The sequence below is a fragment of the Odoribacter laneus YIT 12061 genome, assembly GCF_000243215.1.
GTDB lineage: Bacteria > Bacteroidota > Bacteroidia > Bacteroidales > Marinifilaceae > Culturomica > Culturomica lanea.
Window position 1 is genome coordinate 767,398 of record NZ_JH594596.1, and the last position, 57,671, is coordinate 825,068.

Here is a 57,671-nt window from a genome sequence, read left to right on the forward strand (position 1 = left end):
GGTATATCTTATCAAGTATTTACATCAAATCACAGCAACCTCAGTCATCAGGTTAAAATGACGATGGTATATCTTATCAAGTATTTACATCAAATCACAGCTATTGCCAAATGACACCGGCCTCGTAAGAGGGTATATCTTATCAAGTATTTACATCAAATCACAGCCAAGGCCTGTCAAAGCATTAAAGTTCAAGATTTTTCATGAAATCCAAGCAAGAAAAAATGCAGACTTTTGCTTCCTGGGAGCTGATTTGATGTCATTTTCTGATTTCAACATTTCAAAGAACAAATGTATTAAAAAAGTTCCAATTGTTTAGGGGTTTCGCCTAAAGGATTGGATTTGCAGCCCCAATAATTGAGAATTTCTCCGTATTGCTTATCGGTGACGGTCAAAATGCTGACCTGGCCTTTTTCCGGGATGTTATTCCGTATGCGTGAAATGTGTACTTCTGCACTTTCTTTGCTGGCACAATGGCGGATATACACGGAAAACTGCATCATGGAAAAACCATCTTTTTCCAGAAATTTCCGAAAATGAGTGGCGGTATGACGTTCCGGTTTCGTCATAACGGGCAGATCGAAGAAGACAAAAAGCCACATAATTCGGTATGCATTTAGCCGGTTTTCCGACATATTGTTATTTTTTATTTAAATTCCGGATAAACCATTTTCTTTTGCTCCCCACTGAAACATCGTGCCAGAGAAGCTGTGGTTTGCGAAAGTCCGACCATCAAAGGGCGGGTTGTATTTTCAAAATAGGTGTCATTGGCCAGAATCTTTAGTATTTCTGCTTTTACTGCGGTGGTCAGTTCTTTTTCACCTTTTTGAAACAGCCCGGACACTACTTCATCGGCGTAAGGCCTGTAAGGTTCCATGAGGTCGTCCGCCAGGCAAAAAGCGTTGTAACGGTTGTGGTGAAAAAGCCCCAGGGTGGGTAATAAACCAGAACCTGTAATGGCTCGTGCAACTGCAGCCCGTAGGACGATGTAAGCATAGTTTAACAGATTATTGGGGCACTCTCCGTACCGGTCGCGTATAAAACTGGTGCCGAACATTTCCGTCCAGTATACCCGGGCAGCGGCCCCTTCCCGGTTGTCGGTATCCCCGCTTTTTACGTTACAATAAAATGGTTTTAATATATTCCCGTTTTTGCCTGACTTATCCAGTAAGGCAGCCTGATTGCGTATTTTGGCCTCAACGGTTTGTTTCCACAGGTTCTTTTTCAGGGGTTCGGAGGCGTTGATCTGGAAGCGGAACATTTCACTTTGTAAATGGTGGCCATCCAGGTTGAGCAGCATGGAGTTGGGCATGTGGCTGGCATCGCAGAAGATCACAGCTACATTGTTGGACATGAATTCCTGTAATAAAGGCAGGCTGACACTGATTTGCTGGTTTTCGATCACTACAAAACCAATATCCTCGATCGGTGCTTTATGCAATTCCCCCGTCTCTTTTATTTCAATCACTAATTGTTTGTCTTTAACCGAAAGACGGCTGGGTTTCCCGAAAAACAGAGTTCTTTTCAGCATAACGGTCCGTTTAAAAAGGTGATACGTCCGATTTCGTCTATCTGTACTTTGACTGGATTGGCTCGTTTCCAGGCTTCTAAACTTTGAATCCGGAATTCTTCCCGTTCGTTGTTCAGGGTGGAGGCTAAATGGTGCCGGAAAGTGTAGTACATACCGGACAGTTTTTGGACACGATATAAATGCTTGCTCAAGGTTGAAAGATCATTTCTGTATACTTCCGGTTCTTCCTCTTTCAAGCCTATGAGGAAAGTATCATTTATTTGCAGTATACTGACTATATTCCGGCCTTCACGGGGAAGCTGATAAATGGGCTGTCCCTGGTTTTGCCGTTCGATGACCGACCAGAAGGAGACAATTTCTTCCTTCAGGTTCCCGTCTGCATCCTGATAGATCATAACGTGATGATTGTTACGGGGATTCACATATTGGTTGATGTTGTCTTTCAACCGTTCTGCATTACCTAACTCTTCTTTCATCCGGATTTTCTTGATGGGTACGGGTTCTCCATGTTTGTTCGGAAGGAAGATCCGGTAAACCCCTTCTTTGAAGAAAGCATTCGAAGGAATATTGAATTCCTGCGTTATATCGATATGGTAATTTTCCTGCAGGTGTTTTAAGAGCATTTGCCGGATCGTAATATCGACTACTTTACCGATGTGTTTGCTGGTTTTCAGTTCACGGATGTCTTTCCGGATGTGGTAGGATTTTTCCGTAGCGCCGGGGGCGGTTCGTTGTCCGTAAACGGTTTCTTTGTGCAATTGTCCCCGGACGGCATTTCCGCAACTATGTATTTTCTTCCCGTCTTTATAGAGGGTTTTACTGATTTTGCAGAGGGTTTTAGGATTTTGTTTATACGACACCAAAAGAGGGACGACGCTTTGTCGGACGTCTTGGGCAAAACCCGGCCAGGGGGAGGGGAAATGTTCTGTGGAATCGAGGCCTCTTTTTTTGTTTTCCCGCCGGGCATTGTAGGTGCTCAAGCGTTGGAATAAACTCTGGGAAGATAAGGCGATTACAATGGCGTCTATGGCATGATGGCGCTGATCTTCCCGGTTTTTCTTCGGGTCGAAACGGACTTCCCCGGTATGTTCGTCCACCCAGATGTTTCCTTCGATGAGGTTTTCGCCTTTACTCGTTTTTGGGGCTGACAGCTCTATCGGAATAAGGGTGGGATCACAGGATTCAACGGTGAAGATACCGTAATATTTTCCTTTGGGTAAGGAAGCCGGCAGTTCATAGTGCAGGTCATCATCGGCATGGAATATCCCTTTGTCGTCTACGTCTCCGGTGAGGATGATTTGTCCCCCGCCGACCCCGGGAGGAGCATTTTTGATGGGTGTAAATGCGGGTTGTGCTGTGTCGGTATCCAGGGTACACCAGAAATTACCATCGGCACCGCTGGCCGGGCACTGGTAGTTGTGGCAGCGGAATATCCCTTCACGAACGCGTCCGAACAGCTGTACCTGCTGGGAGGTTAATTTGCTGTTATTGACGGATTCCCCTTCTTTGAAGGTTTGGCTGATCACCGGAAGACTGATCCAGTAGCTGCCGTCGGGTAAGCCGGTTTTCAGTTTTTGTTTCAGCTGGTTGCAGACGAAAACTCCTTTTTCGATCCGTCCTTTCAGTACAATTTGTCCGTCCGCAGAAATAGGTTTGGGAGCAAAGAGGGGTGACCAGGTGACGGAGGAAGACAGTTTTATCCGGCGCCAGTACTTCCCGTCACTGACATCGGTTTGAAATTCCTGCATACCTTTGCATCTAAATACTTTACGTTCTACCTCGCCTGTCAGTAATAGTTCCCCTTTTTCAGTTCGTGGTGTTTCCCCTTGTTTGGGAAATAAACGGATGACTTCGTTCTGTTCGTTTGTGATGACATAGTATTCCCTGTGGTTTTCGGTGGCGGAAACAGGCAAAGGGAAAGTGATGTCCGGAGCGGATTGCAGAATATTGTTCAATCCCCAGAGATGCCGGAGTTCTGCGGTCAGTTGTCCGGGAAAAGCCTTGACATCACTACAGATGGCAGATAAATATTCTACAGCTTTTTTGCTAATATAGCGGGTGTCATTCAATTGCCTGGAAATAAATTCATTAGATTCCTGTGGTTTCCGTCTGATGAAGCGTTGTGCTTTGGCATAGGGTAAGAGTCGGAAAGCCCGGTCTTCAATTTCTTCCCAGCTGCTGGCTCCCCATTTTTCAGGAGACGGATCTTTCTGATAGAAATCGTAGGGGGTGAGCTCGCCTTTCTCCCGGTTAAAGGTGGCGTCGCAAAGGGTTTTATTGGCAAGGCTGTCGTCCAACGAAATACTGTAAGGGATGATATGTTCGATCTGGACCGAATTGTCACTTCCCAACGTATGGGAGATGTTGAGCGTCTTCCCGGTATAGGGGCAACAAACCGTACCTCCTTTTTCTTCTATCTCTTTGTATAGTAAATATTTTTGAATGTTATCCCGGTAGGCCTTTAGTCCGTATTCTGCTAACTTTACCTTTGCTGCCTCATTTTTCTTTTCGTTTTCGCGGATTTGCCGGCTTTGCTTTTCCCGTTCCGTTTTGGAGCTCCGGAGTTCCCGGCCCATCTCTACGTGGATATGGTCGAATTTGAACGAGGGACCGTATTTTTCCCGGCAGGTTGCCAATAGTTTGTTTACCGTTCGTCTTAATTCATTCAAACCCTGCTGGACAATGGGATTGCGCAGGTTTCCCGTTTCAGGTAAACGCTCTTTTTGTGCTTGCGTCGTGATCGCCTGACTGTGGTGGTAGAGCTTTTGAAATGCCCGGTCGTTTTTTGCGAAGCCGAAACGGTTGTGGACCAGGTAGTCTTTGATTTTCCGGATAACTTCCCCTTCAGCATTTTTTTCTTTCAGGATACGGCATACCGCTTTTTCTATTTCCGGTTCGTATTCTTTGAAATATTCGAAGCGTTTCCCGAAACTATTGCGGATGCCGCCGAGGAGGACAGCGGTACTGTAAGCGTATCCTTTTTTCAGATAAGGATTAATGCGGCGGATTGCTTTCAGGGAAACATTTCCGTAGCTCTCACTCAGCCTTATTTTCTTTATTTTTTCGAGGTCGTTGGTTTGCAGTGCATAATCTTTTTGCAATTTTTCAAAAAGCAATGTATTGTCGTCGTAAAAATAGAAGCAGTGCCAGATCTCTTCCCGTTTTTCTTCCCAGACAGGGTGGGGAAATAACTTCCGGAGCTGGCTGATGGTCGTACAAGCCGGAACTTTGGTGGTGTCGTCGAAATTGAATTTTTCAAATAGTTTCAGGTGTTTGGGGATTTTTTCAAAGTTGAAATCCTTGCTTTCGGTGCACATCAGTTCGAATACGGCTTCGCGTTGTATGGCAGTCAGGTGCTCGTTTTTCCCGTAAATAATATTATTGATAAATTGATAGGCCCGGAACTCTTCGAATTCGGGATGGGAGAGGGGGGCAGGGGTTGGTCCGGCAATGATCCATTTTTGGTGGACCGGATCGTAGAAATTCCTTCCTTCAAAGACACATTTGGAGAGCAAGGATTTCTGGGAGCGAAGCGGGCGTTGCCAGAACAGAACGCTTTCGTTGGATTTGAATTTTAGCTGTTCTTCCTCTATTTCAATTTTTCCTCCCAATACTTCTTTCAAAGGCAATTGGAAGGTAACCGTGATCCGCGTATCTTCGATAAGGACATGGCCTCGCCCGTATTTGGCCTGTAAATGTGTAATCAGTTTGCTATTCCGGACGTTTGTAGCAGAGCCTTCCAGGAAAATATTCTTTTTCCGGGTGGCTTGTTCGTGGGCAAGGCCTAGATGTCCGGCTTGTCTTTGCCAGATGATTTCAAATTCCCGGATATACATATCCCGTAAGGTATAACGGGCCCTGACCCTTTCAGTACGGAACCGGTATTTTTCACCGTTTTTGGGAGCGATGTCATACAGATAAGCTCCCAAGGTCTGTTTTTGTAAATTTTTCCGGGTCTCATCGATACCTACCATCCGGTCTTTTCCAGTGAATATTTTTCCCTCTTCTTTTCCTTTGCGGCTGCTCAGAAAACCTCTTCTTTGGATCATCTGATAAAGTATACGTCCTAGTTCCGGGCGGGTAACATCTTCTGTTACGGCTTGCTTGCGCAGTTCGTAAGGATTTTGTTTTAACCATTCCCGGAATGCGGGGGTGTCCGGAAATTGCCGGACAGTCGATTTCTGCTGTTTGTCCCAGTTTTTCCACCGGCGGACGTCTTCCGGCTTTAGGGGACACATATCGTAGGCAATGAGGAGTTCCAGGAGTTTGGCCTTCCGTAATTTTTTCCGGAAATATTGGCGGCGCATTTGTCTTTTGGCCCTTCGGGTGGCATTCCGGGATTCTTCTTTTTCCCCTAGTCCGATGGTATCTTTGTTGATCCCTTCCGGAAATATGCGGACACCGGAGTATAGGATTTGATGTTCTTCCTGATCGACTAATGCCAGACCGATACTATTGGTACCTAAATCAATGCCTAAAGTGGTTTCCATAAGTTGGTAGTTTACTATACGTAAATTAATTCCGTTAAAATTCTGTAAAATATTTTGATTTTGCAAACGGTTGTGTAAATTTGTTTCGTTGATTAAACAAATCAATTTTTACATCTTATCACAGCAAGGCTATATGCCGAAGGATGTAATCCTATACTCCCGCTTCGGTGGGAGTTTTTTATTTTAATCTTGGGGCCGGGGCAATTGTGTGCACATTTGCCCCGGTGTTTTCTTTAACTTTACTTTTTGTCATTTCAAGGGTAAAAATTTCCGGTTGAATGGATTCCTGGGGGGTGTTTTTTCGTATAATGATACATTTGTTACAGAAATTATAAAAGGATTAACGATGTTTCATGCTATTGTACACTTTTCGATTAAGAACAAGTTGTTTGTGGGACTGACGACTTTGTTCCTGCTCATTGGGGGAATTTATGCGATGCTGACTTTGCCGGTGGATGCCGTGCCTGATATTACGAATAATCAGGTGCAGATTGTGACGGTTTCGCCGACACTGGCACCGCAGGAGGTGGAGCAATTGATTACTTCGCCAATAGAGATTGCCATGAGCAATATAATGAATGTGGAGGAGATCCGTTCCGTGTCGCGTTTCGGGTTGTCACTGGTCACGGTGGTGTTTAATGAGAAAGTGCCGACCCTGGATGCGCGGCAACTGATCAACGAGCAGATTCAGGCGGTGGCCGGGGAGATCCCGCCGGAACTGGGAACGCCCGAGCTGATGCCGATTACAACGGGGCTGGGGGAGATCTATCAGTATATCCTGCGGGTGGCTCCGGGGTATGAGCGGAAATACGATGCGATGGAGCTGCGCACGATCCAGGATTGGATTGTGAAACGGCAGCTTTCGGGTATTCCGGGGATTGTGGAGATCAACAGTTTCGGCGGTTATCTGAAGCAATATGAGGTGGCGGTGGACCCGGCTGCTTTGTATTCTCTGAATATCACCATCAGCGAGGTGTATGATGCCTTGACGAATAATAACCAGAATACCGGGGGCAGCTACATCGAGAAGGTGAATCATGCTTATTATATCCGTTCGGAAGGGATGATCGGCACGCTCAGGGATATTGAGAATATCGTGGTGGTGAACCGGAACGGGATACCTATCCACGTAAATGATGTGGCCGAGGTACGTTTCGGGGCACCCAAGCGTTTCGGGGCAATGACGATGGACGGGAAGGGGGAATGTGTCGGCGGGATTGCGATGATGCTGAAAGGGGCAAATGCGAATGTGGTGACGAAGGAGCTGGAGCAACGGGTGGAGAAATTGCAGAAGATATTGCCCGAAGGGGTTTCCATAGAGCCTTACCTGAACCGTTCGGCCCTGGTGAACCGGAATATTTCGACGGTGATCTCCAACCTGATCGACGGGGCGGTGATTGTGTTCCTGGTGCTGATCTTTTTCCTGGGGAATCTGCGGGGTGGGTTGATTGTGGCTTCGGTGATCCCGCTGGCGATGCTGTTTGCGTTTATCCTGATGCGGGTGTTCGGGGTGTCGGCCAACCTGATGAGTTTGGGGGCGGTGGACTTCGGTATTGTGGTCGACGGTTCTATTGTGATTCTGGAAGGCATATTGGCCCATATATACAGCCGGCAGTTCCGGGGACGCCATTTGACTCAGGCAGAAATGGATGCCGAAGTAGCCCGGGGAGCTGGGAGTGTGGTGCGCTCGGCGACTTTTGCGGTGCTGATTATCCTGATCGTATTTTTCCCGATACTGACCCTGACGGGTATTGAAGGGAAATACTTTACACCGATGGCCAAGACGCTGGTGTTCTGTATCGTCGGGGCTTTATTCCTGTCACTGACCTATGTGCCGATGATGGCTTCGCTGTTCCTGAAAAAGGAAATCCGGGCGAGCCGCACCTGGGGAGACCGTTTTTTTGAGGGACTGAACAAGGTGTACCACCGGGCTTTGTGTTTTTGTCTGCGTTTTAAATGGAGTACCGTTGCCGTGGCTTTCTCGGCTTTGGTGGGTAGCCTGTTTTTGTTCACCCGTTTGGGGGCAGAGTTTATCCCGACGATGGACGAGGGCGATTTTGCGATGCAGATGACGCTCCCGGCAGGCAGTTCGCTGAGCAATAGCATAGAGCTTTCGGGGCAGGCGCAGGAGATCCTGATGAAGCAGTTTCCGGAGATCCGGCATGTGGTGGCGAAGATCGGGACGGCGGAAGTGCCTACGGACCCGATGGCGGTGGAGGATGCCGATGTGATGATTATCATGAAGCCGTTTGACGAATGGACGAGTGCGGGAAGCCGTGCCGAAATGGTCGAAAAGATGAAACAGGCGCTGGAACCTCTGGAAAAGATGGCGGAGTTTAATTTCAGCCAGCCTATACAATTGCGGTTCAATGAGTTGATGACGGGGGCTAAGGCGGATATTGCCGTGAAACTTTATGGTGAAGATGTGGACGAATTGTATGCCCAGGCGAAAAAGGCGGCTGCGTATGTGGAGAAAATTCCGGGGGCATCGGATGTGATTGTGGAGCAGACGATGGGATTGCCGCAGTTGGTGGTGAAATACGACCGGGATAAGCTGGCCCGCTACGGCATTAACATCAGCGAGCTGAATACGGTGATCCGTACGGCCTATGCCGGGGAGATTGCCGGGGTGGTGTTTGAAAACGAACGGCGGTTCGACCTGGTGGTCCGCCTGGATAAGGATAAAGTGGCCGATTTCAATATAGATAAGTTGTTTGTACACACTTCCGAAGGGATGCAGTTGCCGCTGAGTGAGGTGGCTGCCATAGAATTGGTGAACGGGCCTTTGCAGATTAACCGCGATGCCACCAAGCGGCGCATTGTGATCGGGGTGAATGTGCGGGATGCGGATATACAGCAGGTGGTGGCACAGATCCAGGAGACGCTGGACCGGAATATACGGTTGAAACCCGGCTATTATTTTGAATACGGCGGACAGTTTGAGAACCTGCAGAATGCAATCAGTACGTTGCTGATTGTGATCCCTGTGGCATTGTCGCTGATCTTGCTGCTGTTGTTTTTTGCTTTCCGGAGCATCACGTATACGCTAGTGGTGTTTAGTACGGTTCCCCTGTCGTTGATCGGTGGCATACTGGCCTTGTGGGTGCGCGGCCTGCCGTTTAGCATTTCGGCCGGAGTCGGGTTTATCGCGCTGTTCGGTGTTGCGGTGCTTAACGGTATCCTGATGATCAACCGTTTTACGGAATGCCGCAAGGAAGGGCGTTACCAAAAGTCCACGCGGGTGGTGATTCAGGAGAGCACGCCTCATTTGCTGCGTCCGGTGTTCCTGACCGGATTAGTGGCTTCGCTGGGATTTGTGCCGATGGCTATTGCCACTTCGGCCGGAGCAGAGGTACAGCGCCCGTTGGCAACGGTGGTGATCGGCGGATTGATTGTCTCCACGATACTCACGCTGATTATTATTCCTATATTTTATCAGATTGTCAATTCGGCTGTTTTGTTGAAAAGGGGGCATTTCAGGCGCTTTTTCGGAATTGGCGCGGTGGTGTTGCTGCTGGTGTTGCCGGGAGTTGTACAGGCCCAGGAGGATGGTGGAGTGAACCGGGAAGTTTTGCAGGTAGCGGAAGAGAAGGCGAATGGTGGGGTTTTCCCGGAAGGTGTGCAGCAGACGGAGACAGGCGTACAACGGTTGACGTTAGAACAGGTGGTGGCGTTGGCGGTGAAAAACAGTCCCCGTTTGCAGATTGCCGAATCGCAGATTGAGATGAGCCGGGCGGGTCGCGGGGAAGTGGCGGAATTGCCTGCTACGGAATTCAGTTATTCGTGGGGACAGCTGAACGGAGAAGGCCGGGACGATTATCAGATAGAGGTGGCCCAAAGCCTGGGGTCGTTGCTGACTCCTTTTTATAAGAATGCTTTGGTGAAGCGGCAGGTGGAAACCGGGCGGAATTATGCCGTATTGGTGGAAAAAGAGGTGCGGGCCGAGGCGAAACGGGCATGGAGTTATTATGTATATGCGATGCATACGCTGGCTTTGTACCGGGAACAGTTGGAACTGGCGGATCGTTTGCAGCATGCCGGGGAGTTGCGTTACGAGCAGGGGGAGATTACCCTGTTGGAGAAAAGTATGACTTCGACGCTGGCAGCGGATATGCGGACCCGTTTGTTTCAGGCACAGGAGGAGTTGAGGGTAGCGGCCCGTCGTTTACAATGGGCCTGTTATTCGGATTCCCCCATAGAGCCTGCGCAACCGGAATTATCGATGCTTGCAGTAGATTCATTGCCGGCAGTTGGGGGTGAAGCTTACCGGAATTATTTTAGTAGCCTCACCGATGAAAAAATTGCTATGCTGAAAGTAGAGCGCAGCCGTTTTTTCCCGGAACTGTCGTTTGGCTATGTGCGCCAGGATATACGGCCACTCAGGGGATTGAATTCGTGGATGGTCGGAGCTTCTTTCCCCTTGTATTTTGTCCCTCAGCGCAGTAAGATCCGGCAGGCGCGCATTGCTGCCAATATCAGCCGGATCGAGACGGACCGCAGTATCCGTGAACTGGACCATAAGGTCGGGGAACTGCGGATTCAGTTGAACAAGTACGGCGAGAGTATTCGCTATTACCGTATGTCTGCCTTGAAAGAAGCGGAGGAGTTGATGAAAGCGGCCGACCTGATGTTCCGCGAAAGTGAAACTGATATCACGGAGTATATCCAGAGCCTGAATGCTGTCCGGGAGATTAAACGCGGGTATATCGAGGCGGTGTATCAGTATAATGTGGCAGCCTTGGAGTATGAACTTTATAGATAATTCCGTTGACTTATTGAATAGTTTTGAATAAAATAAGCTGTATTTCGGCAATTCAAATTATCACATTCTTGAAATATATAACTAATTTTGATGTAGAACTCAATGTTTGAAACAATCTAACCATGAAAAAAATATTTATCCCCCTGATCGTATTAGCTGTTGCAGGATGCAAGGATGCTAAAAATAATTCCGTTGCTGAGGCGGTGACTTCGGCAGATACGGTTGTTGTGGTTGAGCAAATAGAAGAAACAGAAGAGGCGGATGCGTATAGTTCTGCCACTTCTAAACCCAATGAGGTGCTGTTCAACGGGACGCTGGTGGTGCCGCCGGAGTATCAGGCTACCGTGACGATGGTCATGGGCGGAACGGTGAAGAGCAGTAAATTGCTTTCCGGTATGGCGGTGAAAAAAGGACAATTGTTGGTGACGCTTGAAAACCCTGATTTTATTGATTTGCAGCAGAATTATCTGGATAGTCATGCACAATTGGAATATCTGGAAGCCGAGTACAACCGCCAGCTGGCATTATCCAAAGAACAGGCAGCATCACAGAAAAAATTGCAGCAGGCTAAGGCGGAATACCTGTCAATGAAAAGTCGGGAGCAGGCCACTGCGGCGCAATTACAGTTACTGGGGGTCCAGCCGTCTGTTTTACTGACGGGAGGCATACGGCCTTACCTGGAGGTACTTTCCCCGATTGACGGGTATGTGGGTAATGTGCGGATCAATGCCGGGAAGCACATTGCTGCCGGGGAAGCCCTTTGCGACGTGATCAACAAGGATCGCACGATGCTGCGTTTGGTGGCTTATGAGAAAGATTTGTCGAATATCCACAACGGGGATACTGTCGAATTTACGGTAAACGGGATCGGAGCGCAAGTGTTCCGTGCTACCTTGGTTTCTGTCGGGCAGCAGGTGGACGAAGCCAGTCGTTCACTGGAAATCTATGCCCGGGTGGACGCTCAGGAAGAGCTTTTCCGGCCCGGAATGTATGTGACGGCCCGGATCCTGCATCAGGAAAAGAAATAAATCGTATTTTTGTAAGTCTCCCGACTTATTTGATAATTTCGTAATTCCTTGATTCCGGTTTATCAGTCCGGGTAAGATGTGTAATTAATTCCGATGTCGTATTTATGAAATTATACAGTCCTCTTTTTCAAAGTCGTTTCCTGCTGATTATTGTAATTATCTCAGCGACGGTGGCTTCGTTGATTCATTTCCCGGAGCTGATCTCACTGTTCGTTACTTACGAGCCGTTCAGCCTTTTCCCGGGTATGAAACCGCAGGATGTGGGGTTTGAGATCGGGTTTACCTTTATTTCCCTGTTGATCCTGTTTGCCGTCAACGCTTTGATTTTCAGGTTCGGCACAAAGGGGATGAAAACAGGGGTGGGTCGTATCGCTTTTTCATTTGTGGTCACCTGGATACTGAGCAGCGGTCTGGGGCGTTTTTTTATTTATCTGCATCAACATTTCGACATTCCGGCTATTGATGCACTGGCGCATCATTACCTGCATCCGCTCAGGGATTTTATCATTACCTGCATTGTTACGGGCAGTTGTTACATCATTTATCTGGTGCGCCGTCAGCAATCCTATCAGCTCGAAAACGAGCAATTGCGGGCTGAAAATTTACAGAATCAATACGAAGCTCTGAAAAACCAGTTAAATCCGCATATGCTGTTCAATTCGCTGAATACGCTGCGTTCACTGGTGCGTGAATCACAGGATAAGGCGCAGGAATATATACAGGAATTATCTCGGGTATTGCGTTATACCTTGCAGGGTAATGATACCCAAAAAGTGCCTTTGTCAGGAGAAATGGAGTTTGTGAACGCTTATATTTTCCTCCAACTGATGCGTTATGAGGATAACCTCCGGTTTGAGATCAGGGTAGACGAACAGCTCCGCGATAAGCAGGTGCCACCGATGGCCGTGCAGTTGTTGATAGAAAATGCGATTAAACATAATGAGATCAGCAACCGCCGTCCTTTGGTCATCACCATCCGCACTGAAGGGGGGGAGTGGCTGAGTGTATGCAACCGTATTCAGCCGAAGATGACCGGGGAGTCGACCACCGGAATCGGGCTGGCGAACCTGAACAAACGCTATGAACTGCTGTTTCAGCAGCAGATTGTAGTGGAAAAGACAGGGGATGTTTTTTGTGTGAAAATACCTTTGTTATGAAACTCTGGGTACTTTGGTATACCTAAAAAATAAGGGGCTATATGGGTACTGAAAATAAAATGATAAACGTATGAAAGCGGTAATTGTTGAAGATGAAAAAGCGGCCGTGCGTAATCTGATGGCTTTGCTGTCGGAGGTGGCGCCCGAAATCGAGGTGGTGACGGCTTTGGACAGTATTGCCGAGAGCATCGACTGGTTTCGTGTGCAACCGCAGCCCGACCTGGTATTTATGGATATCCATCTGGCGGACGGTTCGGCTTTTGAGATTTTCCAGCATGTGGAGATCCGTTGTCCCCTGATTTTCACGACGGCATACGATGAATATGCCCTGAAAGCTTTTAAGGTGAATAGCGTGGATTATTTGCTGAAACCCATTGCTGCCGAAGACGTACGGAATGCACTTCGGAAACTGGAATGCCTGAGGGGGGAACAATCGGCTGACCGGATGCCGGAAGCCGGTTTGCAGGGACTTTTACAGGCATTGAAACAGCAGGAACATTATAAAACGCATTTCCTGATCCCCCAGAAAGGAGATAAATTACTGCCGCTGGCGGTGGATGCCGTATATTATTTCTACATCACCGACGGGAATGTAAAAGCCGTAACGGATGGGAGGGAATACGCCCTGTCGCAGACGCTGGACGAAATAGCCGATTCCCTGCCTCCTGCTACGTTTTTCCGGGTCAACCGCCAGTATCTGATTGCCCGCCGTGCTATTAAAGACATCGACCTGTGGTTCAACAGCCGTCTGTCCGTCAACCTGACCGTTCCTGTGGCGGAGAAGATTCTGGTCAGTAAAGTCCGCGTCGCTGAGTTTAAGGAATGGTTTACGAGGGGATAACACAGGGGGACGGGGCAAATGTGTGCACATTTGCCCATCCCCGTGATTACTAGGGTGGATGTGGGCTGGTAATGGAGTTCTTCGTAGGAAAAAGCGGTCAGCTTCTCTTGTTCTCAGGCGGTTCCGAAGGATACAGGGGGTCATAGCGGCCCGGCATATTGGGGTATATACTGCAACCGTTTTCAGTTTCCTGCCTTCACGAACGAAAAGTTGAGGTTCCGGCACTTTCACCCTGCACTTCACCTGTTTCCAAACGGACAGGCGGATCATTTTCTTCGTGGCAGGATGCACCTGGCTGCCGTCTTGTTTAGAAAGATAGGGAAAAATAATAATGTATCGATGAGGAAAGGGCCGGTGTTTTTACAACAGCCCCCGGCACCGGAGTTTCAGGGGTTACCGATTACCGGGGCTTTTACCTGCCTGGATATTCCGGTAAATCACGGAGCCGGGGGCTTTAGGTCACTGTGCTTTTATTTTGCCCATCGTTTGAGCCGGGGAAAATAGGCTTTCATCTGAGCAATCGCTTCTTCTTTCGAATACCGGCTATCACAAGCCCCGTTGAATTCATCGAGAAACTGAATGCAATGTTCGATCATCCCCTCCATTGTACAATCTTGGAGGAATGCCCCCTCTTTATAGCAATAGCAGCAATAATCCTCATTGACGGAACCGTCTTTATTTGTTCCGAATTGGTCCGGAGTTCGCATCGGCATGCCGCAGCTTTGGCAAAACAGATTCATATATTGCTCATTTTTTACAAATACGTTGTCGATCCAATAGGTTGCTGATTCCGGGGTGAATTTCAATACACAGTATTCCGGGTCTTCCACTCCCCCGGGGAAATGAGGCAGCATCCAGTCGCTCCAGAGAGAGCGTTTTATCGCCTCATCCGTTACGATCTCTATTTCGCCGGTGTAAACGACGCTGTCGCTGCCTTTTACAATTGAGATCCCTGCTTTGGGATTGTCCCTAAAATGGGCTGTCTTTGCCGAACTTGTTCCGGTCGAGACGTAGATTGCACCGTCCTCGTCTTTGAGTTTTACCATTGCCACCGGGCGCGGATAGCCGTTTTCGTCTATCGAAGCCAGTGTGACGATCTGTGCCGTAGCGACTATTTGCGCTGCTTTTTCCTGAATGTCCATGTTTGTCGGTATTTTATTGTTCTGTTTTTGATTTGGATGCAAAGTTAATCCGGATTGGTTGTATTTTAATGAAAAATACTTTTTTTAAATATAAATAATAAATTTAGTTCTTGAATTGAAGTATTGGATTAATATTTACCTTTGCTACATTTTGGAATTCTGAGACAAGATTTTTATGACGGATGAAATAAATGAAGCGTTGGGTGGTTGCGGATCCGGGAGGGAAGGTAAAGGAGGATTCCGAAGCCGGATTTCAGGAAGAGGCAGGGAGTAGACGTAACATTTACAGGCGAGTAAAAAAATTGAAATAAGAGTGTAATTAAAACTTGAATACAATGAATCACTTTTGGTTGTCTTTAGGTACCGGGCTTGTTGCTGGAGGAGTGGATGTAATACCTATGTTGTTGAAAAAGTTTCCTAAGGCCTCGTGTCTTTCTGCTTTTATTCAATATGTCGTCGTTGCGATTGTGATTTTTCATATCCATCTGCCTGGGCTGTCTTGGTGGTTGGAAGGAGCTCTTGTCTCTTTGGCCATGGCTTTGCCTGTGCTGGTGTTAGTGGCCGAAAAAGAGCGTAAATCGGTTCCCGTAATTGCCGTAAATGCACTGGTGTTGGGTGTTCTGATCGCTTGGGTGAAAGTCAGTTTCTGAATCTGGTAAGATTTATAGCCCCCGTTGCAGAATACGTTGTGAGGCAAACCCGTCAATGCCGGTTTCCGGGCGGTCTTTGCGGAGGGATTATCCTTCCGGGAGGCCGGGGACATTGCGGCAGAATTTGCGGAGCACGGCCATCAGGCGGGCTTTATCGATGGGCTTGACGAGGTATTCATTGCATCCTGCCCGGAAGGCATTTGTCGATTCCGCCGTTGTTTTGCTTTACCACCGAGACGGTGATTTCCAGGTGGCGCACGCCCGTATGGGTGGTGGGATAGTATTTTTCCCTTGCCAGACTGAAGTCGTAGCCCACGGTGAAGCGTACGTTTTCCCCTTGCCGCAGGCGGTCTTTCATGTCATCGGGGATGTTGGGATTCTGAAAAATGTTTATTCCCAGCATGTTTTTCTTGTCCGTGACGCCCATCATAGCCATGCCCGCATGGTTTATTTCAGTAAGATTGCCTTCGCTGTCGTAGAGTTCGAGGCCTACTGGTAGGTTATCGTAGATGGTTTGCAGCAGTATGTAGGATTCTTTGCCGTTTGCTTCTTTTTCTGACATGACGGTGCCGGATTTGTAGTGAGCTTTTTTCTATTGATGTCTACAAAGATATATTTTATAACTTTATATTCCAGTATTCTGGGTAAAAAGCTGAATGATAAAAGGTAACACACAGGGGGACGGTGCAATTGTGCGGAAACCGGGTAGGTTTATCTGTCTCTGTTTATTGATTTGTCTCTTCCGGGCGGCTGTTTTTAGTGACCGAGTGTTTGATTTTTAAAACGGCCAGATTGAGTTCCACCGTTGTTTCGGTTGTAACCGTAGGCAATTCGTCTGTTAACAGGTCTGCGATCAATTGACCGCTTTTTTGCAGGATCGATTTCCGGGTGGGTTCATCTGCTTCAGGAAGGGCTGTTAACTGCCGTGTCAGCAAGCGGAGTTTGTAAAAAGCATCGATAATGGCGAGGGTGGTCTGAGTAGCCTGTTCGCTTTTCAGGATAGTTGCCAGCATGTATAAACCCCGTTCGGTGAAGGCAAAAGGAAGTTTCGTTTTCCCTCCTTTTATTGAAGTCGAAAATTTCGACTTCAATCCGTCCCATTCTGTTTTTTCCAACCGGATAATATATCCTGTGGGAAACTTATCCGGATTATTACTTACTGCTTCATTTACCCGTTTGGTCTCCACTCCGTAGAGTCCGGCCACATCGGAATCCAGAATGACCGGAGTGTTCCACAAGGTAATGATCTTTTTTTCGACTTGTTCAAAACTCAGGGTATCCATAGCACACACTTTAACGGATGGTTTGGTTTTCACAATTTACGAATTTTTTCCCATAAGTCAAATCCGTGGTTGCTATTCTTCATTCCAACACAAACGGTAATACATCTGGTTTCGCAGGGAGGGCTTCGGGTTGATACCTGAATTCTTCATAGGAAAAGGCGGTCAGCTCTTCCCGGGTGGTGAGACGGTTTTGCAGAATGTAGCGGGTCATGGCGCCCCGGCACATTTTGGCATATACGACGATGTTTTTTAGTTTCTCGCCATCCCGGACGAAGAATTGGGGTTCCAGCACCTTTACTTCCCGTTTCACCCGTTTCCAATCGAAGAGGCGGGTCATTTCCTCGGTGGCCAGATGCACCAGGCATCCATCGTCCTGTTTCACCGATTCGATCAGCACATCCGTCAATAGGGGTTTCCAAAAGTCGAACATATTCCGGTCGTCGTTATCCGGCAGTTTCACACTACCTTCCAAACGGTAGTTCTTGATGCGGTCCATGGGCCGGAGCAGGCCATATAAAAAGGAACAGATCCACAGATGGCTGTTGGCATACGCATAATCAGCCTCTGTAAATTCCCAGGCACGCAGATGCCGGTAGGCCATTCCATTGTAGGATAATACGGCGGCCCCGCTGTCTTCGGGATCGAAAAAAGAGAGGTAGCGCAGTTTATTTAGGATCGCCAGGCGTGCATTGCACTTGAGGGCTTTCCCCAATTCTGCTTCCGTAAAGGCCGCCAGTTGCAGGGCATGGCGTTTGGCTTCTTTTAGGAACCTGGGCTTTGTCGAAAGCTCCGGTGAGACTTCCGACCGGGTGGTCATATGTTTGGCACAAGCTAATAAAATCTGCATGGTCTTGTTTTTATCTTTATGCAAAAATAATAAAAACCGGATAAACGAAGGGTGGGGAAAGCAGATAATACTCTTACAGGAATGATGAACAAAAAGGCGCATTTGCCCTTTTTTACCAGCCTCCGAAAACGTATATCTGCCAATTGGGGGCAGCCGGGAAGTACTCATTCAATAGAATAATCGGCCAGCAGAGGATAAAGAGAAAGATATGAATGATGCAGACGGTCGCTCCCGGCATGTACCGGATTTTTAGCTGTACACATAAACGCCATAGGAATTTCATATTCCGGGCCTATTAAAATCCGACGGATAATCCTGCCGAAAAATAAGGTGCTACGCTAAAATAACCGCCGGGTTCCGTGCTGACGAACATCGCTTTCAGGGTGCGTTTGTTGTATGCAGCTATCCGCATCGCATTGACGCCTGCGGTTAGCGGTATGCTCACGTGTTTGGAATCACGGGACGGGGCAATTGTGCGCACATTTGCTCCGTCCACCGTGTGTGCTGGATCATTTTGCAGGTTATTATTTAAATCATTCGGAAAGCGGTATTCCGGCAGATAAGTTGGCTGCTTTTTTGATGCAATGGGCATTGGAATATTTTAAATGTGGTAAATATTACAGAGAAAGAATTTATTATACGGATGCTCAGCTTGAACAATGGCTGAAGAAAAGCGGGATAGAAGGTGTCGGTTTAAATTGCCTTTATCCTTTTTTGGTAAGAACAAGAAAATGGTATTTCTTTCTGAATTATGAACTTCTGCTTTATTTTGCCGTTCAGGCTATTGTCCGGATAGAGAACGTTGAAAATTACTCTAAGATTACAGCAGACATAGCCTGTGAAGAGAGCAAACTTCTTGTTTTTCTGGACAAAGCGGACCCGAAGCGATTCAGGAAAGAAATTTTGAGTCTGGAAATTCATTGTTTTTTAAATAAGTTGAATTTGGATTCTTCCGAAGAAGTGGTTTTATCATTTATAAAGTATTTTAACCCGGATTTTAGCTTAACATGGCTCAAGAGAAGTAATTCTTTTGAGACTGCAATCGAAAGTAGCGGAGATGTTTTTGTTGAAGAGTTGATCCGGTTTATGGGTATCCGGTTTGAAGTGGTCGCACTCGAAGATTTCTTTTATAAAGATTGTTACCGGGAAGATGATCCGGTAAAATACAAGAAGTACAGGCAAGGTTATAGGAATTTATATAACAGATTACTACTGGTGTTCGGATTGATAGATGAAAATGGAAAACTATCAAAATCTACCGATGAGGAATTTCACCTGAATCTGTATCAGTTCGCAAAGGATTCAGAGAATTACCAAGCGTTGAAGGAAGTTGGAATGGAAGAATATATACTTGGTATTACCGTGAAATCCAATCAAAATTGGATGAATATATGGTCTTAAATTGATTGGTGGCGTTTAGGTACATGGGGAGAAAATGCAGGCGATATAGTAGTATAATATAATTATTGACATGATAGAATTACACATAATCTTTTTATTGGTTCTGAGAGCGATTATGAGAATGTTGTTAAATATGAAAACGGATGGTATGTCATACATACATGTAAAGAACCTTCTAAGATTATAATAGATAAAGCAATCAGTTGTATTGAAAAACATATCTTTAAATAAAAAAATATATCTTTATTGTTAAATTATTTTATATATTGTGTCTGTGGGATATTAATTCAGTAAGAAAATAAATGAAGTGAGTGAAATAATTTGTTTATTATATAATGTATAATTTTATTGGATTGCAATTATGGCTATGGGTACAGCATTTGTCTGGGGTGTCGTGACTTTTTTGGCAGAGGGTTTTGCCAATTATAAACTGAATGAAAAACTAAGTAAATTTTTTTCTTCTCAGAAAGAATTTAAGCAGGAACTTTATCAGGTGATTTTGGCTACTCTTACGGAATATGAAGAAAAATATCCGGTGATGAGTGATGGTGATAAATTTCCTTTTTATGATTCACAAGCTATTATTAATGAATTGTTGAAGTATCGATTATTTGGAAGTGCTATCGATCTGGATTGTCTGATAGAAGAATTTAAGAAGAATGACCATATCATTATTCCATCTAAAAGTGAATTGGAAACCTTTTTGAATTTATTTTATGAGCATATACAGGGTAATATAAAACTTCGTAATCTGGAAATCGAGCGAGGATTTAAGGAGGAAATTTTTTGTATTTCTACTAAGTTGAATCAGTTATCGTCCTCTTTTCAGAATACGTTGGCATCTATGGAAACTTCATTAAAAGAGGAGTGGAAACGGCAATTGGAGGCTTATAAGGAGCATATTGAGAAATTCAGACCACGGACAGCTTTAGAATTATTAATAAAATTGGAAACCGCTATTGCTGATTCGGAGTTTACGGTAAATGAGAAATTTTATTCAAAACTTCATTATTGGAAAGCGGGATGTTATGAGTTACTGACACAATTCCCTGAGGCAAGAAAAGAGTATATTTTTAGTTATAAAAAGGATAAGGCAAATAATAATTATAAGAAGAAAGCTGCTTATGCCTATTATAAATCAGGGAAATTGGAAGAAGCAATACGATTAGCCAAAGAACTGAAGGAAGCTGATGATGATAGTTCGGTGATTTATTTTATCTTATTGTTTGAGAATAAAGAAGGTAGTCTTTATGATAAAATAAAGATATTGCCGGAGTATGTAAGGAAAACTAATGAATTTAAATTTTTGATTTTGGCTTATGTCCGTGATCACGAAAACGGACCGGCAGAACTTCGGGAATATCTTATTCGAGAATTTGAAATAGAACCGATAAAGCAGTTAACCTTTGATAATTTTTATACTTGTGTACTTCATGTTGATTATGCAAACTATGTTTATATACAGAATGGTTTACGTTTTGAATTTACGAAAAGAACTGCAAAATCTCCGGAATGGGAGATTATATACAAGGAAACCCATAAACTTGTTTCTGGGTTGAAGGGGAGTGAGGTGGAAAATATTTATCAAGGTGCTTTTTTCTTATATTATTTAGCTGATTATGTTGTGAATGATCAGAACGAACAACTTTTGGAAGCAAAAAGATACTTAAGTCCTGATAATGTGAATGGAGCAATGATGCTGGCTAATTGTCTGCAATTTGTCGGATATGAGAAAGAAGCTCTGGAAGTATTGGATTTTGTGAAGGAAAAATATGAAGAAGTGGCATATGCTAAATCATTCTGTTTTTTGAAGACAGGAGATATAGTCCATTACAATCTTGCTATAAAGGAATTTATTGAACGCTTGGACTGTATAACAGCTTTCAATTTTGGAAGAGTGTTGCCTGTGATTCTGAAATTGTTTGAACATGAAAATGGGGTTTGTTTTGATTGGGATTTGTGTTTGACTAAAACTTTTGAAGTAGAGGTACATAAGGAAATAGTAAAAGTTTTACAGAAGATTTTTATCCTACCTGATGATGCAGATATAAATGTTTTATATCAATTGGCTTTAAAGGAGGAAGTTTCATATGAACTGAAAGGTATTATTGCCTATATTTTGATTTTGCTCGGGAAGATGGAACTTGCCGTGAGTTTATACCGCGGATTTATTGATAAAAAGATATGTGACCGGAATTTATTCTATTACATACAGGCGTTGTATTATACAAAGAAAGATAACCGGGAGTTATTGGTATTGATGAAGCAATGGCGGGAGGAAAGCGGACGGGTTGACAGGTTCATTCTATCTAATGAATATGTGTTAAGGAGAAAACTGGAGGATTGGAAAGAATGTCTGAGTATTATGGAAATTTTGTATGCAGATGATCCTCTGAATGAAAGAGTTTTTTCTAATTATATGGTTTCTCTGCATGAAAATGATGCGTTTGATAAGATAAAGGAATTGAAAACAAATCTATCTTCCATCCGATTTACCAATGTGGAGTGTGTGCGCGATGTGACAGTTATATTATTTCAGCAAAATTTTCAGGCTGAGGCCGTGGAATTTTTATGGCAGTATGCCATGGACAGAGAAAATAGAGGCTTGCGGCTGCTTTTCTTTGAATTATGCAATCAATGTGAGAAAACTGTTTTTGAATGTTTTGAGATTGTAAAGCCTGACAGTTATGTAGAGATAAAATATGAGGATAGAGAGGAGAATTCGATTGTTTATATAAATCCGAATAAAGAAAGTGATTTGCAGAAAGCCTTATCCGGGCATTCGATGGGAGAAACCGTTTTAGTGAAGATTCCGGCATGCGACTGTTATCTTAAGGTGGAGATCGTGTGTACTATGAATAAATATCTGGCATTATATAAAGAAATACAGTTGGATGCTATGCATCCTTTAGAAACAGGCTCACCAATAATTGCGTTAAAGGCTGATGACGTAAATGATGTAAAAAGTATCCAGGATGTTTTTATCCGGAATTTTGGTCCCGGAGAAGATCAGAGGAAACGTTTAATTAAAGAGCATTTGGCTAAATACAAAGCTGGTGAATTATCCTTTTTTATGCTGGCTCCGTTATTGTTTAATGACGATTTTTATCGGACATACTGTGTTTTAACCACTCCGGAATATGGTTTACTCCTAAATCCTCATATTGATGAACTGAAGGAGATTGATTTGGCAGGTAAGGAATTTGTACTTGATTTTACCTCATTATTTTGTTTGTATTCTTTCTATAAATCGGAAAGTTTTAACTACCCGCATCAGTTTATTATACCGAAAACCGTTGCTGATTTTGTGAAGAATAAGGTGGTGGAGATAAAATATAGTCCGAAACAGGCAGGCGTAGTAGATATTTGTTTAGATAAAGTTGTGCCTGTTATGTATCCTGATAATTATAAAGAACAGGTGCTGGCTATGTGGGAGGATATGGAACAATGGATGTCTGTCAATTGTCATGTTGAAATTATTGAAGAAAAACTCGATGATTTGAGGGAATTTGAAGAAAAAAATTCTGAGAAACATCGTTTTTGGTTGAATTATGTAATGGATTATAAATATATTCTTAATCGTCCGGAACGGATTTTAATATCAGATGATGCCCTGTTTTATAATGATTGTATTCAGGATAAAGGTGGAATTAGTTCACAATTTTATCTGAAAAATAATTTTGACCCTAATATTGTGGCAAAAGGATTATTGAGAAGAAATTATATAGGAGTATTTTTTGAGAAAGGATTTTTGATAGCTGAGTTTGTCAATAAATTATCGGGCAAAGAGACTGTATTCAGCCGCTGTCTGGATAGTTTACATTATCTTTTACCTGATAATGCCGGCCGTTGTATAGAAACACTTTCCTTGTTTTTGCGGGAAATATACATTGGAGGTTTAGTCATTCCTGATCTGAACAGGGAAGTGATCCGGATTTTTGTACAGGTATTAAAAGGATGCTGTGATGTAAAGGTATTTTTAGCTATAGAAAGAAGATTGAGAAATGATTTTAAATTATTAGGAACAAAGCATGATGAAATTTTAGTGAATTTGATGGCTGCGACGAAAATTCTTTTCCCGGATACACAGGGGGGAGGGATGTTGTAAAATAGACATTTTAAGTAAATCAGTTTTCAGATAAATGATATCTAAATAGAATAAGTATGGCAGAAATTGAGTTTAACGAATTTGATTTCAGGAAAATACATCCGATTAAATTGCCTTTTGCTGAAAAATATATTTATGATATAGATTATATTTTTTTTGCAGATACAGGAAGATGGGATGCAAGGCAAACAAATATGTTTTTTCAGGAAGCGGGAAGAATGCTGGTGAATGCAATTCATTTATTCTGCCAAGGGTATTTTGATTGTGCGTTTTATTGTTTGCGACAATCTTTTGAAATATCTGTAACTTCATTGTATTTGAATGAAAACAATGACGTTATAACACAATGGAATAAAAGGCAAAATGGATTTGAGCAGAATAATATGATCCAGTCTTTGAAAAAACAATCGGATGATTATAAGGAATTAAGAGAAGGGGTACTTAAGCCATATTTTGATAGGTTGCGCGTTGTTATGGAGAAGATGAATAAATATATTCATAAGCAGGGTTTCTCAACTATGTACACCATGCGGTATAGTTTTGAGGGGCGTAAATTTTATAAAGAAGAAAACCTGATAAATTTTTTTACCAGTTGCTTAAAAGCTTGTATTGGTGCTGTTGCTGTGTGGCGGATTGTCTTAGATCCAATGCCTGCTTTATTAAATGACAAAGTTATTTTCAGAAAAACAACCGAAATGTGTACAGAACCATATAGTGATGAATTTATTGATGAGTATATGGGACGGGAAGTTTTTGAACAATATAAACAATCTACATTATATCAAGAATATTATAAATATTTTAATCAATTTGAGGAGCAAAATGAAGCTATTTTTAATATCATTCATTATCAGATCATAGACCGGAATGATTTTGATGAGATTTGGAAGCAAATGCATTTATTGGGTATACAGGAACAGGTTGCTGTATTATTTATGATGTTGTCGGATCATATAGTAAGGGTTATATTTGGGAATGGTATTTTTTGTTATACATCTAATGTAAAATTGAATGGTAATGATCAATCTGTTACCTATGGAAATGGAGTGTATGATGAATATTTTCAGCAAGGAGATATAAATCAGGCATATAAAGGTGTTTATATTTCCAGGTTTAAATTTAATACTGAATGTGTTATTACGGTTCATAATAATTTGTTTGCTGATACCGAATTGGAAAACTTCCACTCTTTAAAAGAACAGTTTGCAAACCTTTTACAAAAGGAGAGTGAAGAGTTTGATAAATTAATTGATAAATATGTTGGAAATAATAAGTAAATATTTTGATTGATTTTCTGCTTTAATATAGTAAAAATTCTACATAGGGCTGAATATGTATATTCCACAGTTTCATTTTAATATTGCCAGAGATTATGTTGAAAATACTATGAATTAATATTGTATAAATCAGGGGACCGGGGCAATTGTGTGCACATTTGCTCCGGCCTCGTGAGTAGTTTATAGCCATCCCGTGATCCAGCTCCAGATTTTTTTCAGTAATACCCCTAGGAATAGCAGGGCGAGGACGGAGAGCCAGATGCGGAAGAAATAGTCCTGGAGACGGTCCCACAGGGAAAAACGGGGGATGCGGACAAGCATCCCGATGAGTTCTTCGATGGTCTGGCATTCGGCGAATTCCTCCCGGAAGGTCGGTTCGTCCACCCAGGTTTCTTCGAACCATTCTTCGTCCTGGTGTTTTAGATATCTTTCCGCTATCATTTCGCGGAGGACGTTGGGTGATAGTTTTTCCGGATGGGGTTCGTAGTCGTTTTCTAGGGAGATCACGCCGGTGCGGGTGCCTGTCCAGCCGTGGATGCCCCGCCATCCGGTTGGGTAGGCATGGCGGATGATGTATTTTGTTCCCGTGGAATCGACGATGGCAACGCCTGAGCGGTCGTATTTTTGCAGCAGGCGGGTGGTGGTGACCTGGAAATCTTTTTCCCGGGCAAAGCCCCAGACCATGTCGTCCCGGGGATCAAAAATCAGGATGGGGTATTTTAATTGTGCTTTCATGGGAAAAGTTTTAGGGTACTGGTATCATGCGGGAGTTGTCCGGGTTTGGATGCCGGGGGTTTTACTTTTTTATATTTTTTCTTTTTGTAACCGGATGCGATCAGCCCACGCCTGCGGATCAGGAATTTGGTGACCGGGGGACGTTCTTTTGCTTCCTGTATATTCTTGATCCATCCGGGATGGAAAGATAGCACCTGTCCCGGATAGTGCTCTTGTTGCAGGGGCGGATACAAGCCGGGGAGTACCCGGCAGATCAGGGTGTCTTTGTTTATTTCCCATTTTCCGGTGTAATAGTCCGTCCAGCCGTAGTCGTAGCTCCAACCATGACTGAGCTGTTCGAAAGTTTGGTCGGTACGCAGTTGAAGGGTGCTTTCTGAAAAGTTTTCACTTTCAAAGTCTTGTTGTATATGCTTGTAGGTTCCGGGAAGAGCCGGAGAACGGAGGTGCTTTGCCGGAGGAAGTTTTTCGGTTTTATATTTTTCCCCGTTATAATACCAGTTTCCGGTGGTTGCCGGATAGGCCCGGACATGGATATCCCGGGGCTCAGGGGTATGGGCGATGAATTCAACCTTGTAGCTGAAGGGGTAGGTCAGAAAATCGCTACAGCTCAGTACCAGCGTATCGCCACGGGCACAGCGGATGGAAAACTGGGTATCTCCGGCGTAAAGGTTGGCATACTTTGTCGTTTCAGGCTTATTTTTAATCCCGATGAAATGGGGCGGGAGGGAGCCGTCCCGTTCCAGGGAGTTGTACCAATTGGCAATTCCGTCGTTCACGATGTTTCCGTGAAAGATGATGGAGTCTGGTTTGTTTTGTCCCCTTGCTGCTTGAAGAGGGAAGGATATTAGCAGGATGTAAAACAGGAATTTCATGGGGGGTGTGGAAAATGGCAGGTGATTGAATGGGCTACGGAGGTTTAACGGATGGTTCAGGGTTTGTTCTTGATTTTCAGGATCGCATGGCTGATGATCAGGGCGTCGCATCCGCCGGGAGATTCTTCCGCTCCGGGTGCAACTGTTTTCCCGGAGGAGAGGGTGTCGGTCAGTCGGGCTTTCCATTCCGGGAAAACTGTGGTGTCTGCTATTTCCCAGCCGGGCAGTTTGTAGCGGATGAGGGTGTCGGTCACGAAATCGCGGACGCCGCTTGCTTTCAGCCGGTCTGTGAATTTCCCGAAATCCCTCGGGTCCAGGTTCAGCAGGATGAAGGCGGAAACGACGGGCAGCAGGTCGGTTACTGCTATTTTGCGGTATTCGTAGCGTTTCAGGACAGCTTCTGCAAGCGGGCCGAGCAGGATACTCCGGAGGTATTTTTCGCTTTTTCCCCCGGCATATCCGGCGGAGAGGGCGGTGAAGGCATGCACGAGGTAGTCTTTGCTCAGTTGCAACAATAGTTTCTTGTTGGAGATGCCCGGGTGATATTCTTTTCCCTGGGCTTCGGCTTTTTCCAGTGCCCGGATATGCTCTTTGTCGTCGAGGGTGAGGCGGCGGTTTTCCTGCAGGAGGGTCCGGTAGTGATGGCCGGGGAACTGATGGCAGCGGGCTGAGGGACAGGCGATCTCCACGTAGCCTTTGGCACTTGCGGAGAAGGTGATTTCAAAACGACCGGACCGGACGGTGTTTTCTTCCTCATACCGGACCGGGAGGCCGTCCAGGCTGAATGTCCCGCTGAAGGGATGTTCCGGCAACGGGACGGAGGTATCGGTTTCCGTCCTTTCGAGGAGTTGCAGGTAAAGGGCCGAAATCCGGTTGTAGTCCTCGTCGTCTCTGCCCGCCATGATCCCGGCATCGTTCCACAGCAGGAAGGAGGTGCGGTTGTATTCTACCGGGTTGCCGTCGTAGTCTTTGGCGGTGCTGTAACCTTTGGCCAGGCGTTCTTCGCCGAGCAGCCGCACCAATGCATTGGGAGATAGCGGAAATTCCAGGGGTACGTTGTTCACACTCAGTACATTCCCGTCGATATGGATTTGCAGCATCGCGGCTTTCTCTGCCGCAGAGAGCAGGTAGGCGGTATCGTAGCTCAGCAGGTTTTGCCACCAGGCGGGGGTGAACAGGCGGGAACGGGGAAATTCTTTGAAGCTGGCGGCAAAGGTATCCAGGCTTTGTTCCCTGCTCAAAGCCTCTTTGTCGTCGTAGTTCAGGCTGAGAGTAAAGTCCCCCCGGGGGGTGAGCGTGAGCAGGCATTCCATCCAGGCTCCTTCGGCGGGACAACGGTTGTACATCTGCTTCCGGAGGTTAGCAGCCAGGTTGTAGAGTTTATCGGGAGCTGGAACCAGCTGCTTTTCTGTTCCCTTTTCGACCGAGAGGAAAAGGGATATGCCCCCGAAGATATTGATCGTTACTTCGGTTTTGTCCCATCCGGCCCCTTGCAGGTGTTCCTGTATGGTACGTATCATTTCGGTGAGGGGACGCAGCGGATAACTCCCGTCCATGTAGCTTTGCCGGCGGGTAAAGAGTGTTTTCCCGGGTTCGGGGGCAGGCTCCGGCAGGGTGAGGTATTCCTGCTGCGGATGGTTGTAAAGGGTTTCCGCCATGTCGAGGAACCAGAGCCAGTATTCCCTGCGCAAGGGAGCGGTTGCGGTGCCTGCTGCTCCGGGTTGCCCGACATAGGCCAGTTCGGCGATAAAATCGGGGGGCAGTGCATCCGGGTCGAAGTAGTTGCTGTCGGTGTCATCTTCCCCCTCGTATTCTTCGTCTTCCCACAACAGGACATCTTCGGCCCTGCAAAGGATGCTATAACAGAGTTTGACGATGGCATAGGCGGTGATGCTCCGGGCATTTTCGCCGTAGTAGGTGGCATAATTGCTCAGTTGCCGGGCCTGGCTGACCAGTTTTTCCTGGGTGGCCCGGCGTTCTCCGGGGTCTCCTTGGGGGCGGTACAGGAAATCATTGGCTGCCCGGAGCAGGCACAGGAAGCTCTGTTCTTTGCAGACGTATTGCTCCCACAGCGGGTATACCTTTTTGCAGCATTCGCACAATATCCGCTGCACGACGACGGGATTGCCGATGTGGCGGTAGAGTTCCACCCGGTTGGCCAGTGGGAGGTGTCCTTCCGGATGCTGCTGCACGATGCCACGGAGTGCGGCCATGCGGCTGGCCATCCGTTCTTTTCCGTTTGCCTGCTGCCCGTCCGGCTGAAATGTTTTGCGCGCCTGTTTGCGGAGGATGGTGTGGTATTCATCTTCCAGACCGATGAATTCGATGATGGCCTGGCAGATGCTTCCTTCCTCGTCCAGTCCCCAGTAGGTGGAGTAGCAGCCGTCACCGTATCCGCTCTGGAACAGGGGGAGGTGGTAGTCTGTGCCTGGAATCTGAAAGTTCAGCCAGTTGCCGCTGTCTGACTGGTAATCGGGGTAGCGGCGGGCATTTTCTTCGAGCAGGTCGCACCAGAGGTCGTTGTAGAGGTCGCTGTCCGGTTTTTCTTGCTGCATCTGTTCCTCAAAGTCGCAGAGGGCTGCACATACCCGGGGGTCGCAGAAGCATGCCAACCCGGTGTCTACCGGAAAACCGAAGGATTCGCCGGCCTGCACCTCTTCCGGATCTTCCGTGCCGGTCAGGGCTTGTTCGAACCGCACCGCCGGGCGGTTGGTGAAGCAAATGCGGGCGGCAGCATATTCCCCGTAGCTTTTCCGGGGATCGTCCGAGAGGATGCACAGGACCACCTCGTATTCTCCGGCGGGGACGGTCCGGGTAAAGGGCGGGGTATCCCGGCTGAGCCCTACCAGGGGATCGGCTGCGATGAGCCGGCCACTGGGCAGGGAGAGCTGACCGATGTTCAGCAGGTGGACATAGTCCTGCATGTCCCCGCCGGGGGCAAAGAATTTATTGAAGTATCCGGGAGATGCCATGTCGTGCGTTTTAACCGTTTTCAGCCGGGGTTATTTTTTGCCCGATCTGTCCGGCTGCCTGCTGTAGCTGGTTCAGAATTTGTTTTTGTACCGGGAAGATGACGTAGCTGTCGCTGTCTATGCCGAGGCAGCCGACGGTATGCCGGGGACAGGCCTCGCTGAGCCCGGCACACCAGGTGGTGAGGTCGTCGTCTTCGTCGAAGGTCCCGTCACCGAGGGCTTCGGTGAGGCATTCCGCTTCCTGGTTCTTTTTCCGGATTTCCCCGAGCGCGAACCGGAGGTCGTCCAGTTCGCATTTCCAGTCGAGTTCCCAGGCATATCCGTGTCCGAGGAGGATATCCACCATGCCCAGCCATTTCAGTTCCAGGGGGGATGCCTGTGCCGGATCGGTGTTGCGGTCTTCATATTGCCCGGCGTGTTCGCTGCAATAGGTGCTGATGTCGCTGATGCAACTGTGGATGGCCTGCATGACGGCAGGATCTGCACCGGAAATCCGGCGGGCAATATCGGTGATGTTTTGGTTGACGGCGTCCTCCGTTGGTGGTACAAACCGTTTTTTCTTCGGGACTCTGCCGGGACCTATCCAGGAATATTTGCCGGAGAAGTCTTCCGGTTCGAAATCACCGATCGCTTGGGCGATTTCCTGGATATAAGGCAATAGTTTCACCCGTTGGATGTTTCCGTCTTCTTCGGTTCCGCCCAGGGCAAGTGCGGGGACATAGCCCAGGCATTCGTCCGGTTGGGGGGTACCTGCTTTTTCCCTGATCTCCGGATAGCGGTCCAGGGCATAATAGTGCCTTTTGTCGAAGAGATGGAGGTTACAGAGTATTTCCGGGCGGTTGGGCAGGATCTGGAAGGTGCCGTACCGAATATTCAGGAATACGATGTGGTCTCCGAGGGTCTGGCTCTTCACGCAGGCAAAGAGGTCGCCAAAGGCTGTCACCAGAAAGGGGACGGCGCTTTCATTCCAGGCTTTGCGGAAGTACCGGTCGACAAAGTCCTGATAGTCTGCCGGATTGACAAGGCGTACCATTCCGCCGCAGAACGTGCCCCGGCCTGCTTCCTGCCAAAGGTCAAGCAGTTGTTCCGGAACCCTTCCGCTGTATTTTGCGATTTCGGCGGCATCCACCGGTTGCCGGATGGCATCTGCGTTGTTTTCTAAAAAACGTTCGTACATATCTTATTGTTGTTTACTCGTTCCAGGGAATCTGTGTCCACGGGGACTGTGCTGACCGGAGCAGGGTGGTGATGATCTCCTGTGCCGTTTCGCAATCTTCGGGTTCGCCATGCCATACGCCGCGCCCGAGGACGAAGCTCCGGCCGTATTCTTCCCAGGAGGAGAAATGTTGCATGGCTTCTTTTCGGGCTATTTCCATGATCTGCCACATCTCATCAACTGAAATGTATCCGCATAGATGGGTCCAGCGGGCGACATTGACGATCCTGACCAGGTCCCAAGCGATCACGGTGGACGGTATTTCTGCGGCACTGCAATATTCCTGTTGAAGCATGAGGTTGCAGATGAGGACGACGTCCTGCATTTTTTCCCCGGGTGTGCCGGAAGTAACGGCTTCCAGGCCTTTTTCGTGCAGGATGCGCAGGGCTTCATCGGCTTCGGCATGATGGCCTTCTTCGAGCAACCAGCGGACGGTTTGCCAGGTGGTGGCGTGGTCCTTGATCCCCCACCAGTCGCTCATCTGGTCTTTGATGGTGTCTGTGTCGTACTCGCTTCCGTAGCTGTCCACCTGTTCCGAGTTATAGACGAACAGCGGGGCTCCGAAAGCCAGCAGCCGCAACTGGGCAGGGTTCAGCTGGCCGTTACCGGCACGTTCGATTTCCCATTCCTCCGCTTCCAGGTCCGCTTGCTGATAGCCTCCCAGAGCCTGGGCGTAGTCGTTGGCGAGTTTCATATTCAGTTTCATTTCTTCTTCTGACAGGGTCATTCCGGCAGGCATTCCTCCCGGCGCACCCATAGCGGTCTGGGCTGCCTGTATCTGGTCGAGGCCGGGGACACAGGCCTGCATCTGGGCTTGTATCTGTGCCTGCAGGTCTTCCAGTCCGGGCATCTGGAATCCCGGAATGTTCCCGAATAGGGCTTGTGCCTGTTCCTGAGTGGCTTTGAGGGCTTGTTCCTGTGCAGCTTTCAGGATCTCTGCATAATTTGCTTCTGGCTGGTTGTCTGTTTTTCCCATGGTATGATTGTTTTATGCACGGCAGCTTTATTGGTCCGGCTGCCGTATGGTTTTATATTCTTTTATCCTTGTGCCCCGGCGTTGAGCAGGAGTTCGGCAATTTCATTGAAGCCCCTTTCTCCGGCATAATACAGGGCGGTATGTCCGGCGTTGTCTGCGCGGTTTACGTCTGCCCCGTTTTCCACCAGCAGGGCGGCAAAATCGTTGTTGCCTTCGCGGGCGGCCAGAATGAGCGGGCTTTCGCCCTGTCCGTTCTGGGCGTCTATGGCGGCCTTGGCGCCGATCAGTGCCTGGCCGATAAATTGGTTTCCTTCCCAGGCTGCATAGTGGAGGGGTGCGGACCCGTTGAGTTGCGCTTTGTTGGCGTCGGCACCTGCACCAAGCAGTAGCCGGACGATGAGCAGGTTGCCTTTGGAGCAGGCGATGAGCAAGGGTGTTTCCCCGTTGTCGTTGGCCGTATTGAGGCCGGGGATTCCCGGTATGCCGAGCAGGGAGCGCACGATCTCTCCTTGGTTGTTGCTGACGGCCTGGTGCAGCGGGGTGTTCCCGTAAGAATCACTGCTTGCGTTGCCGGACAGCAGGGTGACGATTTCGCGCAGGCCGTGTGCTGTGGCATAGTCGATGGCTTTGTGCCCTTCGTTGTCCGCTAGAGTGGTGTCTGCTCCCTCGCCGATCAGGAAGAGGGCGGCTTCCGTCCGTTTGTTGCCGAGCATGCGGATGAGCGGGGTACAGCCTTCGTTGTCTATGCTGTTGATGTCCGCTCCGGCAGCGAGGAGGAGGGCAATGATTTCCTTGTTTCCGCTTTGTGCCACGGCGTGCAGGGGCGTTTCGGATTTGTTATTGGCGAGGGTGGCATCCGCGCCGTTTTGCAAGAGCATGCCGGCTATTTCCCGGTTGCCATTCCGGCAAACATAGTATAAGGGGGTGTTGCCCTGCATATCCCGTTTGTTGACGTCTATGCCTCCCTTTTGGAGGAATATCTTTACAATGCCTTTTTGTCCGTTGCGGCAGGCGTTGAGGAAGGTCTGGTTGTTGTCCATAGCTTAAAGTTTAATGTGATGGTAAAGTTGCTGACGGTCATTTTTTTCGTATCGTTTTCCCTGATAGTAAAGATCGTCGGTAAAGTGGTACCTGTCATTTTGTGCTATCCGGTTATGCTCAGAATGATTCTTGGTTTTGTTCATGTTTTTCTTCATTTATGCAACATTGTCAGGGCTTCATCAGGTGTCCGCTTTTGTTGTTACTGGTTTATTTAAAAATCGCATTCCGGTATATAAACAAGTCACTCCAACAGGCGGATATACGATGCCGCATAATACTGCAAGCATATTCCATCCGCGTTCATCTCCTTCAGAACCGTCCAAGCCGGCAGCTTTCAGCAAGTGGTTTGTAATTTGCCAGTCTGAGAGGTTTTGGTCTAAACCGATAAAGACAAACCACAACAGTACGGAGCAACCTTCCAGTCCAAACAAGAATAAGATAGCTTCAGGCTGAATGAAATATAATTTGTAAACTTTGTAGAGGATCATCAGATCCAGGGCCATAAGTATCGCTAAAAAGCCATATTCCATTCCACCCTGGATTTCCAACAGTCGCGCGAAGCCTAAGCCACCACAAAACAGTGTGATGATTATCAGTAAAAGGCTGAAAGCTGTCAATGATAGTATGGATTGGACGGTTTTATTCATTGTATTGGTTGGAAAGGAGGATTGTCAGATGTTATCTTTCGTTGTTACTGATGAATTTTATTTCATTCTTATTTCTTTCCAGTTTATAAATCTCAATTTCTCCACTGACATATTCAGTATCGTCTTTATCTTTTAGAACAACAGGCTTTAAAATTTCTTCCTGCGTTTCAATATATACGATACGGGGAAATGTAAAATTGCTGCCAATGAATAATCGTGCGTCTGTATTATCCTCAGCAAAACGATAAGAGATAGCTAAACAGTCGTTTTGCTGATTACCGGAAACGAATATTGTTTCTTTCTTCAGCTCTCCATTTGTACAACTGACAGCTTTTATTACTGCTAAAGGATATGCGGTCGCTATCTGGCTTGTTCCCGAAAGCAGGTAATATCTTTTGTCCGGTACCTGAATGGAATAAACAGTATCATAACATAGCCCCATATCATTGTCCTCATTTATATCAAAGAAATAGGATTGTTCTTTATCCTTATATTGAATATAAGAAGCAAATAATGGCATTGAACCACCGAAATAAGTGTTCCGGGAAAATATCCTCATATCCCCGTCAGTTGATACTGCCATCGTAAATTGCCGTTCTTTTTTCCTCAATTCTCTAAAGTCGTATTTCATCCCTTTATCGGCTGTGCAAAGTTCTTCCAGCAGGATAGAGAAGCTGTTTTGTAAAGAATCGCAGTAATCATCATTCGTATAGGAATAATTTTGCCGTAGCGTATACAAAGTATCCTGAATGGAGCAAAGCTGTTTTTCCAAAGCAGACCAATCATTGTTGCTTTGTGCCATTGTAGTTTTCACTGCTCCAAAACAAAAGACGATGCAAAATATGTATTTTATCTTCTCCATTTTTATGTGCTATTATCAGTATTGTTGTCGGTAATGGTCTGTTGCGCGTTTCCGGTTTTGTGACCGATTGTATTGTAGGCGATAAAGACCTCTTTTTTCTGAAAGCTTTTTCGTTGCTGATATGCCTGAATTTTTGTGTATGCGTCTATTTAGTGGTTCGTAACAGGGGCACAAATCATAAATCCCGGCTTTCAGGAGTTATTTAACAGCCATTTCACCAGGGTTTCGTTGTTCCTTTCGGTGGCGATATCGAGGGCGGTTTTGCCTTCGTTGTTCACGGCAGCGGTGTCGGGCGTCCCGAAATCAAAGAGTATTTCGGCGGCGTTTTTGGCTTCGTTTCCGTAGTGGTCCGCTAAATAGTGCAGGGGCGTATTACCGGCATTGTCGGTGGCGTGGATGTCCGCCCCGGCTTCGAGCAGGGGTTCCAGTATTTTCAGGTAGTTGGATTCCAATGCCTTGCAGAGGTGCAGCAAAGGGGTACGTCCCCGATTGTCCCGGCTGTTGACCTTTGCCCCGTTTTCGAGCAGATACCGGAACAGGGTTTCGGCCAGTTTCGTATCCGAATGGCAGGCCAGCGAGAAAGCTGTTTCGCCTTCGGGGGTGGCAGGTGCTTCCGCTTGCCAGCCTTTCTCTTTGAGCAGGAGCAGCAGGGGGGTATAGGGGGCCTGCGTTTTGTAGCTGCTCCGGTTGTCGTTGTCCAGCCAATGTGCGATGGCTGTTTTTCCGGTGGCATCCTTGTAGTTGGGATCGGCTCCTGCCTGCAGCAGCAGGGAAGCGATAGTGAGGCTATGGTCCCATAGCGCGCATCCGAGGGGGGAGAGGCCTTTGTAATTGTAATATTCCGGCTCGTCATAGGTGGTTTGCAGCTCTGCGCCGCTTTCGAGCAATGCCGCGACGGCTTCGGTGTCTTTGCGGGCCAGCGCCTGGAAGAGATCCATACCGCCGATTCTGGCAGCGAGGGGATCTGTTGCGGGATCTTTCCCAGCGAGCAGCGCGCCGGTCAGTTTGGCTCCGCCGTCTATGGCATCGGTCAGGGGCTTTTTACCGCAGTTGTCTTTTTCGTCCGGGTCGAGGCCTGCTCTGCCCAGCAGAGCTTTCACCATGAGGTAATTGCGTTGTTCTTCCTGCCGGGCATCGGCGAGGTCCTGTTGTATCTGTGCTTTTTGTTTTTCGGGATACCAGCGGGTGGCAAAGTCCTTGATGAGTTCCTCACAGCGGTTGATGCGGGAAGCGACCGACGCGGCCTTTGCTGCGGCAATGTGCAGGGCGTTCCGTCCGCTGGAATCGGTGGAATCGAGCCGGATGCCGGAGTCGATAAAGGCGTCCGCCATACCGTAGTTGCTGTTCCAGAGTGCCTGGAGCAAAGCCGTTGTCGTTTTTCCGGAACGGGGGAGGCTGGCTTTGGCATTCAGCAGGATGGTGGTGCATTGGTAGAGCCTCCTTTCGTCTATGTCGTGGGCATTGCGTATCATGCCCAGATAGCATAGCGGGGTGTTGCCTTCGTTGTCGCGGACATTGATGCCGGCTCCGTGTGCCAGCAGGTAAAGGATGGCGTTCGCGTCGGCATAGCTGCAGGCCAGGTGGAGGGGAGTCCGGTCGCGGTAGTTATCGTCTATCCCGTTTATATCTGTATCCATGAAGGCCTCCAGTATGGTTTCCGGCGACGCTTGTTCCCGGTATAAGTCTTCAATTTCCCTCAGTGTCATAGCTGATCTGTTTGATGAGTTTTTCTATATGTTGGTAGGGCTTTTGCAGGCTTGCTGCTATGGCTTTTACTTCGCCGTACAGTTGCAGCCGGAAAGCGGTTTCCGCTTTGAGGCGGAGGAGCTGCGTCCTTGCCAGTTCCTGCGGTACTCCCCGGGGCATCGGGCAGAGGTACAGGCGGTCACTGTATGCGTGGTGGGCCAGGGGAGAGGGCAGGGATTCCTGCCGGAACGGGACTGTGGGGAGGTATAGCTCCGCTTCCCCGAGCAGGCGGTGGCCTTCCTCGTACCATCCTGACAGGTAGCAGCAGAGCGCTTTGTTGAACAGCAGGGGCAGGTCAGGGGCGATGATCCGGTCCAGGCAGTAGTATGCGGCTTCCGGCGCTCCGTCCGATAGGTAGGAAATTCCGGCATCGAACAGGCATTTTTCTTCTTCGGGCGACAGTCGGGGCTGTTTCCCTGCTAAAGGCGTATTTCCCATGAGTCCCATATTCCCCTCCTCTTTCTTAGCTGAATATCGGCAGGGCGACTTTCAAGTTCGGGTATTTTTCACCCAGTTGTTTCAGAAATTCGTTGGCGACGACAATATCCTGTATGGTTTCCTGCGGATTGACCGGGATTTCCGGGATGTTGGTGAAAATCAGGCAGGAATAGATAATCAGATTTACCGGTTTTTCGTCTGTCGGCAGCGACAGTTTATATGCTCTCACATTGTTGCCCCGAGCCTGGGCCTGTGCTTTCACCTGGCCTTCGAGCGGATATTCCGTAAGCGTGGCCTTTTCGAGGCGGTCGCGCTTGAATACGTAATGTTTGTCTATATCCCCGTCGGTATCCGCATCGAGCAGATGGAGGTTATCACCGCTCAATATCACATATTTGGCGGTATGCACGGTATTGAAACGTACTGTTCCCAGGGTAGCCATTCCTTTCAGTTTGTCTTTGACGGCATCCTTGACGACGTCTGTGGTGTGGTATTCCAGGCTGGCATAGTTGAAACTGTCGATCTTTTCTTCTCCCATAGCCTCTTTCAGGAAAGACAGGTCGGAATTGAGGTATTTGTCCTTGTACTTTTCGGCGTTTTTGAATTCCGTTTTGAAATCGGTGGCGTTCACTTTTTCGGCCTGCTGTGCATTCCGGCGTTTGGTGTAAAAATAGTACCCACCGTAGAAGGCGATGCAAGCAATGACGATGATTGGATAAAATGACATAGTGTCTGTTTTTTAGTGATTAGACTTATTGATTATATCTCTACTGGTTTTATATTTTTCTTTTTGTTCGGTATGAATCCCCGGATGATAAAGGCAATAATAATCAGCCCGACGATTTTACCGCCGTAGCGGGTGTAAAAACCGAGCCGGTTTAGTTTTTTGCCGTCCAGGTGGTTGGCTTCGAGGATAGTAGACAATTGTTCGTCTGTCAGCTCGTAATAAGTATCTTCCTTTTCGCAGTAACCTACCAGCCGGGGTTCTTTTTCAATATACAAGGGAAGGATATAAGCGATGTTGAATTCCTGGTGGAGGGTAGCCAGGTCGATGTAGTTGCCCTCGTCGATTTTGTAATCATCGGTGTCCGGCAGATCGGCCACTTTGTTCAACACTTCGCGGTCGCCGAAAGGTATCCGCACACCGCGTGCGGACACGGTCTGACAGCTGAAAAAGAGGAGGATTCCCAACGCAAATAATAGTTTCAAATGTTTCATTTTTCTCTGTTATTGATTCATATACAGGCCTGTTAGGTATGGTTTCCAGCTGGGTTGTTCCTGTTTTTGGATCATTTTATACTGCAAATATATAAAAAGAGATCATAAAACAAACCGATCGGTCGGTTTTTGTTTTTATTTCTGCAATGGGTGTGTTTTAACCTGTTCCGTTGGGATTGTGAGTCCGGTAAATGACTTATAGTGAATGAAAACAATACATAAAGTTTTCCTCCCGGACTTTTACAGGCAGCTGGTTCGGGGATTGCTTTCCGATGATCTTGCCTGCTCTTTTTCGTTTAGGATTGTTCCTGTGCTGTTTGTTGCATTTGTCAGATACCTAATTTATAACTCGGAAGGGACTGAAAATGGTGTTGTAAGGAATGGTTTGTTCGTGTTATTTCGTTTTTTTATCTTAACTTTGAGATCGTCAGCCGAATAAAATTTTGCGGAAAATGGACGTTTTAAAATGTACGGTTAAATGGAAATGGTAATAATTCCCATTTTTAATAATAACTTGATTTGCTGCAGATTAAAATAATTTTATTACTCATGGAGACGGGGCAAATGGGTGCCCATTTGCCCCGTCCCTCTGTGTTGTTGCTCAGGCTTTGATCAGCGAATAAAGGAAATGGAGTTTTTGGAGTAATTCTTCCGTGTCCAGTCCCTGAGAGAACGCTTCTTCAAACGATAGGCCCCAAAATACGTGATGGAACATTGAAGCCGTTTGTTCCACCTCTAAGTCCTGCCGGATTTCTCCTTTTTCCCTGGCCTGCTGTATGGCAGTGAACCACAATTGGTAATCCCATTTCAGACAAGATTTTACTTTTTCTTCCACATCAGGATAATACAGGCGTACCTGCGTCAATAGGTGGAAATAGTAAAGATTGAAACTACATTTTCCCGGATTGTAGCCGTCATCCAGAAGGTTTATCAGTTGCTGCATAGTTTTTTTCACTCCGGCGATATATTGACCGATGAATTCGGGCAAGGAATGGAAGGGTGAGAATTGGTATTTGTTTTCTGGACGTTGTGAATCAAATACATATTTATCCACTACTGCCACAAACAAATCCTTCTTGAATGGAAAATAATAGAGCAGCCCTGCCTTTGACAGTCCGCAGGCCTTGGCGATTTCCGTCTGGCTCGCTTTCTCATAGTTCAGTTTGGCAAACACCCGCAGGGCATTTTCCAGTACTTCGTCCCGGTTTGTGATCATATTTCTTTGGCTGTGAATTTCAGGTGACTAAGATACAATTTTCCCCTTAGCTTTTCATTGTGGTCTGATGCTTTTTATTGTCTTATTTTGCTTGCTTTTCGTTTTGTGGAAGATTTTATACTCAGCGGATTTTTTCAAAGGGACTCATTCTCTCGTCTGATCTTTGGTTCGCTGAATATAGTTTATAAGTAGGATTGGCTCGTTTTTAGCCTGTTGCAAGAATAACTGTACGGAGATATTGAGATAAAATCCAGCTTTGTATTTTTTGTTTTGTTAGGAAAAATTTGTAAATTACGAAATATTCATAAATGTGTTGTGTTATGGGGTAGATTTGCAGATCATTCAAAGTAAAATCCGGGAGTTACGGGGTAAAAAGGTCATCTTGGATTTTGAACTGGCAGAACTCTATGGTGTGGAAACCAAGGTATTGAAACAAGCTGTTAAGCGGAATATAGAACGTTTTCCCTTAGATTTTATGTTTGTGGTGACGAAAGAAGAGGAAATTTTTCTAAGGTCACAAATTGTGACCTTAGAAAATAAGGGAAGAGGAAAATACAGTAAATATTTGTCTTTTGCTTTTACAGAACAGGGAGTTTCTATGCTTTCTTCGGTACTTCGGAGTCCAACGGCAATAGCTGTGAATATTGCTATCATGCGGGTGTTTGTGCAAATGCGGGAATTGGCCGTCACTTATGAAGAGTTGAAAAAGCAAATGGATGATCATCTGAAGGATTATGATGAATTATATCAGATTGTGAAGCAGATCCGGAAAGATATGAACGATGGTTTTTCGGATATAGAACAACAATTTTCAGATGCAGATTCGCAATTTAAAGAACTCTATGAGGCTTTGACTGCTTTGTTGTCGAAGCCTTCTGCCAGAGAACGCCGCCGGATAGGTTTCTAGCCGGAATAGGGGTGGAAAGAAAAGCGGTGAAGCGAATGGGACAATATTGTGTAAAATAGCTGGCGGTTACTGATCCGGCAAGTATGCTTTGGGTTGTGGAAGGAGGCCAGATGTTCCGTTTGCAGAACGATTTAAGGCAACATCCCGATCTCCTTAGTTGCTTTGCTTTCGGGGAAGTGCAACCTGTAACCGCCGGCGATTCCTATCTCAGTCTTGGAAGAACTATAAAAATATCTGGAAGTGAGAGGGCATATGCATGTTACTTGTAAGGTAATGAGGTTGCTGAACTTCTTCCTCAACTTTGGGCAGGGGGCCGTTTCACGGTTGTCTTGGGGGAGGAGGCTGTTGTCAGCTACCGGAAAAGAGGGAAATAGCTCTTTACCCTGTCCCAAATACTGGATTTTAACGGTCTGATTTTTGATTTTTAGCGGTAAAAGGGTATCTTTACCACTTAAGAATAATCCTTTTGTTCTTGTACGAAAGGGGAGAGGAATTCATTTATTTAGAATATGAAACACCAACTCTGTATATAGCTACGCTTCTCGAATAGCACTTTTCACAACAAAGCTATTCAGCTATTTGACGGATTATTAGAGATCTGTCACAGCGTTTTATCATCTATTTTTTGTTTCTGTCTTATACCATTCTTGGGTATGGTATGTTGCAGCATATACTTGTTGAATAATGAATTATACCTATAAACAAATCTGGCTCATCAACTTTCCGGTGATGCTGAGTATCCTCATGGAGCAATTGATTCATATTACTGATGTTATTTTTCTGGGACATGTGGGTGAAACGGAGTTAGGAGCTTCTGCGCTTGCCGGAGTTTACTATTTGGCCATTTACATGCTCGGTTTTGGCTTCAGTCTCGGGATGCAGGTGCTGATTGCCCGACACAACGGGGGACAGAATTATAGTCTGACGGGGCGTACATTTTTTCAGGGATTGTATTTTTTGTCGGCCTTGGCACTTTTGTTCTGCTTGCTTATAGATTGGTTTTCGCCTTTTTTACTCAAGCCGTTGATCAAGGCGTCCGACATTTATGAAGCGGTAATCTGTTATTTGAATTGGCGGAGTTACGGACTTCTGTTCTCTTTTCCGGCTTTGGCTTTCCGTGCTTTTTGTGTTGGCATTACGCACACGAAGGCTTTATCCCGGGCGGCTATGGGGGCCATTGGTATTAATATTTTACTGAATTACTTGCTGATTTTCCGGTTTGGAAGGGGGATAGCAGGAGCGGCGATGGCTTCTTCTTTGGCTGAAATGGGTTCCTTAATTATTCTGGTTTTGTATTTATGGCTAAAGATCGACCCGGTCAGATACGGATTGCAGGTTGTTTATGACAAAAGATTACTGGGGAGATTGTTCCGTTTGTCTGTGTGGAGTATGCTGCATGCTTTTATCAGTGTTGTGCCCTGGTTTCTGTTTTTTGTAGCCATAGAACATCTGGGACGGATGGAATTGGCTATTTCCAATATCACCCGCAGTGTGTCTGCTTTGTTTTTTGTCATCGTAAATTCTTTTGCGACGACGACGGGTTCTCTGGTCAGTAACCTGATAGGTGCGGGGGAAGGATACCGGCTGTTTGCTGTTTGCCATAAAGTGTTGAAACTGGGATATGCTGTCGGTTTTCCTTTGGTCATAATGGCTCTGTTGGGGAACCATTGGATTATTGGTTTTTACACCCATCAGACATTGTTAGCCAGACAGGCTGTCATTCCTTTTGTAGTGATGCTGTTGAATTACACTTTTGCTTTACCGGGCTATGTGTATATCCATGCTGTTACAGGAACAGGAGATACGAGAACGGCTTTTGTATTTCAGGTCGTTACGATCCTGGTTTATTTATTTTATATCTATCTGCTAAGCCAGTGGCAACAAGCTTCTTTGGCTGTATATATGACTGCTGAATATTTGTTTGTCATTTTGTTGGCTTTTCAGTCTGTTATTTATTTAAAAAGAAATCGTTATTAGAACATGAAAAAAATTTATCCCCGTTCAGGTGATACTCAGATTGTGTACCTGAATGCAGTGGTAAAAGACCCTGCTATTAGTGTTGGTGATTATACTATTTACAATGATTTTGTAGAGGATCCCCGTTTGTTTGAGAAAAATAATGTGCTTTATCATTACCCCATCCATGCTGAGAAATTGATTATTGGTAAATTTTGTTCCATTGCCTGCGGTACGAAATTCCTTTTCAATTGCGCCAATCATTCGTTGAAATCCTTGTCGACTTACACTTTTCCCTTGTTCTGTGAGGAATGGGGATTGGATGAGCGGGATATGCAGGTAGCTTGGGACAATAAAGGAGATATTGTTATTGGTAATGATGTCTGGATTGGTTGTGAAGCTATCATTCTGGCTGGAGTACACATTGGTGATGGGGCGATCATTGGGGCGCGGTCTGTTGTTACAAAAGATGTTCCTCCTTATACGATTGTAGGGGGAACGCCTGCAAAAGAGATCCGGAAACGTTTTGCTCCGGATGTGATCTTCCGTTTACGGACGCTAGAGTGGTGGAATTGGCCTGTAGCTAAAATACGGCGCAATCTCTCACACATTGTCCGGGGAGAGGTGGATAAGTTGGAGCTGTTGTGATTTTGTTGACTTCAGTGCTGGAAAGTTATCTGGTTTTATAGGAAGAGGAAGTCGACTAAAGCACAGTATTAAAAAGTATTTTATAAGGATAAATCCCATTCAGAAACCCTCTTCTGAATGGGATTTGTTTGTGTATTACTCTTTGGTGACGGGGATTTGTATTTCCGTCAGCCATTCTTCCTCGGAGTCTTTGTTCCAGATGCCGTCGATGTAGCTGTAACGGGGAGGATCGGCAATGGTGTAGCCGTTTTGCTCCACATATTCAAATAGTTTGGAAAATGTTTCGGGGAAGGTTTCGTAACTTCCGTGATGGTACATACAGGCCACCATAGGCATAGCCGGAATTTCCTTGAATTGGATCAGTTCGGAATCGGTGAGTTTTTCATAGACTTCTTCACAATATTCGATATCGATCCGGTTTTCGTTGAATTCTTTGCTGTGTTCGATGGTGTATCCATAGCCCGGTTCGGGGCAGGTACATCCCAGACGGTACATTTCCGGACCGATGACATTTGGACAAAGGTGGAATAATTCCTGATAGCCGCTGATGATTCGGCGGTGGCTGGCCACGATGATGGCGGGGAGTGATTTGATAATTACTTTTTCCATTGCTTCCTGTTTTTGGAGTGATTTTGCCAGCTTACTCAATTCGTTATGACGCCATTGGAGCTGTTTTTGTTCTTCGGCGCATTGACTGAGCTTGGTTTCAATGAGGGGCAGGGAAGGGATTTGCTTTCCGTTTTCCAGCAAATCGCGTATCTCTTCGAGCGAAAAACCAAGCCGTTTCAGATAAATGATGTCACTCATCTGCTGGAACTGCCCTACGTGATAATAACGATAGCCTGTCCATTCGTCAATTTCAGCCGGAATCAGTAGCCCGATTTCCTCGTAATGCCGTAGGGTTTTGACTGTCACCCGGTTGAGTTTGGAAAATTCTCCGATTTTAAATTTGATTTTGTTATACATAACGCTTTGCGCAAAGTTTCCGAATACAAAGATATACTATGCCCTTGGGTACGAGTCAAGAGAGGTGGGAATTTTAACTTTGAATTAGGATAGAATATCGCATTTATTTCTGTCCCGGACAATACCGGAATAAAATCAGTAAAATTCTTAGAGGAGAAAAAGGCTTCAGGAAATGTTTCCGATGAAGAGTATTGTCGGGGGTTGATTTCAGGGGATAAAAAGATTCCGGAAATCACTAAAGGGGCATTTTTCTCCGTTTTATTGCTGAAAATTGACGATTAAAAAAATCAAAATTTAGAGGTTTATTGAAGATTAGGTTAAAAGTTCAGTGAATTAAGATACAATCAACTGATTAGAATGTTCTAACTTTGCATTATGATAATAAGTAAAAAACATATACCCATGAATTACAACCTGATTTTTCAGTCACAAAAGGAATTTTTCAATTCTCAGGTAACCAAAGACATTGCTTTCAGGAAAGAAAACCTTTCCAAGTTGAAACATATACTGAAGGCTAACGAACACCTGCTTTTTGAAGCCATATACAAAGATTTCAGGAAGTCGGCTTTCGATACTTTTGTCAATGAACTCAATCTCGTCTATTTGGAAATAGATTATTTTCTTAAGCATCTCAACCGCCTGAGTAAACCTAAAAAAGTGAAAACAGGTATGGTATTGCTACCCGGGAAAAGTTATATTTATAAAGAGCCTCTGGGATGTGCCTTCATTATAGGAGCATGGAATTACCCTTATTCTCTCACCTTAATCCCTCTGGTCAGCGCTATGGCGGCAGGAAATACGGCTATGATAAAACCGAGTGAATTGCCGGAAAACACCATGCATGCTATGGCCGGACTTATCAATACGAACTTCCCGTCCGACTATTTATATGTGGTAGAAGGAGGTGTGCCCGAAACAACGGAGATGCTGAAGTTGCCTTACGATAAGATATTTTTTACGGGAAGTCCGCGGGTAGGCAGGATTGTTTATGAAGCTGCCGCAAAAAACCTGACACCGGTGACCTTGGAATTAGGGGGAAAGTCTCCGGCGGTCGTAACAGCCAGTGCCGATTTGGAAATTGCGGCGAAACGTATCGTTTGGGGCAAATTCCTGAATGGAGGACAAACCTGTGTGGCTCCCGATTATTTACTGGTGGAAGAACCGGTCAAAGTCCGGCTGATGGAATTGTTAAAGCAAAAATTAGATGCTTTCAATTACGAAGACGGGGCGGAACATTATGTGAGTATCATTAACAAACGAAACTTTGACCGAATAGTGAGATGGATAGATGCCTCAAAAGTATATTATGGGGGAGCATACAACGAAAACACCCTTTATATCCAACCCACCCTATTGGATTCTATTACCTGGGAGGATTCGGTGATGCAGGAAGAAATATTCGGTCCGCTACTGCCTGTCTTGTCTTTTACCGATTTTAATGGAATCCTCTGTGAAATCATCAAGAGAGAAAAACCACTTGCTGCCTATCTGTTTACGAAGAATAAGGAACAAAAGAACAAATTCCTGAAAACGGTTTCCTTTGGGGGTGGTTGTATCAATGATACGGTGATGCACCTCACCGGTGACAGTCTGCCGTTCGGGGGTGTCGGTAATTCCGGAATGGGCAGTTATCACGGAGAATTTGGCTTTCTTGCCTTCTCTCACCAAAAAGCAATATTGGAAAAAAGTAATTGGGGAGAAACCAACTTCAAATATCCTCCGTATTCTAAAGAAAAGCTCAAATGGATTAAAAGATTTATGTAATATTTTCTCGAACTAAAAACGACAGTTAATGAAAATACCTGATAAGATATCATCGGTTACGGTTCCACTTGATTTGTTCAAATTGCCGCAGCCCTCTCGTCTTTTGATTTTCTACGGTACATTCAGGTAATTCTTTCAGAAGTAGAAAAAGGCCATTTAATCAAATCATACAGCATATGAATTTAGACGAAGTTCTTCATTATCGCCGTTCGGTGCGGGTATTCGATAAAACAAAACCGATAGATCCTGAAAAAGTAAAACATTGTTTGGAGCTGGCAACATTGGCACCCAACAGTTCGGATATGCAGTTGTGGGAGTTTTACCACATCACCGAGCCCGGATTACTGGCGAAAGTGTCGCATGCCTGTCTGGGCCAGAAAGCAGTTTCCACCGCTTTACAAGTGGTCGTTTTTGTTGCGCGGCGCGATGTATACAGGAAACGTGCACGGTTCGTACTCGACTTTGAACGGGAAAATATCCGTCGTTACAGTCCGGAAGAACGTCAGGCCAAACGTATCAAAGACCGGGAGTTGTATTACGGGATGTTAATGCCGTTCGTTTATGCCCGTTTCTTCGGGCTTTTAGGACTGTTGAGAAAATTGCTGGCCAATGTCATCAGCATTTTTCGTCCGATGATGCTCGAAGTTTCAGAGAACGATATGCGTGTTGTCGCCCACAAATCCTGTGCACTTGCTGCTCAGACGTTTATGATTGCAATGGCAAACGAAGGATATGACACCTGTCCTTTGGAAGGCTTGGACAGTCGCCGGCTTAAAAGGGCATTGAAGTTGCCCCATGGCGCTGAAATAAACATGGTGATCCCGTGCGGAATACGGGATGGGAATAAAGGCATTTGGGGCGAACGCTGCAGAGTGCCGTTTGAAGAAGTTTATCATAAACTGGAATAACTCTTTACTAATAAGACGAATATGCAACCTTCCATCCAATCGTTGGTTCTGTCTGGAAGGAATTGGACGGATTTATTTTGGAATTTATAGGAAATTCTTTTTCCTTGTACATTTATACGAAGATGGCGGACGGATAAATTGGAAATGAAACTTAGAGTATGAATGGGAGAAAAAATGGATTATAGAACGAAGGCTGTAAATTGTGTCAAGAATACGGTATTACCGGAAATGATAAGACAGTTTGAAGAATGTGGCTGCAGTTTGGACGAACCATATAAACGGTACGTGAATACAGAATTTTTTCTGCAGAAATAATCGAGGAGGGACATGTATAGGAGATCGGTTATCCCCAATGTGTTTGTCCCGAAGTATTATGCGGGGGGGAAAAAAGGATGTGTCATATTGTGAATGCTCCAGACAAAGCATATTGTATGTGCTTGGGCAATTGTTGCCGGATAAAAATATAAGCGTGGAAACCATTGAGACGGTCTTAGGCGGAGCGAAAAAATGCCGTTTCAAGGGGAGGGTGGAATAAACCTGGGATCTGGAATCAGGGTGCCGGTTTTGGCTATTGTTACAAAAATGTAAATAGGGGGAAAGGGATTATGGAGAGAGGGGTGTATAATGTTTTTTATTCAGGAAGTATGAGCTGAATGCCTTATTCCTCGTGTGTCATAACATTTGCTGTTCATTGCGGGTAAGGGTTTTTACGACAAGTTCGTAAGATTTCTTTACAAGTGCCTTGATTTGCTGGTCTGTAATGTCCTGATTGAAATAAACACTGATCCAGTGTTTTTTGTTCATGTGCCAGCCCGGCTTGACGCCTGCATAATTATCCTGCAGTTCTTCCGATTCACTGGGGGAACATTTGATACAGCAGAAATCAAATACTTCAATATTTACAAAGCAGAACCATTTATCGCATACATAAAAACACAAGATTTCCCGGCTATATTTATCCGGTACATGAGGGAAGGGCATTTTTTCCCGGACTCCCTTGAAGGATAGGCAGTAGTTTCTGAATTCCTCTATGTTCATATTTATTGGGGTTTAAAGGATAGGTAAAGTTAACTATATTTTGTCGGAAAATAAGGTGGACGGAGAAAATATTGCCGGGTCAGGTAAAATTTTGTCTGCTGAAAAATAGTGGTTACAGGAAAAGATCAGAAAGAGATTATAAAGGATGGGTTGAGGATAAGAACAAATATTTCTGTATATTCGTTACAGTTTTTATGGATTTAGCGGAGGAGGATATACGGCCTTCGTGCTGATGAGTTATTAATTGGAGGATATGCGTAAATATTGGAATATACTGCGCAGGTATAAACTGAGTCTGGCAGTCTGCCCTTTACTGGTTTTGGTGACCGTATGGAGCGAGACGGTACAGCCTATGTATATGGCCGATATTATCGATCAGGGGGTGATGAAACGCGATCTAGGCCTGATTACGGAGAAGGGGACCTATATGGTACTGATTTCGTTGCTCGGTCTGGCTTTCAGTGTGGTGAATGTTTGGGTGGCTTCGCGTACTTCTATTGGGTTCGGTACCGATTTGCGGGCAGCCTTGTTCGGAAAGATTCAGCAGTTGTCTTTTTTTGATTTGGATCGGTTTGGTACTTCTTCCCTGATTACCCGTTTGACCAATGATATTGCCCGGATACAGCAGGTGGTGCTGATGTCCATGCGGATGATGTTGCGGTCGCCTTTTATGCTGGGGATGTCTATTTTCTTTGTGGTCCGGATCAATGCACAGCTGGCTTTGGTACTAGTGACTGCTATTCCGGTTCTGGGTATTGCTGTTTTCGTGATTCTGAAGAAAGGATTTCCTTATTTTTTAAAGGTGCAGCAGAAGATCGACCAGTTGAATGGGGTGGTGCGTGAGAATTTAATCAATATCCGGGTGGTGAAGTCGTTTGTCCGGGAGGATTTTGAAACACGTAAATTTGTCCGGAGCAGTGAGGAATTGAGGGATATGGTTATCCGGGCTTCTAATATTATTGTGGCGATTTTTCCTGTGATGCAATTGGTGATGAATCTATCAGTGATTGCGATATTGTGGGTAGGAGGGTATAAAGTGATCGGGGGAAAGTTACAGATCGGGGAGTTAATTTCATTTGTAAATTACCTGGCACAGGTCCTGATGTCTTTGATGTTGTTGTCGATGTTTATCATGGCTACAGCCCGGGCTTCGGCTTCTTCGCGGCGAATCAGAGAGGTGTTGGACACCATTCCGTCTTTGCAGAATACAACCGAAGGATTGATGGACCGGAATAAAATAGAACGGGGAGAAATCAGATTTGAAAAAGTAAGCTTTCGGTATGGGGATGGGGAAAACGATGTATTGAAAAATGTTAGCTTTCATATTTTTCCGGCTGAAACCGTCGCTGTTGTCGGTGCAACCGGATCGGCGAAGAGTTCTATGGTGCAGTTAATCCCGCGTTTGTATGACGTTAGTGGGGGAGAAATTCGAATCGACGGAATTCCGGTAAAAGCGTATAATTTACGCGAACTACATGCCCGTATCGGTATGGTATTGCAGAAAAATGAGTTGTTTACCGGGACGATTCTGGAAAACCTGAAATGGGGAAAACCGGATGCTTCTTTGGAGGAGGTGGAGGAGGCTTGCCGGGTAGCCCAAGTACATGATTTTATTACAACTTTAAAAGAGGGGTATAATACGTTACTGGGACGCGGGGGAGTTAATTTGTCCGGGGGACAGAAACAACGGGTTTGCATAGCCCGGGCTTTGTTGCGGAAACCGAAAATATTGATTCTGGACGACAGTACGAGTGCTGTGGATTCAGAGACGGAACTCCGGATCCGGAAAGAACTGAGTCGGGTGTTACAGGATACAACGGTATTGATTATTACACAACGGATTAATACGATGCAATCGGCGGACCGGGTAATTGTCCTGGAGGACGGGGAAGTGGAGACGATGGGTACACCGGAAGAATTACTGAAAAATTCCAGGGTATATCAGGAGATTTATAGTTCACAGCAAATATTGGATTAGCAATGGCACATGGAGACCATTTGAAATATCAAGCTAAACCTAAGGCCGGAAGACAGACTTTATTTCGGTTGACCTCTTATCTGGTGTGCGACCGGATGTTGCTTGTCCTTATCGGAATTCTGCTTGTGGTCAGTATTGCTGCCAATCTGGGGGGATCTTATTTGCTTCGTCCCCTTGTCAATCGATACATTATTCCCGGGGATTTTGCCGGTTTGGGAAAAATGTTGGGGATGCTTATCGGTATATACCTGACGGGAGTTGTTGCTGTCTATGTGGAATATCGGTTATTGAATAAAATCGGACAGCAAACGGTGGCCAGGATGCGGGCGGACTTATTTTGGAAGATGGAACATTTACCGGTAAAATATTTCGATGCGCATCAGCACGGTGATCTGATGAGCCGGTATACGAACGATATGGACCGGATCAGTGATGCGTTGACCGATAGTTTATCGGATATGCTATCGAGCGCTTTGACGGTAGTGGGTATATTTTGTCTGATGTTGGTAATTAGTCCGGTATTGACTTTGGTTATGCTGGTAACTGTTCCGCTGATGTTCTGGAGTGCCCGGGGAATTGTCCGGAAAAGCCGGAAATATTTTAAGGGTCAACAGGAATCGTTGGGGAGTACCAATGGATATATCGAAGAGATGATGAGCGGACAGAAAGTGGTTAAAGTATTCGGGCATGAGCAGAAGGCGGAAGAGGATTTTGACGGTTTGAATCAGGATTTAAAGATCAAATCGTTGAAAGCACAATTTTATTCGGGCTTGATGATGCCTGTCATGCAGAATCTCAGTACATTGAATTATGTTTTGATTACGATTGTCGGGGCTTTGCTGGTGATCTTCCGGGGCTTCGACGTAGGGGGATTGGCGGCTTTTCTCCAATATTCGCGTCAATTCGGCCGCCCTATCAATGAGTTGGCAAGTCTGTACAACAGTATACAAGCGGCGTTAGCGGGAGCAGAACGAATTTTTGAAGTGATTGACGAGGTTCCGGAAACGGCGGATTTACCGGAAGCAGTGGAGCTGAAGGAGGTGAAGGGGAGAGTGGAGATGCAGGATGTGTGGTTCGGTTATCGGCCAGAGAAAATGATTCTAAAAGGGATTTCTTTTCGGGCTCAGGCGGGTCGGAAAATTGCTCTGGTAGGGGCTACGGGAGCCGGTAAAACGACTATTCTGAATATGTTACCCCGTTTTTTCGATATTCGTTCGGGTGTAATCCGGATAGACGGGTGGGATATCTGTGCGATCCGACGGGATAGCCTGCGTAAGTCTATGGCTATCGTACTGCAGGATACTCATTTGTTTACAGATACCGTGCGTGAAAATATCCGGTTCGGACGCCTGGAAGCTACCGATGAAGAAGTAATAGCGGCAGCAAAGCTGACGGCGGCTCATTCATTTATCAAGCGTTTGCCGCATGCCTACGACACCTTGCTCGAAAACGACGGAGCCAACTTGAGTCAGGGACAACGGCAATTGCTGAATATTGCCCGGGCTGCTGTTGCTGACCCGGCTATCCTGCTCCTCGATGAGGCGACCAGTAATATCGATACCCGAAGCGAAATCCTGATTCAAAAAGGACTGGACCAGCTGATGCAAGGACGTACCAGTCTGATCATTGCCCACCGGCTTTCCACCATCCGAAATGCCGATATGATTCTCGTGATGGAACACGGGCAGATCGTAGAGCGGGGTACACACGAAGAATTGATCCGCAGGCGGGGGAAATATTTTATGCTGAATCAGGAACAGTTCCGATGAGACGGTTTAGCGGGTAATTTTCTAAAACGGTCCGAAAAGATCGAAAGAAAGACCTACCTCTAGCAGAGAATATTATCCGAAATTTAATTCCCGATAGAAGAGGATTTTTAAAATAATTTTCCCAAATTGCGATAGTGGAAAAAAGGGATTGTGGAAAATGAATTCTTAAGTCTCAAGTTATTCTGTTTATAAAAGAGTGTCTTTATGCCGAAAACACTATTATTTTATCTGATTGAGAGCTTCGTAGTATTGCCTTTCCCGTTGTATTGTCTCTATGAACAACTGTATAAGCCGGGTGGCTGGCTAGGAGGCATTAATTATCTTTTGGCCGTTCCGTTCCTGGCTCTTTATGTGGGTTCTTTTCACGGACTAGCTGTGCGGTTATATCCCAACGGCTGGTCTTATTATCTGGTTTCTTTTTTGTTGACCACTCTTATTTGCTGGCTTGGACTGGCTTGGGTCGATGGGGCTAGCATCTATTATAAGGAGACTTGGCCTATTGCCTTGGGGATATCCGGTGTGATCGGTATACTGGGGCTGGTCCCGGCATGGATTCTCAGGGGCTGATGGGATTTCAATGAGAGAAGCTGCTGCAAACGGGGTTTATTGGATCGGAGGAAAATAGGGGAGAGGGATGTAGAATGGCAGTATACTATTTACCAGCTTTCAGTATGTCTACCCCATTACTCCCGCTTGGGGATTACCGGAGATGGCGTTTCAGATAGATCATATCTTTCAGCAATATGCCCTCTTCTATGATGGGATGGTCATAGTTATTGGTAAAAAAATTCACGATGCGGTGGGAATAAGCAAAGCCACAACTTTTATAAAATTCGGTGGTAGAGGGAACATCGCCTGTGCCAACAATCATTTCGGTATATTTTCCTGAATAATAATTCATCAGATAATGGATCAGTCTTTTACCGTATCCTTTTCTTTGGGCTGGGGGAATGACAGCGATATTTTTCAGTTCGCAAATTCCGTTTCCTTCGTCGGTTACGACGCAAATGGCCTTTAATCCGTTGTCTTCCAGCGCAAACATTTCTCCACGTTCCAGATAACGGTCGATCATAGATTCTTGTTCATCCGCAAGCAGAAGCAGGTCTAAATACTGCTTCTTTCTTTGAGTGATTGGTATAATACGGGAATTCATCCTTTTCTATTGACGGTATGTTTACCGGATTAACTTTATGAGATATAGGGAGTAAAAATATAAAAAATGAATGTTCTGTCCAACTTCATGATCATCCTGATTTATTTCAGTTCGTTTCGGGCTTCCCGGGGCAAATAATTTGAATGCCTTATTTTCTTTACCGGCAGCTAGGAGAGAGTCTTAAATTCTGCAAATTGAAAACCAAAACTTGTCATTTGCGTTCAATATCTATAGTAAAGGTTATAATAAAATCCGAATCCTCTATTTTTGTTCGTTATTTATTTTGGTAATTCGTTAAGATGAGTGATAATTTCCATATATACACCGATATTTCCGCTCTTCCTGTGGGAGAACATGAAGCTTATTTGGAGGAGGGCTTTAGCGGTATTTGTACAGGTGGGACGGCTGTTATAGACGTATTTTCTGTCCGTCGCCAGATTTTACCGAACGATCTGATTACGATTTTGCCATTGCAGTTGGTTTCCGTACACGACATCAGTGAGGATTTTTCCATGACTTACTTTAAGGTTAGTAAGACGATGTTTTTGGATATTATGAGTGGGTTAGGAAAAATCACGCCGGATTTTTTCTTTTACATGCGTAAGTTTTTCCAGGTACACCTGAATGAAAGTGAAGCCGAACGGTTTCTTGGGTTTTGTCGTGTGCTCGATTTCCGGGATAACAATGAAGATCCCTTTTTCCGGAGAGAAACTATTTTACATCTCCTTCGGATTTATTATTGGGATTTTTATGTGCATTTTCAGAAGACTACCAAAAACAGTAAGCATTCTTTTCTGAATTCCAATAAAGAAAATATTGCTTTTAAATTTGCTATGTTTGTTTTTGAACATCACAAAACCAACCGGGAGCTTAAGTTTTATGCCGATAAATTGTGTATTTCCCCGCTTTATCTGACAAAAGTCATACAGGAAGTAAATGGACAATCGGCCCGGGAGTTGATTGCCGACACCGTCGTCGTCGGTATTAAAACTTTACTTCGGAATGCAAATTTTGACATAAAGGATGTGGCCCGGTTAACTGGATTTGCCAACCAGTCTTCATTGAGTCGTTTTTTTCGTAAAAATACAGGACTTTCTCCGTCGGAATACAGACGTTCTATTCATATTCTACGGTAATGGATAGGTGCTAAAAAATACAAAATGAAATATTCAGAAATACAGACAACTGGAGAAGACAAGATGTGCTTCGAGAAAGAAATGTCGGAATTATTATACGAACAAATCTTGTTTACAGAGAATATATACGCCCGGCTGCCGATGGGGGTCGAAATCTATGACAGGGAGGGTATTTTGCGAAGCATAAATGATTATGCCTTGCGTATGTATGGTGTGGCTGACAGGAGTTCGGTGGTCGGTAAGGTCAATCTTTTCAACAGTCCTTATGTGGACGATACACTTCGCAAGAGAATAAAATCGGGAGAAGACATTGTCCTGGAATTTGAATACGATTTTGACCGGATCAATGCCAATGCATATTTTTCGAGTAATCATCAGGATACCATGATTTACGAGGTTAAAGTCATCTCTATCTGGAATAAAAAAGAAGCTATTGTCGGACATATACTGATTGCCAATGATGTAACCAGTACGAAGGAGGTGGAATACCGTACCGAGGAGAATAAGAAAAACCTGGAAATGGCTATGGAGGCTGCGAATATGTCTTCCTGGGTATATGATGTGTCGAAGCAAGTATTCGGTTCCCTGCATGGGGAGGCTATCGTCCAAGACGGTATGACATTGGAGGAGTTGCAGGAGTTTATACATCCGCAGGACCATGTTTTGTTGGTAGAGCTTTTTACCAGGTTGATCAATAAAGAGATTCAACAGGGATTTATTACCATACGTGCGTTTAATAAGCAAGAACAGGAATATCGTCATTATGAAAGCAGGATGCGTCTTTCTACCGAACATCTGGGGAAATTACAGATTGTAGGAACTCAACTGGATGTGACTGAAAAGATACAAATGACCAAGAAGACTCGTGATCTGTTGGCGAAGCGTGAGCTGGCGATGAAAGTCAGCGATATTGTCCATTGGGATTTTCATGTCCGTTCTCGGAAGATTGAATCTTATAACGATCCGGTGAATGATTATGTTTCCGATAAGCTGGTTAGTATCGATGAATATCTGGAGGTGATTCATCCCGAAGACAGGTCTTCTGTTAACGATGCTATACAATCCATGTTATCAGGTAAAAAAATCAACATAAATTTCTCTTGCCGCTTACAAACAAAATATGATACTTCCTGGCAGTATTGTAATGTTACGGGTGTTCCTTTCGAATACGACGAATGTGGAGAAGTGATACAATACACCGGATTCCGGCAAAATATTTCCAGCCTTCATCATTTGAATGAAGAGCTGAAGGAACGGAATTATAAAATGGAGCTGACATTTAAAACGGTGGGGATGTCGTATTGGGATTTCGATATTGAATCCAAGCAGTTCAGGGCTTTCAATGATCCGGTGAACGACTATCAATCTGAAAAAGCAGTTTCCCCTGAAGATTATTTGAAGGTCACTCATCCGGACGACACAGAACGTGTCAGAAGTTATTTTGCTTGTATGTTCGAGGGAAGTTGCAAAGAGTTCAGCTTTCAATACCGTTCCAGAACGAAGTGGGATTCGGAATGGCAGACCTTGATCGTTACCGGTGTCCCGTCTGATTGGGATAAAAAGGGAAAGGTGACCCGTTATACCGGTATTGCATTCAACAATACAAAATGGGAAAGAATGGCCCAGGAGTTAAAAGAGCTGAAAGAGAAAGCTGAGCTTTCCGACCGTCTCAAATCTGCTTTCCTGGCCAACATGAGCCATGAAATACGTACTCCTCTGAATGCTATTGTTGGGTTTTCCGAATTGTTGGTGGATTGTGACGATCCGGCTGAAAAAACAGAATATTGGCAAATTATCGAATCGAACAATGAATTGCTGCTGCAATTAATTAATGATATTCTAGATCTTTCTAAAATAGAATCAGGTATCCTTGAACGTAAACGCGAAAGGTTCAACCTGACACAAGTATGTAATGAGTTATATTCTATGATGTTGCCTAAGATTACTAATCCGGAAGTGGAACTCCGGCTAGACAACTCCCAGCAGGATTGTTGGATTCTTCTGGATCGTAACCGTCTCAGACAAGTATGGATGAATTTTGTTACCAATGCTGTAAAATACACTAAATCCGGATATATAAAAATAGGATATACCGTAGAAAAGGGAGGAGTACGGATTTATGTTGAAGATACGGGTGCTGGTATACGGGAGGAGCTGAAGGACAGAGTGTTCGGTCGCTTTCAGAAACTGGATGATTTTGTACAAGGCACGGGACTCGGATTGGCTATCTCGAAAGCAATTGTTGAGGCTGCAGGTGGGGAAATCGGATTTAACTCCGAAATCGGTAGAGGATCAACATTTTGGGCATGGGTTCCTTGCGAAGTGAATATACAGAGATTAGTGCAACCTGCCGATACCCCCATATCCGGGCAATCCGTTCAGCCTATTACCGATAAAAAAGAAATAAAAATTTTGGTTGCTGAAGACAATGATAGTAACTATTCTTTAGTAAAACATATTCTCAAAGATTACGATATTACCCGGGTATCCAATGGGGTGGAAGCTGTCGAGAAGGTCCGCTACGGGAAGTTTGATTTTGTCCTGATGGACTTGAAAATGCCTATTATGGGAGGTTTGGAAGCAACACGGAAGATCCGGGAGTTTGATCGTCATATTCCCATTATTGCACTCACGGCCAATGCTTTCGATTCAGACCGGGCCAGTGCTGTAGATGCTGGTTGTAGTGCGTTTTTGGCCAAACCTGTGAAAAAAGGACAACTGCTGGAATTACTTTCTGTAAAATAGTTAGTTGAAATGGAGCTGCCTTCCGGAGGGATGGCCTTCCGGCCGGTCAAACTTGGGGGACTGATTAGCGTTCCGGGTTAGGAAGCATAAATATAAGGGATAATGGATAAATAGAGGCCTGTTCCACAAATTACAATTTGTTTGGAAAAGTTTAAATCATGGAGTTATAGAGGGCCTGCTTACTTTTCGGCAGTTTTTGAATGACTTGCTCTACCGAGTGGCGAATCAGTTCTTGGATAAGGGCATTGGGGACATCACCTTCCAGATGAACTGTGATCCAGTATTTTTTATCGGAATAGTAGCCGAAGAAAATGTCTCTGTATTGTTCCATCAATTCTATTGATTTTTCGGGAGCGCATTTCATATTGGCACAAAAACGTCCGTCTTTAGGCTGCAAGGAAACATAGGTAAACATTTTACCCATGACCTTATATACTAAAGTCTGATTGTCAAATGGCATGCATTCTTCGGCACCTTTGACAGCAAGGCAATATTCTCTGAATTCTTCGATGTTCATAAATAAGCGGTTTAAAGATAGAAAAAGTCCGGTATATTTTCAAGCCGGACGGTGTTTTTAGGGACATTGGTTTTGTTTTTTTCTCGGCAGTTCTGTTTCCTGATATTTATGGAGAAAGGATCTAGGAAGTGATTTTTCAACTTTGTCAGTCAGATCTGTTCATGGCCCGGCGGGGAAATTATGTATGGAGGAAAGATCTTATGGATGCGGGCAGAGAGGAAAAGTGTCCGCAATTGTGATCTTAAATTGGGGGTAATGGGGCTGACAGGAGCGGAAAATAATGTATATTTAAACGGCAAAAAAGTATTAAAAGGATTAAAAATGGACAATTCGAATTTTTATATTTTTACCGGAGGACCGGGAAGCGGAAAATCCACCGTATTGAATATTTTGTCTGATCTGGGTTATTTGACGGTCAGAGAAGTAGGAAGAGATATTATACAAAAACAACTAAAAACTGGCGGAGATGCTCTTCCGTGGAATAATACAGCCCGATATGCACGTCTGATGTTACTTCATTCGGTTTTTGATTTTGAAGAATTTGCGCATATAAATAAGCCCTGTTTCTTTGATCGTGGAATACCGGATACTTTAGGCTACTGTCGTTTAATTCATCTTTCCTATCCAGAGAACTTGAATGAAGCTGTAAAAGAGTATAGATATAACAAAAAAGTTTTTATCTTCCCTCCTTGGGAAGAAATTTATACGAAAGATTCAGAAAGGAAACAGGACCTTCGGGAGGCCAGAGATACTTATCGTGTGATGAAGGAAGTGTATGAGGAGTATGGCTATCGGCCAATTATTGTTCCCTGTCTGCCTGCGAAGGAACGGGCGGAATGGATTATTTCAAATATTGCTATAAAATCCACTACTTCTCGACAGGCAATTGCCGGAGAGTAGGGAGTATTCCAGCGGATAAAGTTTTGATTTTTTGTATATTTTTTCACCGTATCACGGATAAAACGCTTTAAGAATACCGCTTGGAAGGGTGATTATATTCTTGTTTTATTTGTCTGTCTTACTATTTCGCTTTACCTTTACGACGTTCTATGCTAGATAAGTTGAAAATTTAAAGTTTATATGAAAAATATAAGAAGGGCGGTAATGCAAATTGCCTGCCTGTTGATTTGCGTGCATACTTTTGCCAACGGGAGTACGAAGGAAAATATAGGGCATATCCTGATTATCAATGCTTACACAGAGTCAACACCTTGGAGTAACAGCCTGATTTATCCCATTGTCCACATGGCTTCACAAAATAAAGAAATAGGGGTCTATACGGAGCATATGAATATGCTGATGTTGAATAACAGACAGGAGTTGATGGCTTTTGAGGAAAATATGTTCCGGGATTTTACTGAACGACGGCCGAAGTTAATCGTATTGCTGGGAACGGAAACGTACATATTGTGTGAGGACTTACATCAGAAATGGCCGGATGTTCCGATGATATTGTGTGGGGAACGCGATTATACAGGTTCCAAAGACACTGTATTGTTGGGGCATGCTCTGAGTCCGGAGGAAAGAATTCCGCTGAGTACTTGGCAGGAAAAATATAATTTAACCCTGCTGCCGATTCAGGTGTATATGGAAGAAAATCTGCATCTGATGAAACAATTGATCCCGGGAATGAAGGATGTATTCTATATCGGCGATGAAACTTATATTTGTCAACAGAATGATTACGATTTGTCGCGATTAATCGCCAAGAAATATCCGGAGTTAAATTA

At 45.3% G+C, this 57,671-nt stretch carries 47 protein-coding genes and 1 pseudogene (1 of these 48 running past the window's edge); 20 read left to right on the plus strand and 28 right to left on the minus strand.

All coding sequences use genetic code 11. From position 1 onward, the window contains the following. Positions 1-296: 296 nt before the first annotated feature. Genes cas2 through cas9 form a run of 3 tightly spaced genes read right to left on the minus strand, consistent with a single transcriptional unit; the run spans position 297 to position 6,021 of the window. Entirely contained in the window at positions 297-635 is a 339-nt protein-coding gene (cas2, locus tag HMPREF9449_RS03300) for a CRISPR-associated endonuclease Cas2 (protein WP_009135812.1), read from the minus strand. An 11-nt stretch (positions 636-646) separates the two neighbouring features. Beyond that, positions 647-1,531 (minus strand): type II CRISPR-associated endonuclease Cas1, encoded by an 885-nt coding sequence (cas1, locus tag HMPREF9449_RS03305; protein ID WP_009135813.1) that lies wholly within the window; start codon positions 1,529-1,531, stop codon positions 647-649. Further along, the gene (gene cas9, locus HMPREF9449_RS03310) at positions 1,525-6,021 is read right to left on the minus strand and encodes a type II CRISPR RNA-guided endonuclease Cas9 (RefSeq protein WP_009135814.1); all 4,497 of its coding nucleotides are present in this window, start codon (positions 6,019-6,021) and stop codon (positions 1,525-1,527) included. Before cas9 ends, cas1 begins: the two co-directional genes overlap by 7 nt. A 346-nt stretch (positions 6,022-6,367) precedes the next feature. On the opposite strand from cas9, the gene HMPREF9449_RS03315 reads away from it, so the two are divergent. The 4 genes from HMPREF9449_RS03315 to HMPREF9449_RS03330 all read left to right on the plus strand — a co-directional run bounded on the left by HMPREF9449_RS03315 (position 6,368) and on the right by HMPREF9449_RS03330 (position 13,809). Beyond that, on the plus strand, positions 6,368-10,783 hold the full coding sequence (locus HMPREF9449_RS03315) for a CusA/CzcA family heavy metal efflux RND transporter (protein ID WP_009135815.1): 4,416 nt from the start codon (positions 6,368-6,370) through the stop codon (positions 10,781-10,783). A gap of 122 nt (positions 10,784-10,905) precedes the next feature. Continuing rightward, entirely contained in the window at positions 10,906-11,811 is a 906-nt protein-coding gene (locus tag HMPREF9449_RS03320) for an efflux RND transporter periplasmic adaptor subunit (RefSeq protein ID WP_009135816.1), read from the plus strand. 104 nt (positions 11,812-11,915) lie between these two features. Further along, the gene (locus tag HMPREF9449_RS03325) at positions 11,916-12,968 is read left to right on the plus strand and encodes a sensor histidine kinase (RefSeq protein ID WP_009135817.1); all 1,053 of its coding nucleotides are present in this window, start codon (positions 11,916-11,918) and stop codon (positions 12,966-12,968) included. A 70-nt stretch (positions 12,969-13,038) separates the two neighbouring features. After that, positions 13,039-13,809 carry a LytR/AlgR family response regulator transcription factor gene (locus HMPREF9449_RS03330; protein WP_009135818.1) on the plus strand — a complete coding sequence of 257 codons (771 nt, stop codon included), beginning with the start codon at positions 13,039-13,041 and terminating at the stop codon, positions 13,807-13,809. 470 nt (positions 13,810-14,279) lie between these two features. Here HMPREF9449_RS03330 and HMPREF9449_RS03340 read toward each other — a convergent pair whose 3' ends face one another. Beyond that, positions 14,280-14,549: a zinc ribbon domain-containing protein gene (locus HMPREF9449_RS03340; protein WP_040611587.1), complete on the minus strand. Its 270-nt coding sequence runs from the start codon at positions 14,547-14,549 to the stop codon at positions 14,280-14,282. A gap of 42 nt (positions 14,550-14,591) precedes the next feature. Continuing rightward, positions 14,592-14,951: pseudogene (locus tag HMPREF9449_RS03345) on the minus strand (pyridoxamine 5'-phosphate oxidase family protein); the annotation flags it as partial. Between the two features lie 335 nt (positions 14,952-15,286). Here HMPREF9449_RS03345 and HMPREF9449_RS03350 point away from each other — a divergent pair. Continuing rightward, positions 15,287-15,601 (plus strand): hypothetical protein, encoded by a 315-nt coding sequence (locus tag HMPREF9449_RS03350; protein WP_009135820.1) that lies wholly within the window; start codon positions 15,287-15,289, stop codon positions 15,599-15,601. A gap of 175 nt (positions 15,602-15,776) precedes the next feature. Here HMPREF9449_RS03350 and HMPREF9449_RS16530 read toward each other — a convergent pair whose 3' ends face one another. The 5 genes from HMPREF9449_RS16530 to HMPREF9449_RS16540 form a co-directional block, all read right to left on the minus strand. Further along, a complete protein-coding gene (locus tag HMPREF9449_RS16530) occupies positions 15,777-16,163 on the minus strand; it encodes a PAS domain-containing protein (protein ID WP_009135821.1) in 387 nt (128 codons plus the stop codon). A gap of 163 nt (positions 16,164-16,326) precedes the next feature. Further along, positions 16,327-16,884, minus strand: a complete 558-nt coding sequence (locus HMPREF9449_RS03360) for an ORF6N domain-containing protein (RefSeq protein WP_009135823.1) — start codon at positions 16,882-16,884, stop codon at positions 16,327-16,329. 79 nt (positions 16,885-16,963) lie between these two features. Beyond that, positions 16,964-17,731, minus strand: a complete 768-nt coding sequence (locus HMPREF9449_RS03365) for a YaaA family protein (RefSeq protein WP_009135824.1) — start codon at positions 17,729-17,731, stop codon at positions 16,964-16,966. A gap of 112 nt (positions 17,732-17,843) precedes the next feature. Next, on the minus strand, positions 17,844-18,014 hold the full coding sequence (locus tag HMPREF9449_RS16535) for a hypothetical protein (RefSeq protein ID WP_156793292.1): 171 nt from the start codon (positions 18,012-18,014) through the stop codon (positions 17,844-17,846). Between the two features lie 12 nt (positions 18,015-18,026). Then, positions 18,027-18,176 (minus strand): DUF6268 family outer membrane beta-barrel protein, encoded by a 150-nt coding sequence (locus HMPREF9449_RS16540; RefSeq protein ID WP_156793293.1) that lies wholly within the window; start codon positions 18,174-18,176, stop codon positions 18,027-18,029. 38 nt (positions 18,177-18,214) lie between these two features. On the opposite strand from HMPREF9449_RS16540, the gene HMPREF9449_RS03370 reads away from it, so the two are divergent. The 3 genes from HMPREF9449_RS03370 (at position 18,215) to HMPREF9449_RS03380 (ending at position 24,517) form a co-directional block, all read left to right on the plus strand. Then, complete coding sequence (locus tag HMPREF9449_RS03370) at positions 18,215-19,132, plus strand: hypothetical protein (protein WP_147640014.1); 918 nt, start codon at positions 18,215-18,217, stop codon at positions 19,130-19,132. A 361-nt stretch (positions 19,133-19,493) separates the two neighbouring features. Continuing rightward, positions 19,494-23,240 carry a hypothetical protein gene (locus tag HMPREF9449_RS03375; RefSeq protein ID WP_009135826.1) on the plus strand — a complete coding sequence of 1,249 codons (3,747 nt, stop codon included), beginning with the start codon at positions 19,494-19,496 and terminating at the stop codon, positions 23,238-23,240. Positions 23,241-23,296: 56 nt separating this feature from the next. Further along, complete coding sequence (locus HMPREF9449_RS03380; RefSeq protein WP_009135827.1) at positions 23,297-24,517, plus strand: hypothetical protein; 1,221 nt, start codon at positions 23,297-23,299, stop codon at positions 24,515-24,517. A gap of 180 nt (positions 24,518-24,697) precedes the next feature. Here HMPREF9449_RS03380 and HMPREF9449_RS03385 read toward each other — a convergent pair whose 3' ends face one another. From HMPREF9449_RS03385 to HMPREF9449_RS03445, 14 genes are all read right to left on the minus strand, one after another. Next, positions 24,698-25,252: a hypothetical protein gene (locus HMPREF9449_RS03385; protein ID WP_009135828.1), complete on the minus strand. Its 555-nt coding sequence runs from the start codon at positions 25,250-25,252 to the stop codon at positions 24,698-24,700. Further along, positions 25,249-26,028 (minus strand): hypothetical protein, encoded by a 780-nt coding sequence (locus HMPREF9449_RS03390; protein WP_009135829.1) that lies wholly within the window; start codon positions 26,026-26,028, stop codon positions 25,249-25,251. Before HMPREF9449_RS03390 ends, HMPREF9449_RS03385 begins: the two co-directional genes overlap by 4 nt. A 152-nt stretch (positions 26,029-26,180) precedes the next feature. Next, complete coding sequence (locus HMPREF9449_RS15765; RefSeq protein ID WP_009135830.1) at positions 26,181-29,096, minus strand: DUF4241 domain-containing protein; 2,916 nt, start codon at positions 29,094-29,096, stop codon at positions 26,181-26,183. Between the two features lie 10 nt (positions 29,097-29,106). Next, positions 29,107-30,273: a DUF6630 family protein gene (locus HMPREF9449_RS16135; protein ID WP_009135831.1), complete on the minus strand. Its 1,167-nt coding sequence runs from the start codon at positions 30,271-30,273 to the stop codon at positions 29,107-29,109. A gap of 13 nt (positions 30,274-30,286) precedes the next feature. Then, entirely contained in the window at positions 30,287-31,288 is a 1,002-nt protein-coding gene (locus HMPREF9449_RS03405; protein ID WP_009135832.1) for a DUF1266 domain-containing protein, read from the minus strand. A 62-nt stretch (positions 31,289-31,350) separates the two neighbouring features. Further along, positions 31,351-32,328: an ankyrin repeat domain-containing protein gene (locus HMPREF9449_RS03410; protein WP_009135833.1), complete on the minus strand. Its 978-nt coding sequence runs from the start codon at positions 32,326-32,328 to the stop codon at positions 31,351-31,353. A gap of 3 nt (positions 32,329-32,331) precedes the next feature. Continuing rightward, complete coding sequence (locus HMPREF9449_RS16545) at positions 32,332-32,472, minus strand: hypothetical protein (protein ID WP_156793294.1); 141 nt, start codon at positions 32,470-32,472, stop codon at positions 32,332-32,334. A 36-nt stretch (positions 32,473-32,508) separates the two neighbouring features. Then, complete coding sequence (locus HMPREF9449_RS03415) at positions 32,509-32,976, minus strand: hypothetical protein (RefSeq protein WP_009135834.1); 468 nt, start codon at positions 32,974-32,976, stop codon at positions 32,509-32,511. 31 nt (positions 32,977-33,007) lie between these two features. Continuing rightward, entirely contained in the window at positions 33,008-33,838 is an 831-nt protein-coding gene (locus HMPREF9449_RS03420) for a hypothetical protein (protein ID WP_009135835.1), read from the minus strand. Between the two features lie 191 nt (positions 33,839-34,029). Then, positions 34,030-35,544, minus strand: coding sequence for an ankyrin repeat domain-containing protein (locus tag HMPREF9449_RS03425; protein ID WP_009135836.1), 1,515 nt, complete (start codon positions 35,542-35,544; stop codon positions 34,030-34,032). Then, on the minus strand, positions 35,525-36,022 hold the full coding sequence (locus HMPREF9449_RS03430; protein WP_071987194.1) for a hypothetical protein: 498 nt from the start codon (positions 36,020-36,022) through the stop codon (positions 35,525-35,527). The genes HMPREF9449_RS03425 and HMPREF9449_RS03430 overlap by 20 nt, the downstream gene beginning before the upstream one ends. Before the next feature lie 25 nt (positions 36,023-36,047). After that, on the minus strand, positions 36,048-36,749 hold the full coding sequence (locus HMPREF9449_RS03435) for a hypothetical protein (protein ID WP_009135838.1): 702 nt from the start codon (positions 36,747-36,749) through the stop codon (positions 36,048-36,050). 32 nt (positions 36,750-36,781) lie between these two features. After that, on the minus strand, positions 36,782-37,240 hold the full coding sequence (locus tag HMPREF9449_RS03440; RefSeq protein ID WP_009135839.1) for a hypothetical protein: 459 nt from the start codon (positions 37,238-37,240) through the stop codon (positions 36,782-36,784). A gap of 601 nt (positions 37,241-37,841) precedes the next feature. Further along, positions 37,842-38,456 carry a TetR/AcrR family transcriptional regulator gene (locus HMPREF9449_RS03445; RefSeq protein ID WP_009135840.1) on the minus strand — a complete coding sequence of 205 codons (615 nt, stop codon included), beginning with the start codon at positions 38,454-38,456 and terminating at the stop codon, positions 37,842-37,844. Between the two features lie 313 nt (positions 38,457-38,769). On the opposite strand from HMPREF9449_RS03445, the gene HMPREF9449_RS03450 reads away from it, so the two are divergent. The 3 genes from HMPREF9449_RS03450 (at position 38,770) to HMPREF9449_RS03465 (ending at position 41,967) form a co-directional block, all read left to right on the plus strand. After that, positions 38,770-39,363, plus strand: coding sequence for an ORF6N domain-containing protein (locus HMPREF9449_RS03450; protein ID WP_009135841.1), 594 nt, complete (start codon positions 38,770-38,772; stop codon positions 39,361-39,363). Between the two features lie 684 nt (positions 39,364-40,047). Beyond that, complete coding sequence (locus HMPREF9449_RS03460) at positions 40,048-41,340, plus strand: MATE family efflux transporter (RefSeq protein ID WP_009135842.1); 1,293 nt, start codon at positions 40,048-40,050, stop codon at positions 41,338-41,340. A gap of 3 nt (positions 41,341-41,343) precedes the next feature. Beyond that, positions 41,344-41,967: a CatB-related O-acetyltransferase gene (locus HMPREF9449_RS03465; RefSeq protein ID WP_009135843.1), complete on the plus strand. Its 624-nt coding sequence runs from the start codon at positions 41,344-41,346 to the stop codon at positions 41,965-41,967. Between the two features lie 135 nt (positions 41,968-42,102). Here the strand turns inward: HMPREF9449_RS03465 and HMPREF9449_RS03470 are convergent, their stop codons facing one another. After that, a complete protein-coding gene (locus tag HMPREF9449_RS03470) occupies positions 42,103-42,933 on the minus strand; it encodes a MerR family transcriptional regulator (RefSeq protein WP_009135844.1) in 831 nt (276 codons plus the stop codon). Between the two features lie 402 nt (positions 42,934-43,335). Between HMPREF9449_RS03470 and HMPREF9449_RS03475 the strand changes: the two genes are divergently transcribed. Both HMPREF9449_RS03475 and HMPREF9449_RS03480 read left to right on the plus strand, forming a co-directional pair. Beyond that, entirely contained in the window at positions 43,336-44,697 is a 1,362-nt protein-coding gene (locus HMPREF9449_RS03475; RefSeq protein ID WP_009135845.1) for an aldehyde dehydrogenase, read from the plus strand. A gap of 176 nt (positions 44,698-44,873) precedes the next feature. Next, positions 44,874-45,605 (plus strand): nitroreductase family protein, encoded by a 732-nt coding sequence (locus HMPREF9449_RS03480; protein ID WP_009135846.1) that lies wholly within the window; start codon positions 44,874-44,876, stop codon positions 45,603-45,605. A 672-nt stretch (positions 45,606-46,277) separates the two neighbouring features. Here the strand turns inward: HMPREF9449_RS03480 and HMPREF9449_RS03490 are convergent. Continuing rightward, on the minus strand, positions 46,278-46,643 hold the full coding sequence (locus tag HMPREF9449_RS03490) for an MmcQ/YjbR family DNA-binding protein (RefSeq protein ID WP_009135847.1): 366 nt from the start codon (positions 46,641-46,643) through the stop codon (positions 46,278-46,280). 253 nt (positions 46,644-46,896) lie between these two features. On the opposite strand from HMPREF9449_RS03490, the gene HMPREF9449_RS03495 reads away from it, so the two are divergent. From HMPREF9449_RS03495 to HMPREF9449_RS03505, 3 genes are all read left to right on the plus strand, one after another. Further along, entirely contained in the window at positions 46,897-48,621 is a 1,725-nt protein-coding gene (locus HMPREF9449_RS03495) for an ABC transporter ATP-binding protein (RefSeq protein ID WP_009135848.1), read from the plus strand. Positions 48,622-48,623: 2 nt separating this feature from the next. Then, positions 48,624-50,390: an ABC transporter ATP-binding protein gene (locus HMPREF9449_RS03500; protein ID WP_009135849.1), complete on the plus strand. Its 1,767-nt coding sequence runs from the start codon at positions 48,624-48,626 to the stop codon at positions 50,388-50,390. Positions 50,391-50,594: 204 nt separating this feature from the next. Further along, on the plus strand, positions 50,595-50,957 hold the full coding sequence (locus tag HMPREF9449_RS03505) for a hypothetical protein (RefSeq protein ID WP_009135850.1): 363 nt from the start codon (positions 50,595-50,597) through the stop codon (positions 50,955-50,957). 133 nt (positions 50,958-51,090) lie between these two features. Here HMPREF9449_RS03505 and HMPREF9449_RS03510 read toward each other — a convergent pair whose 3' ends face one another. Then, complete coding sequence (locus tag HMPREF9449_RS03510; RefSeq protein WP_009135851.1) at positions 51,091-51,543, minus strand: GNAT family N-acetyltransferase; 453 nt, start codon at positions 51,541-51,543, stop codon at positions 51,091-51,093. Positions 51,544-51,842: 299 nt separating this feature from the next. Between HMPREF9449_RS03510 and HMPREF9449_RS03515 the strand changes: the two genes are divergently transcribed. Together HMPREF9449_RS03515 and HMPREF9449_RS03520 are read left to right on the plus strand one after the other, a co-directional pair. Continuing rightward, complete coding sequence (locus tag HMPREF9449_RS03515; RefSeq protein WP_009135852.1) at positions 51,843-52,679, plus strand: helix-turn-helix transcriptional regulator; 837 nt, start codon at positions 51,843-51,845, stop codon at positions 52,677-52,679. Between the two features lie 24 nt (positions 52,680-52,703). Next, on the plus strand, positions 52,704-55,424 hold the full coding sequence (locus tag HMPREF9449_RS03520; RefSeq protein ID WP_009135853.1) for a PAS domain-containing hybrid sensor histidine kinase/response regulator: 2,721 nt from the start codon (positions 52,704-52,706) through the stop codon (positions 55,422-55,424). Positions 55,425-55,575: 151 nt separating this feature from the next. Here the strand turns inward: HMPREF9449_RS03520 and HMPREF9449_RS03525 are convergent, their stop codons facing one another. Continuing rightward, positions 55,576-55,941, minus strand: a complete 366-nt coding sequence (locus HMPREF9449_RS03525; RefSeq protein WP_009135854.1) for an MmcQ/YjbR family DNA-binding protein — start codon at positions 55,939-55,941, stop codon at positions 55,576-55,578. A 180-nt stretch (positions 55,942-56,121) separates the two neighbouring features. Here HMPREF9449_RS03525 and HMPREF9449_RS03530 point away from each other — a divergent pair, with 180 nt between their 5' ends. Together HMPREF9449_RS03530 and HMPREF9449_RS03535 are read left to right on the plus strand one after the other, a co-directional pair. Then, on the plus strand, positions 56,122-56,841 hold the full coding sequence (locus HMPREF9449_RS03530) for an AAA family ATPase (RefSeq protein WP_232211403.1): 720 nt from the start codon (positions 56,122-56,124) through the stop codon (positions 56,839-56,841). A 180-nt stretch (positions 56,842-57,021) separates the two neighbouring features. Then, positions 57,022-57,671, plus strand: the beginning of a protein-coding gene (locus HMPREF9449_RS03535) for a response regulator (RefSeq protein WP_040611194.1). The gene runs 2,473 nt beyond the window's last position; 650 of the gene's 3,123 nt are visible here — the first part of the coding sequence; it begins with the start codon at positions 57,022-57,024; its stop codon lies off the right edge, out of view.

Excerpts from the sequence above, each read along its gene's own strand:
- HMPREF9449_RS03405 (WP_009135832.1), bottom strand. The coding sequence starts at position 31,288 with ATGGGAAAAACAGACAACCAGCCAGAAGCAAATTATGCAGAGATCCTG.
- HMPREF9449_RS03365 (WP_009135824.1), bottom strand. The coding sequence starts at position 17,731 with ATGCAGATTTTATTAGCTTGTGCCAAACATATGACCACCCGGTCGGAA.
- HMPREF9449_RS03505 (WP_009135850.1), top strand. The coding sequence starts at position 50,595 with ATGCCGAAAACACTATTATTTTATCTGATTGAGAGCTTCGTAGTATTG.
- cas1 (WP_009135813.1), bottom strand. The coding sequence starts at position 1,531 with ATGCTGAAAAGAACTCTGTTTTTCGGGAAACCCAGCCGTCTTTCGGTT.
- HMPREF9449_RS03495 (WP_009135848.1), top strand. The coding sequence starts at position 46,897 with ATGCGTAAATATTGGAATATACTGCGCAGGTATAAACTGAGTCTGGCA.
- HMPREF9449_RS03340 (WP_040611587.1), bottom strand. The coding sequence starts at position 14,549 with ATGAATCTGTTTTGCCAAAGCTGCGGCATGCCGATGCGAACTCCGGAC.
- HMPREF9449_RS03445 (WP_009135840.1), bottom strand. The coding sequence starts at position 38,456 with ATGATCACAAACCGGGACGAAGTACTGGAAAATGCCCTGCGGGTGTTT.
- HMPREF9449_RS03430 (WP_071987194.1), bottom strand. The coding sequence starts at position 36,022 with ATGGGAAATACGCCTTTAGCAGGGAAACAGCCCCGACTGTCGCCCGAA.
- HMPREF9449_RS03440 (WP_009135839.1), bottom strand. The coding sequence starts at position 37,240 with ATGAAACATTTGAAACTATTATTTGCGTTGGGAATCCTCCTCTTTTTC.
- HMPREF9449_RS03420 (WP_009135835.1), bottom strand. The coding sequence starts at position 33,838 with ATGGAGAAGATAAAATACATATTTTGCATCGTCTTTTGTTTTGGAGCA.
- HMPREF9449_RS03500 (WP_009135849.1), top strand. The coding sequence starts at position 48,624 with ATGGCACATGGAGACCATTTGAAATATCAAGCTAAACCTAAGGCCGGA.
- HMPREF9449_RS03375 (WP_009135826.1), top strand. The coding sequence starts at position 19,494 with ATGGCTATGGGTACAGCATTTGTCTGGGGTGTCGTGACTTTTTTGGCA.
- HMPREF9449_RS03530 (WP_232211403.1), top strand. The coding sequence starts at position 56,122 with ATGTATGGAGGAAAGATCTTATGGATGCGGGCAGAGAGGAAAAGTGTC.
- HMPREF9449_RS03415 (WP_009135834.1), bottom strand. The coding sequence starts at position 32,976 with ATGAATAAAACCGTCCAATCCATACTATCATTGACAGCTTTCAGCCTT.
- cas2 (WP_009135812.1), bottom strand. The coding sequence starts at position 635 with ATGTCGGAAAACCGGCTAAATGCATACCGAATTATGTGGCTTTTTGTC.
- HMPREF9449_RS03330 (WP_009135818.1), top strand. The coding sequence starts at position 13,039 with ATGAAAGCGGTAATTGTTGAAGATGAAAAAGCGGCCGTGCGTAATCTG.
- cas9 (WP_009135814.1), bottom strand. The coding sequence starts at position 6,021 with ATGGAAACCACTTTAGGCATTGATTTAGGTACCAATAGTATCGGTCTG.
- HMPREF9449_RS16535 (WP_156793292.1), bottom strand. The coding sequence starts at position 18,014 with ATGAAATTCCTATGGCGTTTATGTGTACAGCTAAAAATCCGGTACATG.
- HMPREF9449_RS03480 (WP_009135846.1), top strand. The coding sequence starts at position 44,874 with ATGAATTTAGACGAAGTTCTTCATTATCGCCGTTCGGTGCGGGTATTC.
- HMPREF9449_RS03320 (WP_009135816.1), top strand. The coding sequence starts at position 10,906 with ATGAAAAAAATATTTATCCCCCTGATCGTATTAGCTGTTGCAGGATGC.
- HMPREF9449_RS03350 (WP_009135820.1), top strand. The coding sequence starts at position 15,287 with ATGAATCACTTTTGGTTGTCTTTAGGTACCGGGCTTGTTGCTGGAGGA.
- HMPREF9449_RS03490 (WP_009135847.1), bottom strand. The coding sequence starts at position 46,643 with ATGAACATAGAGGAATTCAGAAACTACTGCCTATCCTTCAAGGGAGTC.
- HMPREF9449_RS03520 (WP_009135853.1), top strand. The coding sequence starts at position 52,704 with ATGAAATATTCAGAAATACAGACAACTGGAGAAGACAAGATGTGCTTC.
- HMPREF9449_RS03510 (WP_009135851.1), bottom strand. The coding sequence starts at position 51,543 with ATGAATTCCCGTATTATACCAATCACTCAAAGAAAGAAGCAGTATTTA.
- HMPREF9449_RS03515 (WP_009135852.1), top strand. The coding sequence starts at position 51,843 with ATGAGTGATAATTTCCATATATACACCGATATTTCCGCTCTTCCTGTG.
- HMPREF9449_RS03410 (WP_009135833.1), bottom strand. The coding sequence starts at position 32,328 with ATGGACAACAACCAGACCTTCCTCAACGCCTGCCGCAACGGACAAAAA.
- HMPREF9449_RS03460 (WP_009135842.1), top strand. The coding sequence starts at position 40,048 with ATGAATTATACCTATAAACAAATCTGGCTCATCAACTTTCCGGTGATG.
- HMPREF9449_RS03475 (WP_009135845.1), top strand. The coding sequence starts at position 43,336 with ATGAATTACAACCTGATTTTTCAGTCACAAAAGGAATTTTTCAATTCT.
- HMPREF9449_RS03315 (WP_009135815.1), top strand. The coding sequence starts at position 6,368 with ATGTTTCATGCTATTGTACACTTTTCGATTAAGAACAAGTTGTTTGTG.
- HMPREF9449_RS16545 (WP_156793294.1), bottom strand. The coding sequence starts at position 32,472 with ATGAACAAAACCAAGAATCATTCTGAGCATAACCGGATAGCACAAAAT.
- HMPREF9449_RS03325 (WP_009135817.1), top strand. The coding sequence starts at position 11,916 with ATGAAATTATACAGTCCTCTTTTTCAAAGTCGTTTCCTGCTGATTATT.
- HMPREF9449_RS03380 (WP_009135827.1), top strand. The coding sequence starts at position 23,297 with ATGGCAGAAATTGAGTTTAACGAATTTGATTTCAGGAAAATACATCCG.
- HMPREF9449_RS03435 (WP_009135838.1), bottom strand. The coding sequence starts at position 36,749 with ATGTCATTTTATCCAATCATCGTCATTGCTTGCATCGCCTTCTACGGT.
- HMPREF9449_RS03360 (WP_009135823.1), bottom strand. The coding sequence starts at position 16,884 with ATGGATACCCTGAGTTTTGAACAAGTCGAAAAAAAGATCATTACCTTG.
- HMPREF9449_RS03425 (WP_009135836.1), bottom strand. The coding sequence starts at position 35,544 with ATGACACTGAGGGAAATTGAAGACTTATACCGGGAACAAGCGTCGCCG.
- HMPREF9449_RS03465 (WP_009135843.1), top strand. The coding sequence starts at position 41,344 with ATGAAAAAAATTTATCCCCGTTCAGGTGATACTCAGATTGTGTACCTG.
- HMPREF9449_RS03470 (WP_009135844.1), bottom strand. The coding sequence starts at position 42,933 with ATGTATAACAAAATCAAATTTAAAATCGGAGAATTTTCCAAACTCAAC.
- HMPREF9449_RS03525 (WP_009135854.1), bottom strand. The coding sequence starts at position 55,941 with ATGAACATCGAAGAATTCAGAGAATATTGCCTTGCTGTCAAAGGTGCC.
- HMPREF9449_RS03385 (WP_009135828.1), bottom strand. The coding sequence starts at position 25,252 with ATGAAAGCACAATTAAAATACCCCATCCTGATTTTTGATCCCCGGGAC.
- HMPREF9449_RS16530 (WP_009135821.1), bottom strand. The coding sequence starts at position 16,163 with ATGTCAGAAAAAGAAGCAAACGGCAAAGAATCCTACATACTGCTGCAA.
- HMPREF9449_RS16135 (WP_009135831.1), bottom strand. The coding sequence starts at position 30,273 with ATGTACGAACGTTTTTTAGAAAACAACGCAGATGCCATCCGGCAACCG.
- HMPREF9449_RS15765 (WP_009135830.1), bottom strand. The coding sequence starts at position 29,096 with ATGGCATCTCCCGGATACTTCAATAAATTCTTTGCCCCCGGCGGGGAC.